Here is a 55,879-nt window from a genome sequence, read left to right as displayed (position 1 = left end):
TGAAGTATTTCGGTGGATACGTTCATGCCTGGGTCACCATTCTGATGACCTGTTCGTACATGTTCTGCTTGCCCTCATAGCCAATGGTCGGCGTAATGTCGTTTTGCGAAATACCAATCTCTTCGATCGACTCGGTTGGGAAGTGAGCCCTGTCGAATACTTCATGAAGGTTTGAATTCACTCCGTCGGGTAGCCAGACCTCAGGCCCCGACTCATCGATTCGGGCCTTGGCGATAATGAATCGATAGCTTTCATGCGGGCGCAATGTCAGTGATTTCCAATCGCTGTTGCGCCCGTCGGTATAGTTGCGGCGCAGGTAGACGGTCTGTTCGAAGTCTTCGGTATTCAGCACCTGAGCGTGCAGCGATACGATATCTCCGTGCCACTCGAATTTTCGCTTCTCGTAAGCAGACAGCGCATCCTCTTGCATCCCGACCGGCGTACTGGCTTTGCATTCGCCCAGCAATTTGAAATGCGCATCATGGCCGCACCGGGAGCAGCAGCCTTTACTGTCCAGGCCGATGATTTCGGCGTTCAGGCCGTAGCGGGTAACGAGCAGGGCGTTACAGTTATTGCAACTGGTATTGGTACCTTCGACATCATTCACATTCCCCAGGTAGACATGCTCGACGCCCATGCTCCGGGCGACATCCCGAGCCTTCAGTAGCCTGTCCACCGGCGTTCGAACGCTATTGCTCATTTTGTAATCGGGGTGGAATCTCACGAAGTGCAGGGGCACGTTCGGACCCAGTTCATCCAATACCCATTGGCTGATTTTTCTGGCCGTGTCTTCATCGTCGCTGATGTCGGTCACCATCAAGGTGCTGACTTCAACATATTTTCCGGCGTCGTAGACTTTCTTGATACCTGCCAGGACCGGCTCAACCCAGCCCGTGGTGACTTTCCGATAGTATTCGGGGGAAATCGATTTGAGCGAAATCGAGAAAATATCAATGACCGGCAACAATTCATCAATGGCTTCTTCACTGATGAAAAAGGCTGATTTATACAGGTTGATCAGGCCTGCTTCCTTGGCCAGTTTTGCCGTGTCGAGGATGAATTCATGCCATACCACAGGATCGTTATACGTCCAGGAGAGGACGCGTATCCCGTGCTTGAGCGCGGTTTCCACGACCTGCTCCGGGGTGTAGTAATACACATCCTTGTCGGTGACATACTTGGCTTGCGAGGTTTTCCAGTTATGGCAGTAACCGCAGTTGAGCATGCAACCAATGTTGCCCAGGGAAAGGATTCGCTCGCCGGGGGCAAAGTGGAAGACCGCCTCGGTTTCGATCGTCTCTTCAGTGCTGTGAACGCCTTTTCCGTAATTCAATGTAACCAGTCGGCCGCCTCGATTTCCGCGAACCTTGCAAAAACCTAACTTGCCCTCCTGGATGACACAGTTGCGCGGTGAAAGATGACACTTTACAGCCCCCCCAGGAAGTAGTTCTTCCAGTTTTGCCGGGGTGCTTTCCAAGGTCCAGTTCTTATTTTTTGTAGTGTCCATCTCTCATTTCCTCATTGCGAAAGTTGCCAACAACATCATCGGTCAAAAAATTGAGGCGAAACGATCCAGCCGCCATAAGTGGCAGTCATTTTGTTGTAATCAGTAAACGGACGAGGCGCGTATCAACCCGTGGTTCTTGAGTGAGAAACGCCGGGTATTCATGTTCATGAACGGTTGAATAAGTGGGCCGATGACCAACAAGAAGGCAATTGTTCCCAGGCCAAAAGGACCTCCCAGCAACCAGCCACTTGAAAAGATGCCAATTTCAATGATCATTTTGGCCTTGGTGAATGACCAGCCCCATTTGGAAACCATGGTCAATACCACCAGATCCATGATTCTGATGCCGATACCGCTCATAATGATCAACGCAGACGAGTAGGCACACAGGATCAGTCCCAGCGCCAGTAACGTGTACTCATTGAGTCTGGCAATCAAGTACTCGCCCATTCCCAGCACCGACCATAAGTCAATCAGCAGGCCTGTCAGCGTGGTGGTGATGAATGGGCTGATCGGAGGGTATTTTTTATTCCAGAGCATCCACCATATTAGAAAGAACAAGGAGACAATGGCCGAGCATGCGCCCATTCCGAAGGCAAGTAGCTTATCTATCGAAATGATCAGGACATCTAAAGGATCGGTTCCCAGTTGGCTGATAATGAAGCACTTGGCGCCCACCGAAAAGAGGCAGACGCCCATCAGGTACATCAGCAGCTGATCCCTTTTGAAATTACCCAGATCTAGGACTTGCGTTCCAACATGCTGGGCCAACGGATGAGACTTTTTTCCACACTTTATTTTCTCATCTTCCATACGAACACCATCCCTGGAGAGAATATTTTATTATGCAGTGCGTCATGTTAACGAGGAGGGCTATTGATGCCCGGATTCTTTTCAGGCTTTTCAGGCAAGAAATAGGCTAGCACTCTGCTTTATTTTGGTGCATGATTTTTTTAATGAAAAACGCGGGCTTTTCATTAAATTTTACAGTTCTTACCAAGAGAAACGAACATGGACCGTATAGACATAAAAATCCTGGGGAAGGTACAGGACTGTGGCCGCATTTCCATCACGGAACTTTCCAAGCACGCGGGTCTTTCTATTCCTGCCACCACTGACAGGTTACGCAAACTGGAAGACTCCGGGGTCATCAAGGGCTATAGCGCCCAGTTGGACCCCGCCAAGTTGGGGTACGGCATCTCTGCTGTCGTCGGCATCACCACTCTCAAGCCGGCGAAAGCCAAATTGATAGCGACGCTCCAGGACATTCCCGAAGTCGTTGAGTGCCTGCATATCACGGGTAACGATTCCTACCTGATCAGGATCTATGCCAAATCGATGGCTGAAATCGAGGCGATCATTGCCAATATCAACGCGTACGGAGAGACGCGCACCAGCATTGTCTTGTCAGTCCCTATCGAGAGAAGAAAGCTCGCCCCTTGAAAGCCTGAACGCCAGTCTCCGTATCAAGATGCTCATCACCCCTCCAAGCTGTGTACCAGGCTCTCAAGCGTTGCCGTGCTCGTTTCCTCCGGCACCGATGGCGTGACGACCGTCGTGCGCACCTGTCGCGCCAGGCGGTATTCGCTGGGCGTGCAACTGGCGTACTGTTTGAAAGCGCGAGCGAAGTAGGACGGATCCTTGAAGCCGGCTTCATAGCCGATGCTGGTGATGGGCATTTCGCTGTTATCGAGCAGTTCCTTGGCAAAACTCATGCGCTTGTTCAGGACGTAGTCGGTAAAGCCCAGCCCATTGGCCTCCTTGAACAGGCGGCTGAAGCGAAACGTGGTCATGCCGCAACGCTTGGCCAGGTCACGCTGATCGATGCTTTCGCGAAAGTGCTGGTCGATGTACAACAGGATGTGGTTGAGGGCCTGGTGTTTCTGGTGGCCGGAGGTCAGGCGGATGCTGTCCGGCAGGGAGGGGGAGTGGTCGATCAACGACGTCTTGCCCCGGCCGCCGATATTGCGTCGCAACTCGCATAATTGCACCACCGCTGTCAGGTAGCGCTTTCTTTCGGTGGCTGAAAGGGGCAGGACCATGTATTCCCAGACATTGGAGCGCATGGCCCAGACCGCCAGCTCTTCGGAGTGCTGCACGGTGAACATGGTGATGGGGATGGTCGGCACGGTCCGTTTGATCTCCAGCAAACGCCTCAGGCCCGGGGTGTCCGGTCGGTCGAAGTGAATGCAGATCATGTCGACCTGCTCTCCACCCGGCAGCATGGTGTTGTTGGCCTGCGTGCAATGGCAGGCTTGCTCGAACTGGATGGCGAGTTCCTTCGTGGACCGATCGTGAGTCAGATCGAACCACAACAACCTTGGCTTTCCGGTCAGATTCGACGTCATGTGCCTACTCAGTGGTTCTTCCTGCCCTTTAGCCGGAAGTATCGTCAATGTGCTATTACCGCGCCGAATAAATTCTTATCAAAAATCACATTTTTATCGCCATTCCATCGCAACGGCTCCCACGGCCCCAGCGGATGACCTTGCGCAAAATAATCCTAGCGATGTGCAAAATCCTCCTAACGGCTACGCCGGCCTCCTGACTAGGGTTGCATCAGGCAGTTCGCAATGTCCTGCCCTTGAAAAACAACCCCGATGAGGTGCGCGAAATGACTCTTCAAACTATCAAGGCTTCGGTACGGAAGTTCGCCAAAGATGAAGATGGCCTGACCATTGTGGAATACGCCGTGGCCGGTGGGTTGATCACCGTATTGGTGGCCGCTGCCTTTGTTCTGCTGGGCGGTGCCGTGAATACCAAGATCCGTGCGCTGTGCCAGGCCGTCAACGGCAACGTTGCCTGCTGATCTCAACGCTTTGCGATAGGGGACACGGCAACTTTCACGGAATCACGCTTGCGACTCTTTTGCAGTGAGTACAACGAATATTTCAAATGGACTTGGCGCTGTCCCCACAACTAAGTTCATGGCCGTATTACTTCCGAATGTGAGGTAAATAAAATGACTCTGCACACAATCAGAACTTCGATCCGCCGGTTCGCCAAAGATGAAGAAGGCTTGACCATCGTGGAATACGCGGTGGCGGGTGGCTTGATCACGGTGTTGGTGGCAGCGGCATTCGTCCTCTTGGGCGGTGCGGTGGATACCAAGATCCGGGCGCTCTGCCAGGTCGTCAACAGCAACGTTGCCTGCTAACGATAACTGCAACCGGGAGACGCGCCATGTCCATGGAATTGCTGGTATCGACATTAGTACTGCTGGGACTGTTGGGTGTGGCGGTGGTAAGCGATCTGCTCCGCCACCGTATCCCCAACTCACTGGTCCTTCTGGGGCTCGCCCTGGGGCTGGCCGGTCAGGTCTACACGGGCGGGATCAGTGGCTTGGGCGACAGCCTGCTGGGCATGCTGATTTGCTTCGGGCTGTTCCTGCCGATGTACGCGGTGGGTGGGATGGCGGCCGGTGACGTCAAGCTGATGACCATGGTCGGCAGCTTCCTGCCGTTCCACTACGCATTGTGGGCCGCACTGTTCAGCCTGATCGCCGGCGGCGTGTGCGGATTTCTGATTGTCCTGGCCCGCGGACAACTGCTGCAAACCCTCGGGCGTTACTGGCTGATCGTTCGGGCCCAGTCCTACCTGGCGCCTACTTCGGACGAAGTGGCCGGCAAACCCTTTCCTTATTCGATTGCGATCCTGATCGGCACATTGAACAGCGTCTATTGGCAACTGGTTGCCGGCGGCTGGGGAGTCTAGTCATGCACGTCATCAACGATAGTGATGCCTATCCCAGTGAGCGGGAGGCGGTACAACGCCTGGCGCCCCAGCCTTGCACGATTCGCGACACCGGCCTGACCGACAGTTTTCTTGGCGAACTGGTGTGCAAGCACCTGCATGACGCCGGTGTGCTGGACATGCCGCGGCTGGTCGAACGGCTGGCGCTGACCGGCGCGGTGCTGGAGGAAGTCCTGGCGTTCTTGCGCAAGGATGGCCGTGTCGAGGTGCTCGGCCAGATCGGTCAGGCCAGTGTGCAGGCCCTGCGTTATGGCCTGACCGAACGCGGCCGCAGTTCTGCCCGGGACGCCCTGGCCCGCAGTGGTTATATCGGTGCGGCGCCGTTCCCGGTGAGCACCTATCGTTCCCTGATCAAGATCCAGACCATCCACCATGGCCGCATCACCGCCAACGACATGCAGCGGGCCCTGTCGGGCGTGGTGCTGAGCCAAGGCATGCTCGACCAGTTGGGCGTGGCCCTGAACTCCGGGCGGGCGATCATGATTTATGGCCCGGCGGGCACCGGCAAGACCTACGTCAGCAGCCGGTTGATCCGCCTGTTTGCCGAGGCCATCTGGGTGCCCCACGCCATTGTCGTCAACGAGTCGGTGATCGAGATCTACGACCCACAGGTGCATCAGCGCCTGGATGACAACAGCCAACCGAACAACCTGATGCTCAACGAAGGCATCGACCGCCGGCTGCTGTGCTGCAAACGCCCCATCGTCATCACCGGTGGCGAGCTGAGCATGGAGCAGCTGGACGTCCGCTACGATCCGTTCACCCGTCAATACCAGGCCGCCTTGCAACTCAAGGCCAGCAATGGCCTGTTCATCATTGACGACATGGGCCGCCAGCGCATGGCCCCGGCCGAGTTGCTCAATCGCTGGATCGTGCCCATGGAAGAGAAGCGCGACTTCATCAACCTGGGCGGTGGCCGGCATTGCGAACTGCCGTTCGACCTCGTCCTGGTGTTCTCCACCAACCTCAATCCGTTGGAGCTGGCCGACGAGGCGTTCCTGCGGCGCATTGGCTACAAGGTCCAGTTCGGTTACCTCAAGCCCGACGAATACGAACGCATCTGGCGCCAGGAATGCGAGCGCCTGGGTGTCCCTTACGACCCGCTGTTGGTGCGTTATGTATTGCAGCGGTTGTATGCCGGCGAGGGCATGCCCCTGGTGCCTTGCCATCCCCGCGACCTGTTGAACATGGCGCTCGACCGCCAGCGCTACCTGGGCGGTTCCGGACCCCTGATGCCGCAAGAGCTGGAATGGGCCTGGCACAACTACTTCGTTCAGCTCGACTTTCTTTGATTCGGAGATACCGACATGAGCTCTCGTACGCTTCCGCTGATTGGCGTTTCCCTGGTAATGGGCCTTGGCGCTGCATGGATGGCCGACTCCTGGTTGAGTGCGCGACTCAATGCGACCCCCGATGATCATCTGCGCAGTGTGGTGGTCGCCACTGTGGAAATCCCCTTCGGGCAAATGGTCGAGGCCCAGCAGGTCACGACCGTACGCATGCCGATGGATACGATTCCGGACGATGCCTTCGACGCCAGTGAAAAGGCCGTGGGCAAGATCGCCACGTTCGACATCCTGCGCGGCGATATCGTGCGCGGTGCGCGTCTGAGCGAACACCTGGGGGGCAGCACCCTGGCCTCGCTGATCGCGCCCGACAAGCGTGCCGTCTCGGTACGGGTCGACGATGTCGTCGGCGTCGGCGGGTTCCTGTTGCCGGGTAACCGGGTCGATGTGCTGGCGACCAAGACCACCAGTGCCGGCAGTAACAGCGCCACGTCCCGGACGATCCTGGAAAACCTGCGGGTACTGGCGGTAGACCAGACCGCGGGCACCGACAAGACCCAACCGGTGGTGGTGCGGGCCGTGACGCTGGAGATGACGGCGGTCGAAGCGGAGGCGCTGGTCACCGCGCAAACCGAAGGCAAGCTGCAACTGGCCTTGCGCAACCCCCTGAACCTGGAGAAGAAAGCCGTGGCTGTCGCACCGCCAGCGCCACCGGTCATGGCGGTAGCCGCCGCTCCGGTACCACGGCCCATCGTGCAACGCGTCGTCAAGGCGCAGGACAGCGCAGAGGTGACGGTGATCCGTGGCATTGAAAGCAAGGTGATCAACCTTCGCTGAGCGGCGTGAACCAGCCTGGTTCCCAGGCGATGGCGATCCTCAATGCAGTCGACGAGGGCGTGATGATGAATTCCGATATCGGACGGCGCCAGGGAGGGGCAGTGAGTGTATTGATGGTGATTGCCTTGGTGGCGATCTCCATGATGGCAGCGTTGGCCCTGGATGGCGGCCACATGCTGCTCAACAAGACGCGTTTGCAGAACGCGGTGGATGCCGCAGCCTTGAGCGGGGCCAAGACCCTGAGCCAGGTCACCGGTGGCCTCAACATGGCCAGCACGACCCGCGTGGCAGCCCTGGACACGCTGAACAAGAACGCCCAGGCCTTGGGCAACACCGAACTGGCCACCGCCGTCGCCGGCAATCCGGGGGCGTTTGCCGTGGTCGAGCTGGCCAGCAGCGTCTATGGCCCGTTCTCTTACCCCGGCCCTGCCGATGCCAAGTACGTGCGGGTGTCGGTATCGAGTTATCAACTGAACGGGTTTTTCTGGAGTTTCGTCCAGACCATGGGCAGCGCCGGTCTGGGTAATAAACGGGTGGCGGCGATTGCCACTGCCGGTCCCAGCCCGACCTCGCCTTGCGATCTGGCACCCTTGATGGTGTGCGGTGACCCCGCCCAATACAACCCGGCGGCCGGCAATTTCTGGGGGTACCACTTTGGTGACCTGCAGGTCTTGAAGACGGCGGCGGGCAATACATCGCCCATCGGGCCTGGCAACTTTCAACTGCTCGATTTCGGCTCCGGCGGCAGTGCGGTTCGGGAAGACCTGGCCGGCGGCGGGTCAGTCTGCCGCAATGTTGGTGATAACGTCCAGACCGCACCCGGCAACAAGGCCGGCCCGACTTCCCAGGGCTTGAACACCCGCTTCGGGATCTACAACGGTCCGGTCAGCTCCTCCGATTACCCACCGGACCTGGTGACCTCGTCGAGTACCCCGGCGATGACTTACGACGATGCACTCGCTAAGGCGAAGTACAAAGGAAAAGTCGTCACCTCGAGCAACGGCGATCTCTCGGCGGACGGCGAGGCGATCAAGGATTACAACGACTGGCGGACCCAGGTCGCCGCCTGTGTCGGCGGAAGCGGCAGCGGTTGTGAAAGCAATGGCGTGTTCGAACGGCGGATGCTCAAAATCGTGATCGGCAACTGCACCGGCAAGCAGGGCGGTTCAACCTCGATTCCCGTGTTGGGATTCGGCTGCTATTTCGTCGTGCAACCGGTGAATGGTGGCGGTACGGATTCCCTGGTCTTCGGCCAGTTCGTCCAGGAATGTGAGGGCGATGGCGTACCGGGCCCCACGCCGTCCAGCGATGCCGGCCCGCAGATCATCCAGCTCTATAAAACCTACCTCAACGGCAGTGGCAATCCGAGCACTGACTCGTAGGAGGCGTCATGGGACTTGTTCAATTCAAACACCCGCAGGCCCAGCAAGGCGTGGCGCTGGTGGAGTTCACCCTGGTGCTGCCCCTGGTGCTGATGCTGTTGCTGGCCTTCGGTGAGTTCGGTCGCATGCTCTACCAGTACAACGTGCTGTTGCAGGCCAGCCGTGACGCCGATCGATTCGTCGCCGGCCAGGCCTGGAACTCTACATTGGGCGGCATCGCCCTGAGTAACACCTTGTTGACCCAGACGAAAAACGTCGCGGTGTATGGCGTGCCCGCCCAGGTCGGCAGCGCCGTAGTGTCCGGGTTGACCACGGCCAACGTGGCAGTCGCTGCGGTGGGCACCACCCATGTCCGCGTCACCATCACCTACACGTTCTGCCCGGTGATCGGCGCGGGTAATTGCACCGGGTCGCTGCCGGGCTTTTTCGGCGCCGCCATGCCGTTGGGCATCCCGCTGGTCGCAACCACTGTGATGAGGGCGCTGTGATGAAACCGATGAACCAGAAGTCCATGCGCGGCACCTACATCGTTGAGTTTTCCTTCGTCGGCCTGTTGGTGTTCATCCTGCTGTTCGGCGTGGTGGAGATGGGCCGGTTGTACTTCACCGCCAACGCCCTGGATGAAGCCGCGCGGCGCGGTGCGCGCCTGGCGGCGGTGTGCAACATCAGCGATCCGGTGGTGTTGCGCCGGGCCATCTTCAACGCCGCGACCGACGCCGGCACCAGCCAACTGATCAGCAGCCTGGCCACCACGAACCTGGCGCTGACTTACCTGGACGTCAACGGCGCCGTGGTGGCGAACCCCTCCGACACGGTCAGTGTCAACGGCTTCCGGGCCGTCCGTTATGTTCAGCTGAGTGTGCAGGGCTATGTGTTCAACCTGTTCATTCCCGGCTTGGGCGTACCCATTACCTTGCCCGCCTTCAGGGCAACCTTGCCACGCGAAAGCCTTGGGCGTCATTCCGATTCCGGGGAGATCACACCATGCTGAACACCAGAGAAACCCCAGTCCCCACCGCCACCGGCAAAGCCGGGTTGCGACTGCTGATCAGCAGCCGCGACGCGGCGTCCCTGCGCGATTTGCAATGCGTCTGCCAGCGCATGCCCTGCCTGGAAGTCAGTACGCGGCTGGTGAGTAATGGGCATGTCGATCCTCTTTACGGCCTGGAGCGCATGCCCGACCTGCTGCTGTTGCGGGTCAGCCACTTATGGCGCGAAGAGCTGGCGGCGTTGCTGCAGCGTCCGGCCCATGAGCGTCCACCGATGCTGGTGTGCGGCCTGTTGGGCGATCAGGAAGCCATGCGCCTGGCCATGCAGGCCGGTGCCCGTGACGTGCTGCCCGAGCCCATTGCCGAGCCCGAATTGGTCGCAGCGTTGAATCGCCTGGTGGCCGAGGTTCGCCTGGGCAGCGGCGCCGAGGGCAAGCTGGTCGCCGTGATCGGCGCCAAGGGCGGCTCCGGCGGGACCCTGGTGGCCTGCAACCTGGCCCAACAACTGAGTGCCCGGGCGGGGAATACCCTGTTGCTGGACATGGATCTGCAGTTCGGCAGCGTGACCCATTACCTCGACGTGGCGCAGTCCCACAGCCATCTGGAAGTGCTGCAGCAGATCGACGACCTGGACAGCATCGCCCTGCGCGGTTTTTGTAGCCACTTCAGCCCGACCCTGCACGTGCTGGGCGGTCGAGCTGGCGAATTGTGCCTGCCCCAGGACGCCCAACCGGAACAGCTCGACACGCTCCTGCAACTGGCCCGCGCCAGCTACGACTGGGTGGTGGTGGACTTGCCACGACAGATCGATCATCTCACCGGCTCCGTGCTGGAGCAGGTGGACCGGGTGTACGTGGTGGTGCAACAGAGCGTCAGCCACCTGCGCGATGCCAGTGCCCTGGTGCGGATCCTGCGCGAGGACCTGGGTGTGCGCGGCGAGCAGTTGCAGATCGTGGTCAACCGCTATGACAAGGCGGCCGCAATCAGCCTCAAGGACATCGGCGAGGCCTTGCGCTGCGCGAACCTGTCCAGATTACCCAATGACTTCAACCTGGTCAGCCAGAGTCAGAACACTGGCGTGCCGTTGGGGCTGCACGCGCCGAGGGCGGCCATCACCGTCGCCCTGCGCGATTTGACCGAAGACCTGGTCGGTCACCAGATGAGCACAGACAAAGGCCTGTTCAAACGCGCCTTCAACCGTTTTTTCGGGGGATGACCCATGATCAGCGATTTTCGCAACCGCTTGCGCAAACAGTCCGGTAAACCCGGCGCCTCAGTGGCCCCCCTGCACGGCGACGGCCAGCCGGACTCGACAGAGGCACTGATGGCCTGGGAACAGGCCGTCCCGGACGTGCTCTACGAAACCCGTAGCCAGGTCACGCCGGTGGAGGCCGAGTGGCGGGAAAGGATCTACCAGCAGTTGCTCAAGGTCATGGACCTGTCCTTGCTCGACGCCCTCGAACAGGTCGAGGCCTCGCGGCAGATTCGCGATATCTGCCAGCGCCTGCTCGACGAGCATTCGGCACCGGTGAGCACCGCCAGTCGTCAGTTGATCATCAAGCAGATCACCGACGAGGTGCTGGGCCTCGGTCCGCTGGAGCCGTTGCTGGCCGACCACAGCGTGTCCGACATCCTGGTCAACGGGTTCGCCTCGGTCTATGTCGAGCGCTTCGGCAAGCTGCAACGCACCGATGTGCGCTTTCGTGATGACCAGCACCTGTTGAACATCATCGACCGCATCGTCTCCAGCCTGGGGCGGCGCATCGATGAGTCCTCACCGCTGGTGGACGCCCGGCTCAAGGATGGTTCGCGGGTCAACGCGATCATCCCGCCGCTGGCCATTGACGGTCCGAGCATGTCGATCCGGCGCTTCGCGGTGGACCTGCTCAACACCGATAGCCTGATCCAGGTGGGCACCATGACCCCGGCCATTGCCCTGTTGCTCAAGGCCATCGTGCGCGGGCGCCTGAACGTGCTGATTTCCGGCGGCACCGGCAGCGGCAAGACCACCATGCTCAATGTGCTGTCCAGTTTCATCCCGCACAACGAACGCATCGTCACCATCGAGGATTCGGCCGAACTGCAACTGCAGCAACCCCACGTGGTGCGCCTGGAAACCCGGCCTTCGAACATTGAAGGGCGTGGCGAGGTGAGCCAGCGGGAACTGGTGCGCAACAGCCTGCGGATGCGTCCGGACCGGATTGTCATTGGCGAGGTGCGCGGTGCCGAGGCGCTGGACATGCTCACAGCCATGAACACCGGTCACGATGGTTCCTTGACCACCATCCATGCCAACACCGCACGGGATGCATTGGGGCGAATCGAGAACATGGTGTCGATGACCGGCGCGACGTTTCCGATCAAGGCCATGCGTCAACAAATTGCCTCGGCCATCGATGTAGTGATCCAACTGGAGCGTCAAGAAGATGGCAAGCGACGGGTGGTAAGCATCCAGGAGATCAACGGTATGGAAGGGGAGGTCATCACCATGACAGAAATCTTCTGCTTTGCACGCCAGGGCATCGGCGAGCATGGCGAGGTGTTGGGTGAGTATCGACCCAGCGGCATGATCCCGGCCTTTCGCGATGTACTGGCCAAGCGCGGCATCGAGTTGCCGCTGACCCTGTTCCGCCCTGAGTGGATGGAGGCCCGGACGTCATGAACAATATTCCTGCCGAATTCATCCTGATTTTCCTGGGCATGGTGTTCATCGCGGTGTTCCTCCTGTCCCAGGGCGTGGTGGTGCCGGTGTTCGGCGAGGCCGGCAAGATGCGCAAGCGCATCCGTGGACGCCTGCATGTACTGGAGAGGGCCAACCATCTGCCCAATATGCAAACCGTACTGCGGCAGAAATACCTGACGCGCCTGTCACCCCTGGAGGCCCGGCTCGAGCAGTTGCCGTTCATGGCCAACCTGACGCAACTGATCGAGCAGGCTGGCCATGAGTACCGCGCCTATCGGGTGATGCTGCTCGGTCTGGTCCTGGGCGTGGCGGCCGCTGCCTTGGTGCTGATGGTTTCGCCGCTCTGGTGGCTGGCACTGCTGGCGGGCTTTGCGCTGTTCTGGCTGCCGGTGCTGAAAATCCTGCGTGACCGCAGCAAGCGTTTCGCGGCGTTCGAGGAAGGTCTGCCGGATGCGCTGGACGCCATGTGCCGGGCCCTGCGCGCCGGTCACCCGTTCAACGAAACCCTGCGGTTGGTAGCCGATGAGCACAAGGGACCGGTGGCCCAGGAGTTCGGCCTGACCTTCGCCGACATCAACTATGGCAACGATGTGCGTCGGGCCATGCTCGGCCTGCTGGAGCGCATGCCCAGCATGACGGTGATGATGCTGGTGACCTCGATCCTCATCCACCGCGAAACCGGCGGCAACCTGACCGAGGTGCTGGAGCGTTTGAGTCGGTTGATCCGCGGGCGCTTTCGCTTCCAGCGCAAAATCAGGACCCTCTCGGCGGAAGGGCGCATGTCGGCCTGGGTGCTGGTGGCGATTCCTTTCGTGCTGGCGATTGCCATCGTGCTCACGAGCCCCAGTTACATGCCTGTGCTGATCAACGATCCCATAGGCCACAAACTGATCATCGGTGCCTTCTGCGCCATGTTGATCGGGATTTTCTGGATACGGAAGATCATCCGGATCCAGGTTTGAACGCTGTCTTGCCGCGGGGTATCAGTCATGGATTTTCTGCTCGGGTTACTCAGTCGGTTTACCGGGAACGAAGAGTTGGCTCGTCTGTTGTTCGTCACGGCGATTGGTCTCAGTACGGTGCTGACCGTAGTGGCGTTGCTGTTGCTGATGTTGGGGTTGCAGGACCCGGTCCAACGGCGCCTGGCGCTGATCAAGCGCGGCTATTCGGGCAGCGCGGCGGGGCATGAAGCGCCCGGGAACCTGCAGCTGCTGCTCGAACGGATCGGCCAGCGCTTCGCTTCGGCAGACCCGGCCCAGACGTCCGCTACCCAGACCCTGCTGACCCACGCCGGTTACCGCTCGGCGTCGGCGGTGCAGATGTACTGGGCCGTGCGCCTGATGCTGCCGCTGTTGATGCTCGGCCTGGCGCTCTTGCTGCTGCCGCTGATCAAGGTGTCCGTGATCATCGGTCTGCTGGGGGTGACCATGATGGTGGGCATCGGCTGGCTGCTGCCGGCGCTGTATGTCGGCAAGCGCAAGCAGGCGCGCCAGACCCGGTTGCGCGCCGCATTCCCGGATGCGCTGGACCTGATGGTGGTGTGCGTCGAGTCGGGCCTGGCCCTGCCCACGACTATCGAACGGGTGGCCGAGGAAATGGCAGTGAGCCAGGTTGAACTGGCCGAGGAATTGGCACTGGTGAATGCGCAGATCCGTGCAGGCATCACCAGTACCGAGGCGCTCCGGCAACTGGCCATGCGCACCGGCCTGGAGGACATCCAGGGGCTGGTCAGCCTGTTGGCGCAGAGCATCCGCTTCGGCACCAGCGTGGCCGATACCTTGCGTATCTATGCCGACGAATTCCGCGATAGGCGTACCCAGGCGGCCGAGGAAATGGGGGCGAAGATCGGTACCAAACTGATTTTTCCGCTGATCTTCTGTTTGTGGCCGAGTTTTTTCCTGGTTGCGATTGGGCCGGCCATGATTGGGGTGTTCAGGGCGTTTGGGAATATGTAGCTGTGTGAGGGAGACCTTTATAGCCGGCCTGACTGCATTGGGTGTACACAAGTCCTCTGTGTGCGGGCTTGCTCGCGAAAGCTGACCATCGGCCAATGCAGAGTCGCGTGACGGATCGCTTGCGCAAGCAAACCCGCTCCTACAAAGACTTCAATCGTGTAAAAGACAGTTTATTGACGCTGATTTTGACATGGCTTTCACCTCCGCCACTTTTCAGACGTTTTTTTTATTTTCGGCGTGGCGCTTTGCCATAGGTGAACTACCGTCAATCAGAAGTGAGCAAGGTGGCCAGTAAATCGCCTCCCACGCGAACTGTTTGTATCAGTCACCGTTCGATAACCCGGGTTGATTCCGGGTGATAAGACAGGGGTAGCCCGGACCCCATAAATGATCCGAGGCAACTGGTCACGTCCAAGGACGGCCTGTTCTGTCGAGGAGCATTCTATGAGCTATCGTACCGCGCCCGCGTTAAAACACTTTATCCATGGCCTGTTCCTGATGGGCCTCGGCCTGGATGCGGCACACGCCGCAGCCAGCAATTGTTCGCAACTGGACAGTCTGCCGGCGACCTTCGAGGTTGGCCAGGGGCTCCAGAACGAATTGCGCATCCTGGCCCCAGTGACAAAACTGGCAGTGGGCGACCCGAAAATCGCCGACGTGCAGCCCAGTGGCAGCGACGCCTTCATTCTCACCGGCATAGCACCGGGCGCTACCAGCCTGATGGTCTGGACGGCGTGTTCGAAGATGCCCCGCCAGAGCATGATCTTCGTCAAGGGCCGGGCCACCGAGGCGCTGACCACTGCTGCGAGCGTGCCGTCCGAAGATCCGATGCTGCTCGCCCAGGTACAGACCGACATCCGTTTCGTTGAAGTCAGCCGGACCAAACTCAAGGAGGCCTCGACTTCGATCTTCGGCAGCCGCGGCAACTTCCAGTTCGGCTCGCCGAGGACCCTGCCCACCATCGGGGGCGTGGTCCGGCCTTCGTTGCCAGTCAATAACGACATGTTCAACCTGTCCTTCGCCACCGGGCAAACCTTGCTGATGATCAACGCGCTGGAAGGCAGCGGCTTTGCCTATACCCTGGCGCGGCCGAGCCTGGTTGCCCTCAGTGGGCAGAGCGCGAGCTTCCTGGCCGGCGGCGAGGTACCGATTCCGGTGCCCAGTGCCGGCAGCGACAACGTGTCTATCGAGTACAAGGAGTTCGGTATCCGCCTGACCCTGACACCGACGGTCATCGGCAAAAGCCGAATCGCATTGAAGGTCGCTCCGGAAGTCAGCGAGCTGGACTTCACCAATGCCGTGAACATTGCCGGCACGCTGGTTCCGGCGCTCACCGTGCGCCGTACCGATACCAGCATTGCCCTGGCCGACGGCGAAAGTTTCGTCATCAGCGGCCTGATCAGCACGCGCAACGCCTCCCAGGTGAACAAATTTCCCGGCCTGGGCGACATCCCGATTCTCGGCGCCTTCTTCCGTAACCACTCCATCGACCGTGAAGAACGGGAACTGTTAATGATCGTCACGCCGCACCTGGTCCAACCGCTGGCCGCCGACGCGCAACTGCCGACCTTGCCGGGTGAACAGCTGCGCAACTATGACCCGAATTTCTATCGCATGTACTTCCTCGAACACGGTGAGTTCGACAACCGCAGCGGGCTTTCTCAATGAGCCGGCGCCTGATGTGCGAGGGGGTGGGGGGTCAGCCTGGTATCGGAGGACATTCCATGAAAGCAGTGATCGCGATAACGGCGACGTTGATACTCGCCGGCTGTGCCAGTAACGGCGTAGTCGCTTCCCGGCCGTCCAGTTGCGCCAGGCCCAGTTCCGATCAGGAACTGGCCCTGAACCTGGCGGATGACATGGCCAATGACGGGCGTCTGTATGCCAGCCTGGCGAACCTCGAAGGTCTGCCGGAAGACCTCGTCCAGGTCCGCCTGCGCAAGGCCCGGGTACTGCGCCTGATGGGCCGTAACGAAGCCGAACCGTTGTATAAGAGCCGGCTCGGAACCTGCCTGGCCGCCGATGGGGAGCATGGCCTCGGCCAGTTGGCCGCTGCCAGGAATGATAATGACAGCGCCACCGAACACCTTGAGCGCGCAGCGAAAATGGCCCCGACCGAAGGAAAAATCCGCAATGACCTGGGCGTCGTCTACCTCAATCAACGCCGGATACCTGAAGCGCGTTTCGAGTTCATGACCGCCATGGAACTCAGGCAAGCGGACTCCCTGGCCGCCCTCAACATGGTGACGTTGCTGATCTACCAGGACAGCTGGAAGCAAGCTGCCGAACTCGCGAACATGGCCAGGCTGAGCCCCGCACAAGTGGCCGATGCCCAGGCCCGCGCAGAGAAGATCAGAGGGGCAGCCACCAAGACGGGAACGACACAGGCAGACCGTTCGAATGAGGTTGTCGATGCTTCATCCGGCGCGGCCAAGTAGAGCGTTACGAGGAGTTCAAGAGATGAAAACGAAACAGCTGTTGATCGTCTGCATCGCATGCCTGTCCACCTTCGCCTGGGCAATCGAGCCGGGGCCCTCTTCGACCGCGCAACAAGGCACCGAGAGCTGGATGCAGTTGCAGATTCGCGGCGTGGTTGCATCCACCAATCTGCAAACCGTCTCCGCCGCCGAGCGTGAAATGGCCATGCAGCGCTGGCTCAATAGTTTCAACTATCCGATTCCGGAGTTCTTTGACCAGGATTCGGGAGGAGAAATCGGCAGCAGCAAATGAGTCCAGCAGAAAACCAAAAGGATCGTCCGAAGGCGTTGCTGCGTTCGGACGATTTTTTACGCCACCACGAAGCGAGCTTGCTCGCGATGGCATTGGCACATTCAACACTTGCGTGACAGACGCTCCGCTATCGCGAGCAGGCTCGCTCCCACAGTATTTTGCTTGCCCAGGATCGTCAGATTCCGACCAAGAAAAAAGCCCGCAGGGTTAACCGTGCGGGCCTTTGCATGACTGATCGCAATCAGTGCTTGCTGTCCTGGTCAGACATCGCCAGCAATTGCTTTTCCTGGTTCCAGTCGAAAGGTTCGTCGTTCTGTTCGGCTTCGAAACGACGTTCTTCGAGGGCCTGGTACAGGTCGATTTCCTCGTCGGGCATGTAGTGCAGGCAATCGCCCCCGAAATACCACAGCAGGTCACGCGGCACCAGGTGGGCGATCTGTGGATAACGGACGATTACCTGGCAGAGGAGGTCCTGGCCCAAATACTGGCTTTCGATGGGGTCGACGGGCAGTTGCGCGCGCAATTCATCGAAGCGCTCCAGGAACAGCGCATGGCTTTCTTCGGGAACCTGTTCGGCCTCACCTACGGCGACCAGGATGCTGCGCAAGTGGTCGAGCAAGACAAGGTGATCGGCAACGACATTGGACACGAGATAAGTCCTCAAGAGCAAAACGGGCGCGGGAGTATAAAGCCCCTGCGCCGGTTTTTACATCGCCGTGGGTCAGCGTGGGGCCAGTCCTTTGTGGCGAGGGGAAAAATCTCCTCGCCTTAAATCAACGAACCTTGCCCTCGGCGAGCGTCAGAGCCTCTTTGTCGAAGTCGTCAACGTCGATCACCTTGCGCCGCGCAGCTTCGGCGGCATGCAGGGTCTGGGCTTCGCCGGCCTGCAGCACACCGGCTTCGAGGGCCGCGTCGATAAGGTGCTCGCCGGGAACCGCCTTGAGCTGACCATGCTTGAGCGCCGCGTGCAACTTCTTCTGCAACGGCTGGGCGGCCGTCAGCAGGTTGGCGGCATGTTGCAGGGCGCCGACCGGATCGTCGACCGAGAGCGGGCGATAGCAGCCCTGCAGCAATTCCTCGAGGGTCGGGTCGCCCTTGGCCCGGCCGATCACTGCCGCCACTTCTGCGTCCAGCCTGTCGCTTGGCCCCTTGTGGCGACGGCCGAAGGGGAACACCACACAGCGCAGCAGGCCACCGAGCAGCCGGTTCGGGAAATTGGCCAGCAGTTCGTCCAGTGCACGCTCCGACTGGCCGAGACTCTCCTCCATCGCCCAAGTGAACAGTGGCGTCATGTGGTCCGGCGAATCCAGGTCGTGATAGCGCTTGAGCGCCGCCGAGGCCAGGTAAAGGTTGCTCAACACATCGCCCAGGCGCGCCGACAGGCGTTCTCGACGCTTGAGCTCACCGCCCAGCAGCATCATGCTCAGGTCTGCCAACAGGGCAAAGGCCGCTGCCTGTCGATTGAGCGCGCGGAAATACCCCTGGCTCAGGGTGTTGCCGGGAGCCCGGTCGAAATGCCCCAGGCCCAGGTTCAGTACCAGGGTGCTGGCGGCGTTGCTGATGGCGAAGCCGATGTGCTTGAGCAACAAGCCGTCGAACTCCACCAGCGCCTGATCCTTGTCTTCACGGCTCGCCAAGGCCATTTCCTTGAGCACGAACGGATGGCAGCGGATCGCCCCCTGGCCGAAGATCATCAGGTTGCGCGACAGGATGTTCGCGCCTTCCACGGTGATGAAGATCGGCGCGCCTTGCCAGCTGCGCCCCAGGTAGTTGTTCGGGCCCATGATGATGCCTTTGCCGCCATGCACATCCATGGCGTGGCCTATGCACTCGCGACCGCGTTCGGTCAGGTGGTACTTGAGGATTGCCGACAGCACCGAGGGCTTTTCCCCCAGGTCCACCGCGTTGGCGGTCAGCATGCGGGCGGCATCCATCATCCAGGCATTGCCACCGATACGCGCCATGGCTTCCTGGATGCCTTCGAAGGCGGACAACGGCACGTTGAACTGTTCGCGCACCTGGGCGTACTGGCCGGTCACCAGGCTGGTGAACTTCGCCGCGCCGGTGCCCACGGCCGGCAGGGAAATCGAACGGCCCACCGACAGGCAGTTCATCAGCATCATCCAGCCCTTGCCAAGCATGGGCTGGCCGCCGATGAGGAAGTCCAGCGGGATGAACACATCCTTGCCCCAGTTCGGCCCGTTCATGAACGCCGCGCCGAGGGGCAGGTGACGCCGGCCTATATGAACGCCGGGAGTATCGGTGGGAATCAACGCGAGGCTGATGCCCAGGTCTTCTTCGTCCCCCAGCAGGTGATCGGGATCATAGGCCTTGAAGGCCAGGCCGAGGAGGGTGGCCACGGGGCCCAGGGTGATGTAGCGCTTCTCCCAGTTCAGGCGCAGGCCCAGGGTTTCCTGGCCTTGCCAGTCACCTTTGCAGATGATGCCAGTGTCGGGCATGGCCCCGGCGTCGGAGCCGGCCAGGGGACCGGTCAGGGCGAAGCACGGAATATCGTCGCCACGGGCCAGCCGCGGCAGGTAATGGTCGCGCTGTTCCTCCGTACCGTAGTGCAACAGCAGCTCCGCCGGGCCGAGGGAGTTGGGGACCATCACCGTGGAGGCCAGGTCGCCGCTGCGGGTGGCCAGTTTCATCGCTACCTGGGAGTGGGCGTAGGCGGAGAAACCCTTGCCTCCGTATTCCTTTGGAATGATCAGTGCGAAGAAGCCGTGCTCCTTGATGTGTGCCCAGGCTTCGGGCGGCAGGTCCATGGCCTGGCCGATCTGCCAATCGCTGACCATGGCGCAGAGTGCTTCGGTGGGACCGTCGAGGAATGCCTGTTCTTCCTCGGTCAGTTGCACCTTGGGATAGGCCAGCAATTGGTCCCAATCCGGACGGCCGCTGAACAGCTCGCCATCCCACCACACCGTACCGGCGTCGATGGCATCGCGTTCGGTCTCCGACATGGGCGGCAGGGTCTTCTGGAACCAGTCGAACATCGGCGCGCTGAAATATCGGCGGCGCAGGTCCGGCAGCAGCAAAGGCGCCGCGATGGCGGCGAGCACGACCCAGAGGATCAGCATCAGCGCGCCCGGCGCATGGCTGAATATGCCCATCGCCAGCAGGTACACCGCGATGATACCCAGCGCGGGCAGCGGGGCGATGCGCCGATGCGCCAACCAGGCTATCCCGACGACCAGAACCAGTATCCACAACAACAGCATAGGTAGTCCTCCGTGAACCAGGGCAAAACCGACCCACAGAGCTTAGACGGCATCTGTAAAAGCGGCGGTCGGCGCGATGTGATTGATTTCGTGGGAAACCCCGGATGCATTGCGCCAGTCTGGTTGGCAACAAGCGTGGGAAATGGTTCGTTGCAAAAGTGAGAAAGCGCCATTGTTTGGCTGAAATGGCATTAGCCGCAGATAGGTTTGAGACGTGAGATGACCAGGGCGAAACGCAAAAACTGTGGCAAGGGGATAAATCCCCTCGCCACAGGGAAAAGTTAGGCTCTGGATCGTGGTGACAATTTGAGTCGCGACTGATCCGGCGTATGCTGCTGCGGCATTTATCCACTGAGGGGAACCGTGATGCTGAAGATCTGGGGCCGGAAGAATTCATCGAATGTCCGCAAGGCACTGTGGTGCGCCGAAGAGCTGGGGCTGGCCTTCGAGGCCATCGATGCGGGCGGCGCATTCGGGGTGGTGGACACGCCGGAGTATCGGGCGAAGAACCCCAACGGCCGTGTCCCAATGATCGAAGACGACGGTTTCGTGCTGTGGGAATCCAACGCTATCGTGCGTTATCTGCTGGCTCGTCATGCACCCGGTTCAGCCTGGTACCCGACCGATCTCCAGGCGCGGGCCACGGCTGACAAATGGATGGACTGGACCACGTCGTCCTTTGCCGGACCGTTCCGCACCGTGTTCTGGGGCGTGCTGCGCACGCCAGCCGAGCAACAGGACTGGCCCGCCATCCGGGCGGCGATCAAGGAATGCGAGGGCTTGCTGGCAATGGCAGACGAGGCCTTGAGTGAGCGGCCCTATCTCTCGGGTGAGGAAATCGGCATGGGCGACATTCCGTTGGGCAGTTTCATCTATGCTTGGCTCGAAATGCCCATCGAGCGGGTGGCGCAGCCTCATCTCGAAGCCTGGTACCGGCGGTTGCAGCAGCGTCCGGCTTACCGCAAGGCCGTCATGACCGCGTTGACTTAATACTTACTATCGACACGCGTGACTGTACTTGTGCGGCGGCGCCAAGCACCATGGCCTTCGTGCGCCATGGTTGTATTGCTCGCCGCGCGCCCTCATGTATTCCTTTCCTCTCTTCTTGGTGCGTAGATCCGATATGAGTTCCGCTCTGTCCATCCGGCAGCTAACCAAAACCTACGGCAACGGTTTCCAGGCCCTGAGTGGTATCGATCTGGACGTCGCCGAAGGTGATTTTTTCGCCTTGCTCGGCCCCAACGGTGCCGGCAAATCCACCACCATCGGCATTCTTTCCACCCTGGTGAACAAGACCAGTGGCACGGTGAATGTCTTCGGCCATGACCTGGACCGCGAGCCCGCGGCGCTCAAGCGCTGCATCGGCGTGGTGCCCCAGGAGTTCAATTTCAACCAGTTCGAAAAGACTTTCGACATCGTCGTGACCCAGGCGGGTTACTACGGCATCCCGCCGAAGATCGCCAACGAGCGAGCCGAGCAGTACCTGACCCAGTTGGGGTTGTGGGACAAGCGTGACGTGCCGTCCCGTTCATTGTCCGGCGGCATGAAGCGCCGACTGATGATTGCCCGTGCGCTGGTGCATGAGCCGCGCCTGCTGATCCTCGACGAACCGACCGCAGGCGTGGACATCGAGTTGCGTCGATCGATGTGGACCTTCCTGACCGAGCTGAACCAGAAAGGCATCACCATCATCCTCACCACCCATTACCTGGAAGAGGCCGAACAGCTGTGCCGCAACATCGGCATCATCGACCACGGCACCATCGTCGAGAACACCAGCATGCGGCAATTGCTCAGCCAACTGCACGTGGAGACGTTCCTGCTGGATCTGAAGGGCGACCTGAAGGCCGCCCCCCAATTGATCGGCTATCCGGCCCGACTGGTGGATCATCGCACCCTGGAAGTCCAGGTGGATAAAAGCGTCGGCATCACCGGGTTGTTCACTCAACTGGCCCTGCAGAACATCGAAGTGCAGAGCCTGCGCAACAAAACCAATCGCCTTGAGGAGCTGTTCGTGTCCCTGGTGGAAAAAAACCTGGCAAAGGTGGCGGTATGAGTTCCGAACTACGACCCAACCTCATCGCCCTCAATACCATCGTTTACCGTGAAGTCCGGCGCTTCACGCGGATCTGGCCGCAGACCCTGCTGCCGCCGGCCATCACCATGGTTTTGTACTTCGTGATCTTCGGCAACCTGATCGGTCGGCAGATCGGCGACATGGGCGGTTTCACGTACATGGACTACATCGTGCCGGGGCTGATCATGATGTCGGTGATCACCAACTCCTACGGCAACGTGGTGTCGAGCTTCTTCGGCAGCAAGTTCCAGCGCTCGATCGAAGAGTTGATGGTGTCGCCGGTTTCGCCCCATACGATCCTGATCGGCTACACCCTGGGCGGCGTGTTGCGCGGCCTGGCGGTGGGCCTGATCGTGACCTTGCTGTCGCTGTTCTTTACCCATCTGCAGGTGCATCACCTGGGCGTGACGGTACTGGTGGTGGTGCTCACGGCGACGATCTTTTCATTGCTGGGATTCATCAACGCCGTGTTTGCGCGCAACTTCGATGACATTTCCATCATCCCCACGTTCGTGCTCACGCCGCTGACTTACCTGGGCGGGGTGTTCTATTCCATTTCCCTGTTGCCACCGTTCTGGCAGACCGTGTCCCTGGCCAACCCGGTGTTGCACATGGTCAACGCCTTCCGCTTCGGCATCCTCGGGGTATCGGATATCCGCATCAGCGTTGCGATCACTTTCATGCTGGTGGCGACCGTGGTGCTGTATATCGGTTGCGCCCGGTTGCTGGTCAGTGGGCGTGGCATGCGTACATAAGCGAGAGCGCGTCGCCTTCTTCGCGAGCAAGCCCGCTCCCACAGAGAATTTGTACACGACTCCTGTTCCTGTGGGAGCGGGCTTGCCCGCGAAGGGGCCAGGACAAGCACCCAAAAAACGGGCCCCTGAAATGGAGCCTTTTCGTATCTCACATCCGGCTTTTCTTGCGCCGGTGCCATTGCCGGGCCACCCACCAGCGCCAATAACTCATGGTGACGAAGTAGGCCAGGGCGCCAAGCACCAAGCCGGTCACCACCGACCCCAGCAGGAACGGCTGCCACAAGGTGGACAGTTGTTCGGTGATCCACGCCCAGGTCAGTTCGTCCGGCAGCGTCCGGGCAGGCACGTCCATCAGCCAGGCGCCGGTCTGGTAGGTGCAGAAGAATACCGCGGGCATGGTGATGGGGTTGGTCAGCCAGACCAGGCTTACCGCAATCGGAATGTTGCCCCGCACTGCAACGGCCAATGCTGCCGCCAGGAGCATCTGCAAGGGAATGGGGAGAAAAGCCGCGAACAGGCCGACCGCCATGGCCCTGGCCACGGAGTGACGATTGAGGTGCCAGAGGTTGGGGTCATGCAGCAGGGTGCCGAGAAAGCGTAAGGATTTGTGTTCCCGAATGCTAGCTGGGTCAGGCATGTAACGTTTGAATAGGCGCCGGGGCATAAGGCTTCTCGGTCGGTTCAAAGCAATGAAGCGGCAAGTATGTCCGGATTCTAAGACCGGCAGATTCAGAGTTTGTGACAATTGATAACGCGCACGGTGCCGCAGACCGGCTAAGCCTGGAGAAAGGACTCTCAAGGACGGGTTATGCGCACAGGGTTGGTCGCGCTTGCACTGGGGCTGGTGGCCCCGGTTTTCTTTCCGGCGTTGCCGCCGTTGTGGCTGGTCGCGGCGATGCCGATCCTGGCGCTGATGGTGCTGCCGTTTCGAGCGTATCCGCTGGGTTTTTTCCTGTTGGGGTTGGCCTGGGCCTGCCTGTCGGCGCAAACAGCATTGGACGAACGCCTACCGGCCGCACTGGATGGTGAAACCCGCTGGGTTGAAGGACGGGTCATCGGTTTGCCGCAATACAGTGAAGGCGTGGTGCGCTTCGATCTGGTCGAGGCCCGATCGCGACGCACCCGCCTGCCGACGTCAATGCGCCTGGCCTGGTTCGGCGGGCCACCGGTGAGCAGTGGCGAGCGGTGGCGGCTGGCGGTGAAGCTCAAGCGGCCTGCCGGGCTGTTGAACCCACACGGTTTCGACCATCAAGCCTGGTTGTTGAGCCGGGGCACTGGCGCTACCGGTACGGTCAAGGATGGCCGGCGCTTGCAATCGGCCCGGGGCGCTTGGCGCGACGGGGTGCGCCAAGCGCTGGCACAGGTCGATGCCCAAGGCCGCTCCGGGGCGCTGATGGCATTGGTCCTGGGCGATGGTGGCGGGTTGAGCCGTGAAGACTGGCAGGTATTGCAGGACACCGGCACTGTCCATTTGCTGGTGATTTCCGGTCAGCACATCGGCCTGCTTGCAGGCCTTATGTACCTGCTGGTGGCCGGTGCGGCGCGTTATGGCCTGTGGCCGAGACGTCTGCCGTGGTTACCTTGGGCCTGTGCCTTGGCCTTCATCGCGGCCCTGGGCTACGGTTTGCTCGCCGGGTTCGAAGTGCCGGTGCGGCGGGCCTGTGCGATGATCGGCCTGGTGCTGTTGTGGCGCTTGCGCTTCAAGCATCCCGACTCCTGGCGGGCGTGGTTGCTGGCCTTCGATGGGGTGCTGTTGTTCGATCCCTTGGCCAGCCTGCGACCGGGGTTCTGGTTGTCATTTGCCGCGGTCGCGGTACTGATGTTCACGTTCGGCGGGCGTCTGGGGCCCTGGCGCTGGTGGCAAACCTGGACCCGCGCCCAGTGGCTGGTGGCGGTCGGGCTATGCCCGTTGTTGCTGATATTGGGCCTGCCGGTGAGTCTCAGCGGGCCGCTGGTGAACCTGTTGGCGGTGCCCTGGATCAGCCTGCTGGTATTGCCGTCGGCATTGCTCGGCACGGTGTTGCTGCCGGTACCGCTCATCGGCGAAGCGCTGCTATGGATTGCCGGGGGCTTGCTCGATCTGCTGTTCAAGGGCCTTGCGCTGGTGGCCGGGCGAATACCGGCCTGGGTCCCCGTCCCGATCCCTCTGTGGGCGTGGTGCATCGCCGCGCTTGGCGCTGTCGTGCTGTTACTGCCAAAGGGCGTACCGCTGCGTGTGCTGGGTTGGCCGATGTTGCTGCTGATGGTGTTTGCGCCACAGGAAGAAGTGCCGCCAGGGCGAGCGGAGGTCTGGCAACTGGATGTGGGCCAGGGACTGGCAGTGCTGGTGCGCACCCGTCGTCACAGCCTGCTCTATGACGCAGGGCCTCGTTTTGGCGATGCCGATGTGGGCGAGCGTGTCGTGCTGCCGACCTTGCGCAAGTTGGGTGTACGGAAGCTGGACCTGATGCTGCTCAGCCATGCCGATGCCGATCACGCCGGTGGCGCCCAGGCCGTGCGCAACGGGCTGGCAACGCTGCGGGTGATCAGCGGCGATCCGGCCGCGCTGCCTGTCGTCCTTGAAGCCGAGGCTTGCGACAGCGGCGAACAGTGGGAGTGGGACGGCGTCCGCTTCGAAGTGTGGCAATGGTCATCGGCTCTTGAAAGCAACCAGAAATCCTGTGTGCTGCTGGTCGAAGCCAACGGCGAGCGGTTGCTGTTGACCGGCGATATCGACGTCCATGCCGAACGTGCCTTGCTCAATGGCCCGCTGGCAGTGCCGACCCAGTGGCTGGCCGCGCCCCATCATGGCAGTCGCAGTTCATCGTCCATGGCATTGCTGTCGCGCCTCGAGCCGCATTCGATTTTGATTTCCCGAGGTCAAGGCAACACGTTCGGCCATCCCCATCCCCAGGTGATGGCCCGGTATCGACGGTTGGGCATGGCCATCTACGACAGTGCCGAACAAGGCGCCATTCGTCTGCAACTAGGGGCCTTCGAGGTGCCGGACTCCCAGGCCCGCCGCCGGCGATACTGGCGCGATCCGCCGCCTGCGGGGCCATGAGCCGGACATTGACCCAGGTCGCTTCCAGGCGCAGTTATCGGCGGGGCGGGGCCTCCATGGCGAGTCTCTATGATAAAGTGGCGCACTTTTTCGAGGGGGCAGTCACTGTGTGGGAATTGGTCAAATCCGGCGGCTGGATGATGTTGCCGATCATTCTGAGTTCCATCGCGGCACTGGGTATCGTTGCCGAACGCCTGTGGACCCTGCGGGCCAGCCGCGTGACGCCGGAGCATTTGCTCGGGCAGGTCTGGGTCTGGATCAAGGACAAGCAACTGAACAAGGACAAGCTCAAGGAGCTTCGGGCCAGTTCGCCGTTGGGTGAAATCCTGGCGGCTGGCCTGGCGAACTCCAAACATGGTCGCGAAATCATGAAAGAGTGTATCGAAGAGGCCGCGGCACGGGTCATTCATGAGCTGGAGCGCTACATCAACGCCCTCGGCACCATCGCCGCCATGGCCCCGCTGCTGGGCCTGCTGGGTACGGTGCTGGGCATGATCGATATTTTCAGCGCCTTTACCGGGTCCGGCATGAGCACCAATGCCTCGGTGCTGGCCGGTGGTATCTCCAAGGCCCTGATCACCACCGCCGCTGGCCTGATGGTCGGAATTCCGTCGGTGTTCTTCCACCGGTTCCTGCAGCGCCGCGTCGATGAGCTGGTGGTGGGCATGGAGCAGGAAGCGATCAAGTTGGTCGAGGTGGTGCAGGGTGATCGTGACGTGGACCTGGCCGGGAGCAAGAAGTGAAATTCCGCCGCAAACCACGGGAAAACATCGAGATCAACCTCGCATCGTTGATCGACGTGGTGTTCATCCTGCTGCTGTTTTTCGTTGTGACCACCACTTTCACCCGGGAAACCCAGCTCAAGGTGGAATTGCCACAGGCGGTCAGCGGTTCGCCAGCCGAAGACCAGCAGTTGAAGAGTCTGGAAATCACCATCAACGCGCAAGGGTCGATTTCGGTGAACAACCAGCTCTTACCCAAGAGCGACCTGGCGACCCTGATCGAGGCGTTGCAGAAAGAGTCCGGCGGCGACACCAACCTGCCGCTGTCCATCAGCGCCGATGGCAAGACCCCCCATCAATCGGTCATCACTGCCATGGACGCCGCCGGCAAGCTCGGCTTCAGCCATCTGCGCATGACCACGGTCGAGGCGGCGCCCGCACCCTGATGGCCATGTCCGATCGATTGCTCGCCGCGTGGTATGACGGTCATCCGGCCCTGGCGTTGTTGCGGCCACTGGAGTGGCTGTACCGACGCGTGGTGGTCGGCAAGCGCCAGCGTTTCCTGGCAGGCGAGGGCGATATCTATCAGCCGCCCGTGCCGCTGGTGGTGGTGGGTAACATCACCGTGGGCGGCACCGGCAAGACGCCGATGATCCTGTGGATGATCCAGCACTGCCAGCGCTCTGGCCTGCGGGTTGGCGTGGTCAGCCGCGGCTATGGTGCCAAGCCGCCGCAGCTGCCGTGGCGAGTCGAGGCCGACCAGGGCGCCGGGATCGCCGGCGACGAGCCGTTGCTGATCGTGCAGCGCACCGGCGTGCCGCTGATGATCGACCCGGACCGCAGCCGCGCGGTCCAGGCGCTGCTGGCATCGGAACCGCTGGACCTGATCCTGTCCGATGATGGCATGCAGCATTACCGGCTGGCGCGCGACCTTGAGCTGGTGTTGATCGACAATGCCCGCGGCCTGGGCAATCGGCGTTGCCTGCCTGCCGGTCCGTTGCGCGAACCGGTCGAGCGCCTGCAGTCGGTGGATGCGGTGCTGTACAACGGCGCCAGTGCCGACCATGAAGACGGCTTCGCCTTCGAGCTGCGGCCCACCGCCCTGGTGAATCTGGCCAGTGGCGAACGACGCCCGCTCGACCATTTCCCGCCCGGCCAGGCCTTGCACGCCGTGGCCGGTATCGGCAATCCGCAACGTTTCTTCAAGGCCCTCGAAACGCTACACTGGCGGCCTGTACCGCACGGGTTCGCCGACCATGCCGAATACAGCGTCGAGGCCTTGAATTTCACACCGCCATTGCCGGTGGTCATGACGGAAAAGGACGCGGTCAAATGCCGTGCCTTCGCCGCGCCCGACTGGTGGTACCTGGCGGTGGACGCCGCGCCTTCACCGGCCTTCGAGGCCTGGTTCGATACGCAGTTGATGCGCCTGTTGCCGGATCGGCTATTACCTTAAGAACCTTATCCAGGGGAAATTCCATGGACACCAAACTGCTCGACATCCTGGCCTGCCCGGTTTGCAAAGGCCCGCTCAAGCTCAGCGCCGACAAGACCGAGCTGATCAGCAAGGGCGCCGGCCTGGCGTACCCGATCCGTGATGGCATCCCGGTGATGCTCGAAAGCGAAGCCCGGACCCTGACCACCGATGAGCGCCTGGATAAATGAGCGTCGCCTTCACCGTTGTGATCCCGTCGCGCTTCGCTTCGACGCGCTTGCCCGGTAAACCGCTGTTGTCGATCGCCGGCAAGCCGATGATCCAGCACGTATGGGAACAGGCCTGCAAGAGCAGCGCCCAGCGTGTGGTGGTGGCGACGGACGACCTGCGCATCGTCGAGGCCTGCGAGGGCTTTGGCGCCGAGGTGGTCATGACCCGCGAAGACCACAATTCCGGTACTGATCGCCTGGCGGAAGTCGCCGCGAAACTGGGCCTGGAACCCGACGCCATCGTGGTCAACGTACAGGGCGACGAGCCACTGATCCCGCCCAGCGTGATCGACCAGGTGGCGGCCAACCTGGCGGCCCATCCCGAAGCGCGCATGGCGACGCTGGCCGAGCCGATCAAGGATGTGCAGACGCTGTTCAACCCGAACGTGGTCAAGGTGATCAGCGATCTGAATGGCCTGGCGCTGACCTTCAGTCGCGCTACGTTGCCCTGGGCGCGAGATGCGTTCGCTCAAACCCGTGACGTCATGCCCGAAGGCGTGCCGTACCGTCGCCACATCGGCATCTATGCCTACCGCGCGGGGTTTCTCCAGGACTTCGTCGCCTGGGGCCCGTGCTGGTTGGAAAACACCGAGGCCCTGGAGCAGCTGCGCGCGCTCTGGCACGGTGTGCGGATCCATGTGGCCGATGCGTTGATTGCACCGCCAACCGGTGTCGACACGGTCGAAGACCTTGAGCGCGTCCGTCGCCTGCTGGAGGCCTGATGCGGGTTCTGTTCGTCTGCCTCGGCAACATCTGCCGCTCGCCCACCGCCGAAGGCATCCTGCGGCACAAACTGCGCGAGGCCGGGCTGTTCGGGCAGGTAGAAGTGGCCTCCGCCGGTACCGGTGACTGGCACGTGGGCAAGCCGCCGGATCAGCGCAGCCAGGCCGCTGCCTTGCGGCGCGGCTATGATTTGTCGGCCCAGCGTGCCCGGCAGGTCAGCCGCGCCGATTTCGCCGCCTATGACCTGATCCTGGCGATGGACAGCAGCAACCTGCGCAATCTCAAGGCTCTGCAGCCAGCCAACGGCCGGGCTGAACTGGACTTGTTCCTGCGCCGCTACGAGGCCGGCGTCGATGACGTGCCGGACCCGTACTATGACGGCGAGCAGGGTTTCGAACAGGTCCTGGACCTGATCGAATGCGCCACGGATCGCCTGGTGATCGAATTGAAGGGACGGCTATGAGCTTGCAGGTACAGGCCGGCGTCAGCCTCAAGCCTTTCAACAGTTTCGGCGTGGACGTCAGGGCCAGGTTGTTCGCCGAGGCCCACGAGGATGCACAGGTGCGCGAGGCGCTGGCCTACGCCGCCGGGCATGGGGTGCCGCTGCTGGTGATCGGTGGTGGCAGCAACCTGCTGCTCACTGGCGACATCGATGCCCTGGTGCTGCGCATGGTCAGTCGCGGGGTCCGCCTGCTGAGCGATGAGGGGGAACGGGTAGTGATCGAGGCCGAGGCCGGAGAGCCTTGGCATCCTTTCGTCCAGCACACGTTGGCGCAAGGCTGGGCGGGGCTGGAGAACCTCAGCCTGATCCCCGGTACGGTAGGCGCCGCGCCGATGCAGAACATCGGCGCCTATGGCGTGGAAATAAAGGACGTCTTTGCCGGGCTCACCGCCCTGGATCGCCATACCGGCGAGTTGCGGGATTTCACCCTCGAAGAATGCCGTTTTGCCTACCGTGATAGTCTGTTCAAGCAGCAGCCGGGTCGTTGGTTGATCCTACGGGTGCGCTTCGCCCTCAGCCGCGCCGCCCACCTGCATCTGGAATATGGCCCGGTCCGTCAACGGTTGACCGAACAGGGCATCGACCAACCGACGCCCATCGATGTCAGCCGGGCCATTTGCAGCATCCGCAGCGAAAAGTTGCCGGACCCGGCCGTGCTGGGCAATGCCGGCAGCTTCTTCAAGAATCCGCTGGTGCCGGCCACGCATGTCGCGCAACTCAAGCTGCAATACCCCGACCTGGTGGCTTATCCACAACCCGAGGGCCAGATGAAAATCGCCGCGGGCTGGTTGATCGAGCGTGCTGGCTGGAAGGGCTTTCGTGAGGGCGATGCTGGGGTGCATAAGTTGCAGGCGCTGGTGCTGGTCAACTATGGCGAGGCTACTGGCCTGCAACTGCTGGACCTGGCCCAGCGCATCCAGAAAGATATTGCCGAACGTTTCCAGGTTGATCTGGAAATGGAGCCCAACCGCTACTGAGCCAAGGTTCATCATGAACCGGGAACGCCCTGCACGAACCTCGCACAAGCATCATTTGTGCAGGATTGTGCAGGGCGTTTTGCTTGAACCTGGGTTAATTTAATCTGCTGACGATGCGACCATCGCATCGCGCAAGGCCCGATGCAGACGCCTGTGTCTACATAAGAGAGCCCTATCAGCCTGAGCCAGTCTGCGACACCGAACCGTTCTCCAAGCGGCAGATTGCTCGACCCCATAACTCGATAACTATGCGGGCGTGCCCATGATTACCCTGAAACTCAATGGACAAGACCATCAACTGGATGTGACCGAGGACATGCCGCTGCTGTGGGCTATCCGCGATGTCGCTGGGTACAACGGCACCAAATTCGGCTGCGGCATGGGCCTGTGCGGCGCGTGCACCATCCACATCGACGGCGCCCCGGCGCGCAGTTGCATCACGCCGATCGGCTCGGTGCAGGGGCAGAACGTCAGTACCATCGACGGGCTGCATGCCGACCCGGTGGGTCAGGTCGTGCAAAAGGCCTGGCTCGATACCGCCGTAGCCCAATGCGGCTACTGCCAGGGCGGGCAGATCATGTCCGCCACCGCATTGCTCAAGAACAACCCCAACCCGAGCGATGAGCAGATCGAGGAAGCCATGGTCGGCAATATCTGCCGTTGTGGCACGTATAACCGGATCAAGACTGCGATCCGCCAGGCGTCCACCCACCTGAAGGAGGCCAAGGCATGAGCCGTCTGCCCAATGATTTCGTGCTGAGCAATCTCAGTCGACGTGGCTTCCTCAAGGGTGCGAGCGCCACCGGCGTGCTGGTGCTGGCCGCCAGCTGGGGTCTGCCGGATGTTTTTGCCGAGGAAAAGAAATTCGGTGCCGAGGGCATGCCCCATGGCGCGGTCGACGACCCGAAGGTGTACGTGAGCATTGCCGCCGACGGCAGCGTGACGGTGATCTGCAACCGTTCGGAAATGGGCCAGGGTGTGCGCACCAGCCTCAGTATGGTCGTTGCCGATGAACTCGACGCCGACTGGGCATTGGTGAAGGTGCAGCAGGCACCTGCCGATGAGGCGCGTTTCGGCAACCAGGACACCGACGGTTCGCGCAGCATGCGCCACTGGTACGAACCGATGCGCCGTTGCGGCGCCGCAGCGCGGACCATGCTGGAGCAGGCCGCCGCGGCCCAATGGAACGTCCCGGTGGGTGAGTGCCATGCCCAGTTGCACAACGTGGTGCACCAGCCTTCCGGTCGGAAACTGGGTTACGGTGCATTGGCTGCTGCTGCCAGCGCCTTGCCGGTGCCGGCCCGTGACAGCTTGCGCCTCAAGCAACCCGCCGAGTTTCGCTACATCGGCAAGGAAGCGAGCCGGGCCATCGACGGTGCCGACGTCGTCAACGGTCGTGCCGTGTTCGGTGCCGATGTACATTTCGACGGCATGCTCTACGCCGTCGTGGCGCGTCCGCCGGTCTACGGGGGCAAGGTCAGGAGCGTGGACGACAGCGCCGCGCTGAAAGTACCGGGCGTGGTCAAGGTGGTGCAGATAGAAGGGCGTCCGTTGCCTTCGGAGTTCCAGCCCCTGGGTGGCGTGGCGGTAGTGGCGAAGAACACCTGGGCTGCAATCAAGGGGCGCGATGCGCTGAAAATCGAGTGGGACGACGGCCCGAATGCGGGGTATGACTCGGTCGCTTATCGCAAGGAGCTCGAGGCCGCGGCCCTCAAGCCCGGGAAAGTCCTGCGCAGCACTGGCGACCTCGATGATGCCCTGGCGAAGGCCGATTCGTCCCTGGAAGCCTCGTATTACCTGCCACACCTATCCCAGTCGCCGATGGAACCGATGGTGGCCATTGCCCGGTTCAAGGATGGCCAGTGCGAAGCCTGGGCACCGAGCCAGGCGCCACAGGTGACCCGTGAGCGCGTCGCCGAACGGTTGGGCATCCCGTTCGAAAAGGTCACGATCAATATTACGCTGCTGGGTGGCGGCTTTGGCCGCAAATCCAAGCCTGACTTCGTCGTCGAGGCCGCGGTGCTGGCCAAGGAGTTTGCGGGCCAGGCAATCCGGGTGCAATGGACCCGCGAGGATGACATTCATCACTCGTATTTCCACACCGTTTCGGCCGAATACCTCAAGGCCGGCTTGAACCGGGACGGGATGCCGTCCGGCTGGCTGCATCGCACCGTGGCCCCGAGTATCACCGCGCTGTTCGCGCCGAATATGGTTCATGAAGCACCGTTCGAAGTGGGCATGGGCGTGACCAACATGGCCTACGCCATTCCCAATCTGCGCCTGGAGAACCCGGAAGCGGTGGCCCACACTCGGGTGGGTTGGTACCGCTCGGTGTCGAACATCCCCCACGGTTTTGCCATCCAGAGCTTTATCGACGAACTGGCCCACAAGGCCGGTCAGGATCCGCTGCAATACCACCTCAAGTTGCTCGGCCCGGATCGTAAGATCGACCCGCGTACCTTGAATGAAGAGTGGAACTACGGTGAATCCCCCGAGCGCTATCCCATCGATACGGCGCGGATCCGTACCGTGCTGGAAACCGCTGCCAAGGTGGCCGGCTGGGGGCAGAAGCTGCCGAAGGGCCGTGGCCTCGGGCTGGCGGTGCATTACAGCTTCGTTACCTACGTGGCGGCCGCCATCGAGGTGGAGGTCAAGGAGGACGGTACGGTGATCGTGCACAAGGCCAATATTGCCGTCGACTGCGGTCCGCAGATCAACCCCGAGCGCATCCGCTCTCAGTTCGAAGGCGCCTGCGTCATGGGCCTGGGTAATGCGATGGTGGGGGAGATCAGCTTCAAGGATGGCAAGGTCCAGCAGGACAACTTCCACATGTACGAAGTGGCACGCATGTCCCTGGCGCCCAAGGAAGTGGCGGTACACCTGGTCACGCCGCCGGGCGAGGTGCCGTTGGGCGGTGTCGGCGAGCCAGGGGTGCCGCCGATTGCGCCGGCGCTGTGCAACGCCATTTTCGCAGCCACCGGCCAACGCATCCGCAACCTGCCGGTACGCTACCAGTTGCAGGGCTGGCAGCAGGCCAAGGCCTGATGGACAGCGTTGACCTGAACGTCCTGCGTAGCGTGCTGCAATGGCGCCGCGCCGGGCAGCGCGTGGTGTTGTTCACGGTGGTCCAGACGTGGGGCACCGCGCCGAGACCTCCGGGGGCGATGCTCGCCTTGCGCGAAGACGGCGTGGTGATCGGTTCGGTGTCGGGCGGTTGTGTCGAGGATGACCTGATCGCCCGGCTGCATGATGGCCGGATTCCGGCGGACGGGCCGCCGGTGCGGATGATCACCTACGGTGTCACCCGCGAGGAGGCAGCGCGCTTCGGCTTGCCCTGTGGCGGTACCTTGCGCCTGACGGAAGAGCGGGTCGGTGACCCACAATGGGTGGCCGACCTGTTGGAGCGTTGCGAAGCCCATCAGATTGTCGCCCGTGAGTTGAACATCGCCACCGGCCATGTGGCGTTGACGCCCGCCAGTAAGAGCGACGTGTTGGTTTTCGACAGCCGGACCCTGCGCGCTATCTACGGGCCGCGCTGGCGACTGCTGCTGATCGGTGCCGGGCAGTTGTCACGCTATGTGGCGGAAATGGCCCGGTTGCTGGACTTCGAAGTGCTGATCTGCGATCCGCGCAAGGAGTTCGTCTACGGTTGGGAAGAACAGCACGGCCGCTTCGTCTCGGGGATGCCCGATGAGGCGGTGTTGAATATCCAGACCGACGAGCGCACGGCAATCGTTGCCCTGACCCATGATCCGCGCCTGGACGACATGGCCTTGCTGACCGCCCTGGATTCCCCGGCTTTTTATGTGGGGGCCCTGGGATCGCGGGTCAACAGCCAGAAGCGCCGGGACAATCTGCTTCAGCTAGGCTTGTCAGCAGAGGCCATCGAGCGGCTGCACGGTCCTATCGGCCTGCACATCGGCAGCCACACTCCAGCGGAGATCGCCTTGTCGCTGCTGGCCGAGATCGTGGCCATCAAGAACGGCGTTGAGCTGCGGCAGAAGAAGCCGTTGTAACTCGTGGACGAGGAGGGCACATGGGTGAATCGATTGGCGTGATCATTCTCGCCGCTGGATCGGGCAGTCGTTTCCGGCAGGTTGCAGGTCCTGACAAGGATAAGTTGCTGGCCGACTGCACGGGACGCGACGGCGCTGTTCGTTCGGTGATCGAGCAGGTGCTGGTGAATCTGCCTGCATCGCTGGAAAAGCGCGTGTTGGTGACGAGCAGCGAACGGCCTCAGGTCATACGCATGGCCCAAGCCTACGGCTGCGATGTCGTGGAGTTGGATTCGCCGGGCCTGGGTGACAGCATTGCCTCCGGTGTCCAGGCCTGTCCGGACCTCTATGGATGGTTGATCGTGCTGGGCGACATGCCGTTCATCCTGCCGTCGAGCTATGAACAGGTGGCCGCCGGGATTCGTGAGAACGGCATCTATGTGCCAGTCCTTGCGGGTGAATACGGCCATCCCGTGGGCTTTGGCCGTGTCTTTGGCCCGAAATTGATGGCGCTTAGCGGTGATCAAGGCGCCAAGGTGCTTTTTGCCGGAGCACGAGTGGTCGAGATCGCCGTGGACGATCCCGGGGTGGTTTGGGATGTGGATGTGCCTGAGGCTTTGAGTTTCCAGCAACAACATTGATGGTGACTGGACCACCGCTATCGTCGGAACGCCGCCCGGAGCCGGCTCGCTCCCACAGGTTCTGCGGTGGGTGAGAATTTGTGATTGCCGAAAAATCCCCTGTGGGAGCGGGCTTGCTCGCGAAAACGGAGGCACTTTCAACATCAGTGCAAGCTGAATCACCGCGTTCGCGAGCAAGCCCGCTCCCACAGTGTTCCAAGGTGAATATCGACGCAGATCCCTTGTGGGAGCGAGCCTGCTCGCGATGGTGATCTCACATTTGAGCCAAAATAAAAAGCCCCGCCTGGCATCACCAGGCGGGGCTTTTTATTGAGCGATGGAATCAGGCGTGAGGTTTAGGCTCGTGCTCTTTTTCCAGGGCTTCAGTGTGACGCGGTGTGATTTCTTCGGCGAACGGTTGAGGTTCGTCGATCACCGGGGCCGATTCAACCGGAGTTGGCTCCGAAGCCGTTTCAGCGACCGGGGCAGGGGCTGCCTCGACCACTTCCACTGCTGGGGTCGGTGCGGCAGCGGACGCCTGGGCGGCAGCCTCTTCGGCTTCCTTCTGCAGACGCTCGGCTTCACGCTTGCGACGGCGCACTTCACGTGGATCGTTTGGAGCGCGGCCATTCGCGGTCAAGGCGCTGACGGGTGCAGGCTCCTCGACGGGAGCTGGTGCTTCGGCAACCACGGGTGCTTCGACCACTGGCGCTGGCTCGATCATCGCAGGTTCGGCTGCCTTGACGGGCTCTGGCGTCGGCTCTGGCTCGACCACCGGTGCCGGTGCGGCAGGTTCCGGGTTCCAGTTGAACGCGGTCTGCTCTTCACGCACAGGTGCCGGTGCCTTTTCCTCGGTGCCCGTTTCAACAGGCGTTTCAACGGCAGGTTTTGCGGTCACCGGCTGTTCGACGACCGGTGCAGGCTCGACGGCAGCTTCGGCTTCAGGCTGGGCTTCACGCGCCGGTGCAACTTCCACTTCTGGCGAAGCAGTCGCTTCTACCGGGGTAGTGGCTTCAACCACTGGCTTTTCAACCGGCGCATCTTCCACCGCAGCGGTCGCGCGTTCGGCCTGTTCATTGGCCTGGGCTTCGGCTGGAGCGCTGATGGTGCTGCTGGCAACGGCCGCAGTCACGGCCAGGCCGGCGGCCAGGTCTGCTGCGCTTGGAGCTTCGGTGGATTCGGACTCTTCCGAGCCTTCGATCACATTACCGTTGGCATCACGCTGGCGCTCACGACGGTTGCTGCGACGACGCTGGCCACGGGAGCGGCGGCGTGGACGATCGCCTTCGGCGTTGTCCTGGCCGTCTTCCTGCAGTTGCTCCTCGGCGTTCAGCACTTCTTCTTCGCTGGTGGCGGCGGCCTGCTCGGCGCGTGGTTGACGCTCTTCACGCGGAGGGCGCGGGGCGCGCTCTTCGCGAGGCTGGCGGGCCGGACGCTCTTCAGCGGTGGCGGCAGCGGCCGGGGCGGCATCCAGGGGCTCACGCAATTCGCGAACACGCTCTTCACGTTCGCCACGAGGCTTGCGTTCTTCACGCGGGGCGCGCGGTTGACGCTCTTCACGCGGTGGACGTGGTGCGCGCTCTTCGCGGGCTACGGTCGACACTTCCTCGCGGGCTTCGCGAGGTTGGCGCTCTTCACGCGGCTCACGTGGTGCGCGCTCTTCACGCGGCGCACGTTCTTCGCGTGGCTTGCGCTCTTCGTCACGACGACCGTTGCGGTTGCGGGTCTGCTGGCGACCGTTGCGGCGTTCTTCGTTGCGGGCAGGACGCTCGGTGGTGGCAGGCTTGGCGACCACGGCCGGTGCGGCAGGCTCTTCCTTGGTCGCGAACAGGCTGACCAGCGACTTCACCAGGCCCTTGAACAGGCTTGGCTCAGGCGCGGCGACCGGAGCGGGTGCCGGTGCCACGACTTCGGTCGGAACCGGAGCATTGGCGCGGGCCGGGGCGGTCTTCACGGCGGCTTCCTGGCGAACCAGGGTACGGGTGGCGGCAGCCGGCTGGATTTCTTCCACTTCGGCAGCGGCAGCGGCGATCTCGTAGCTGGACTGGTTGTTGTGGGCTTCCGGGCTGTCGTCGCGCAGGCGCTGGACTTCGAAGTGCGGCGTCTCGAGGTGATCGTTCGGCAGGATCACGATGCGAGCGCGGGTGCGCAGTTCGATCTTGGTGATCGAGTTGCGTTTCTCGTTGAGCAGGAACGCCGCCACCGGGATCGGCACCTGGGCGCGGACTTCGGCGGTGCGGTCTTTCAGGGCTTCTTCTTCGATCAGGCGCAGGATCGCCAGGGACAGCGACTCGACGTCACGGATGATGCCGGTGCCGTTGCAGCGTGGGCAGACGATGCCGCTGCTTTCGCCCAGGGATGGACGCAGGCGCTGACGGGACATTTCCAGCAGGCCGAAGCGCGAGATGCGACCGACCTGTACGCGGGCGCGGTCGGCTTCCAGGCACTCACGGACCTTTTCTTCCACGGCGCGCTGGTTCTTGGCCGGGGTCATGTCGATGAAGTCGATGACGATCAGGCCGCCGATGTCGCGCAGGCGCAACTGACGGGCGATTTCCTCGGCCGCTTCAAGGTTGGTCTGCAGAGCGGTTTCTTCGATGTCGCTGCCTTTGGTGGCGCGCGCCGAGTTGATGTCGATGGACACCAGGGCTTCGGTCGGGTCGATGACGATGGAGCCGCCGGACGGCAGTTCGACGACGCGCTGGAAGGCGGTCTCGATCTGGCTTTCGATCTGGAAGCGGTTGAACAGCGGAACGCTGTCTTCGTAGAGCTTGATCTTGCTGGCGTACTGCGGCATCACCTGGCGAATGAAGGTCAGGGCTTCGTCCTGGGCTTCGACGCTGTCGATCAGCACTTCGCCGATGTCCTGGCGCAGGTAATCGCGAATGGCGCGGATGATGACGTTGCTTTCCTGGTAGATCAGGAACGGCGCGGAACGATCCAGCGAGGCTTCCTTGATGGCCGTCCAGAGCTGCAGCAGGTAGTCGAGGTCCCACTGCATTTCTTCGCTGCTGCGGCCAAGGCCGGCAGTGCGCACGATCAGGCCCATGTCGGCCGGGGCAACCAGGCCGTTGAGGGCTTCGCGCAGTTCGTTGCGCTCTTCGCCTTCGATGCGGCGGGAGATGCCGCCGGCACGCGGGTTGTTCGGCATCAGGACCAGGTAACGGCCGGCCAGGCTGATGAAGGTGGTCAGGGCGGCGCCCTTGTTGCCACGTTCTTCCTTTTCGACCTGGACGATGACTTCCTGGCCTTCGCTCAGGACGTCCTTGATGTTGACGCGGCCTTCAGGGGCTTTCTTGAAGTATTCGCGGGAGATTTCTTTGAGGGGCAGGAAGCCGTGGCGCTCGGAGCCGAAATCGACAAAGGCAGCCTCAAGGCTTGGTTCGATGCGAGTAATCCGGCCTTTATAGATGTTGGCCTTCTTCTGCTCGCGTGCACCGGATTCGATATCCAGGTCGTAGAGGCGCTGGCCGTCTACCAGTGCAACACGCAACTCTTCGGGTTGAGTTGCGTTAATCAGCATTCTTTTCATGTAGTACCGTCGGTTTCCGGGCTGCCGGAAACGGCGTTCGGCACACACGACTTCTCACGGTCGGTGTCAGGTGCGTCATGGAAGTGGCTGACCACTCCAGTGTCCAGCGAGTTCGGCCCAATGATGGCGAAGTCGCGACGGACGCGTCCTGCTTGCTGGTACTCAAGCACTCAGTCAGGAGGAGGAATCAACCGGCGTCTGTGGACGAGATGAAGCGTCTGAAACAAGCCTAGTGCTACACAGTCCGACGGTTGTACATCTCCACCCTACACGTATCCCTGATAATTCGGGTGCTGCCGCGCGCAGAATCCGCAGCGGGTTGGCATTTACCGTGAGCTCCGGAAAGGGGAGGTCACGCATCATGGCTAAATTAGGCGTTGTTTCCGAAGCTCTCGCCCGGGGTCGTTCGCAACTGACTGCACTTTGTGAACTGGCCGTGAATGTGGCACGCAAGGGCGAGTGAAAACTCTGCTTTGCGGCGTATTTCAGGCCTCATGTCACCTGCGCTCGTTACACCTGCTAACTCACCGAATCGTGGCAAAAGCCCCGTAGGACGGCCTCTCGTCCTCGTGAATTGCGTTGGTCAGGGCCGGTTTTTGACCGCTGGTCCGCTGTCCAGCCACTTTTGGCGGCGTTCGCGACTATAGCAGCAATGATTAAGTGCTTCAATTCCATAAAAAATTGTTATCATCGCCGCCATGACGACTACTGCCCCTTCGACCCCGAGCGTTCAACTGCTCGAGGTCTCGCCGGAATATGCCGGCCAACGAATCGATAACTTCCTTCTCGCCCGGCTCAAGGGCGTGCCCAAGACCTTGATTTATCGCATTTTGCGCAAGGGCGAGGTGCGGGTGAACAAAGGCCGGATCAAGCCGGAGTACAAGCTCCAGGCGGGCGATATCGTGCGTGTGCCGCCGGTTCGCGTGCCCGAGCGCGATGAGCCGGTGCCGGTTGCCCAGGGGCTGCTGCAGCGCCTGGAAGAGTCGATCATCTACGAAGACAAAGCGCTGATTGTGATCAACAAGCCCGCAGGCATTGCGGTTCATGGCGGCAGCGGCCTGGATTTCGGCGTGATCGAAGCCTTTCGTCAGTTGCGTCCGGATGCCAAGGAGCTGGAACTGGTCCACCGCCTGGACCGTGACACCTCCGGCCTGCTGATGATCGCCAAGAAGCGCAGCATGTTGCGCCATCTGCACGAGCAATTGCGCGGTGATGGCGTCGACAAGCGCTATATGGCGCTGGTGCGGGGGCATTGGGCAACGTCCATCAAGCAGGTCCGCGCGCCGTTGCTCAAGAGCAACCTGCGTTCCGGCGAGCGCATGGTCGAAGTCAACGACGAAGGCAAGGATGCGCTCACCGTGTTCAAGGTGCTGCGCCGCTTCGGCGACTTCGCCACCATGGTCGAGGCCAAGCCGGTGACCGGTCGTACCCACCAGATTCGTGTCCATACCTTGCATGCCGGCCATTGCATCGCCGGTGACCCCAAATACGGGGACGACGATTTCACTCGGGAGATCCGGGATCTGGGCGGAAAACGCCTGTTTCTGCATGCCTATATGCTCACGGTTCCGCTGCCCGATGGAGGTGAACTGAAGTTGCAGGCACCCGTGGACGCCATGTGGGCCAAGACTGTGGAGCGATTGAGTGCACCCTGACTATAAGCTCCTGATCTTCGATTGGGACGGCACCCTGGCCGATTCAATTGGTCGGATCGTGGAGTCGATGCATGTCGCGTCCGATCGTACGGGTTTTGCCAGGCGCGATGACTTCGCGGTAAAAGGCATCATCGGTCTCGGATTGCCGGAGGCGATTCGCAGCCTGTATCCAGAGATCGATGACGAGGCGCTGGTGGTTTTTCGCCAGCATTACGCCGACCACTACATTGCGCTGGAGGCTGAGCCGTCGCCGTTGTTCGAGGGCGTGGCCGATACGCTCGGGACGTTGCGGGCGGAGGGCTATCACCTGGCTGTTGCTACCGGGAAGGCCCGTCGCGGACTGGATCGGGTGCTGAAGGCTCATGGTTGGGATGATTATTTCGATATCACCCGCGCCGCCGATGAGACCGCCAGCAAGCCGCACCCGCTGATGCTCGAGCAGATCCTGGCGCATTGCGAGGTGCGCCCGGAGCAGGCACTGATGGTGGGGGACTCGTCGTTCGATCTGCAAATGGCCCGTAATGCCGGCATGGGCTCGGTAGCTGTCAGCTACGGCGCGCAGACAATCGAGGCCCTGAAGGCATTCGAGCCGCGACTGGCGATCGACCATTTTCCTGAATTGCACGCTTGGCTGAGCCGGCACACCGATTAATTTTGTTGAAGGATGCAAGTATGACCGATGAATGGAAGGCACCGGCCAAGGCAAGCGCTGACAACGGTGACGACAAGAGCTGGAAGTTGCTGGAAAAGACCTTGATGGCCGGAGTGGAGGAGCAGCGTCGTGCGCGTCGCTGGGGAATCTTCTTCAAGTGCCTGGTCTTTATTTATCTTTTCGTCGGGCTGGGGGTCATCATCCAGGCGATTGATATGAAGAAGAATCCCGGTACCGGTTCGGCCTACACGGCGGTGATCGATATCGAGGGCATGATCGCGGACAAGGAGGCGGCGAGCGCAGACAATATTATCGGTAGCCTGCGGGCCGCGTTCGAGGATTCGAAAGTCAAAGGGGTGGTGCTGCGCATCAACAGTCCGGGCGGCAGCCCGGTGCAGGCGGGCTACGTCTATGACGAGATCGTTCGCCTGCGCGCGGCGCATCCGGATATCAAGGTCTATGCGGTGATTGCCGACCTTGGTGCCTCCGGTGCCTATTATATTGCCAGCGCGGCGGATCAGATGTATGCCGACAAGGCCAGCCTGGTAGGGTCCATTGGCGTGACCGCGGCCGGTTATGGCTTCGTCGAGACCTTGGACAAGCTCGGTATCGAGCGTCGGGTCTACACCGCCGGTGAGCATAAGTCGTTCCTCGATCCTTTCCAGCCGCAGAAGCCGGAAGAAATCGCTTTCTGGCAGGGTGTGCTCGATACGACCCACAAGCAGTTCATCGCCAGCGTCAAGAAGGGCCGGGGTGACCGGCTCAAGGACAAGGACCATCCGGAACTGTTCTCCGGTCTGGTCTGGTCCGGAGAGCAGGCCTTGTCCCTGGGCTTGATCGATGGCTTGGGCAGTGCCAGTTCGGTGGCGCGGGATGTGATCGGCGAGAAGGAGTTGGTGGACTTCACCGTCGAAGAGTCGCCGCTCGACCGGTTCTCGAAGAAGCTGGGGGCGAGCATCGCTGAGCGCCTGGCGATGTGGATGGGGTTCCAGGGCCCGGCATTGCGCTAACCCGCTCAGGGTATTTGCACGCCCTCCGCCAGCAACATATCCACGAGGCGGATCAAGGGCAGGCCGATCAGGCTGGTGGCGTCGGGGCCTTCGGTGCTCTGGAACAGGCTCACCCCCAGGCCTTCGGCCTTGAAGCTGCCAGCGCAGTCATAAGGCTGTTCGATCCGCAGGTAGCGCTCGACCCGTTCCGGGTCGAGCGTGCGCATGTTGACGGTAAAAGGTACGCAATCGACCTGGCAGGCGCCGGTCTGGCTGTTGAGCAGCGCCAGGCCGGTCAGGAACGTGATCTGGGCTCCGCTGGCGGCCAGCAGTTGTTCCCGGGCATTTTCGAATGTATGAGGTTTGCCCAGGATGCGCTGGCCGAGCACGGCCACCTGGTCCGAGCCGATGATCAGGTGGGCCGGATGGCTGTCGGCCAGGGCCAGGGCTTTTTCCCGGGCCAGGCGTTCTACCAGGGTCCGGGCAGGCTCGCCGGGTCGATGGCTTTCGTCGATAGCCGGCGAGCGGCAGACGAATGGTAGCCCCAGGCGGGCGAGCAATTCCCGCCGGTAGACCGAGCTGGAGGCAAGTAATAAAGGCAGCATGGGCATCTCCAAAAGTCAGGGGCGAATTCTAGCGTCCTGTCTCGGAAATAAGCTGTTCATTTTTGGCGGCGTCTTGGGTGCCCGGCGGCGTTGCCACTGCTCGCCAGAGCCCTGCCATGACTCGTCGCGGCGCCTTGGCCGAACACCCAAGCCACTCGCCAAAAGAGAACGTATTTCCGAGACAGGACGCTAGCGAGGCGTGCAAGTGACGGGCAGGGCTGAATTTCCTTTGACATGGGCGGGTGCATCCCTATAATGCTGCGCCTATGTTGAATGACCCGATTCCACCTCACGTTGACCCGCGCAAATTGGCTGATCGCGGCACCACCCTTCAAGGTGAGCTGCTGCTGGCCGATTTGAAGAGACTCTGCGACCCGCTTTCCGATGATGTCGGTACGGTCCAGGCCAAATTCGTTTTTGAACGAGATGAACGTAAATCTGTGGTGATCCACAGCTTTATCGACACTGAAGTCAAAATGGTTTGCCAGCGTTGTCTTGAGCTGGTCACCCTGCCGATCCACAGCGAATGCAGTTACGCCGTGGTGAAGGAGGGTGCGAATACCCAGTCGTTGCCGAAAGGTTATGACGTGCTGGAACTGGGCGAAGATCCATTGGATCTGCAGTCACTGATCGAGGAGGAGCTTCTGCTCGCCTTGCCCATTGTGCCTGCTCATCATCCGGAAGAATGCCAGCAGCCGGCGGGAGCAGATGAGCCCGAACCGAGCGAGGACGAGGTAACGCGGTCCAACCCGTTCAGTGTATTGGCGCAGTTAAAGCGTGACCCAAACGTTTAGGAGTTAATCAATTATGGCTGTTCAGCAGAACAAAAAATCCCGCTCTGCCCGTGACATGCGCCGTTCGCACGACGCTCTCGAGGCTAGCACCCTGTCTGTAGAAAAAACCACCGGTGAAGTTCACCTGCGTCACCACGTATCGCCAGAAGGCGTATACCGTGGTCGTAAAGTGATCGACAAGGGCGCTGACGAGTAATCCTTGTCCGCTCAAGTCATTGCAATTGACGCAATGGGCGGGGACTTCGGTCCCCGCAGCATTGTTCAGGCCAGCCTTGCTTGCCTGAATGCAACACCCTCGCTGCACCTGACCCTCGTCGGTCAACCCTCTCTTCTTGAAGAAATGCTCAGCGGCCAGACGGCTGCGGATCGCGCGCGCCTGACGATTACCCCGGCGTCCGAAGTCATCACCATGGATGAAAAGCCGGCCCAGGCCTTGCGCAGCAAGCCTGATGCGTCGATGCGGGTGGCCCTTGAGCTGCTGCGCGACGACAAGGTCCAGGCCTGCGTCAGTGCCGGGAATACCGGGGCGCTGATGGCGCTGTCGCGCTACGTGCTCAAGACCCTGCCGGGCATCGACCGGCCTGCGATGGTCGCGGCAATCCCGACCCGAACGGGTTTTTGCCAGTTGCTGGACCTGGGGGCCAATGTCGATTGCAGCGCCGAGCACCTGCTGCAATTTGCGGTGATGGGCTCGGTGGCGGCTGAAACCCTCGGTATCGCGCGCCCTCGCGTGGCGCTGCTGAACATCGGAACCGAAGATATCAAGGGTAATCAGCAGGTCAAGCTGGCTGCCACGTTGTTGCAGGGCGCCAGGGGAATCAACTACATCGGTTTTGTCGAGGGCGACGGTGTGTACCGGGGCGAGGCGGACGTGGTGGTGTGTGACGGCTTCGTCGGCAACATCCTGCTCAAGTCCAGCGAAGGCCTGGCAACCATGATCGGCGAGCGGATCGAGCGCCTGTTCCGGCAGAGCCTGGCTTCGAGGATGGTGGGGGCCCTGGCGTTACCCTTGATGCGTCGCCTGCAGGCGGACCTGGCGCCGGCACGGCATAACGGGGCCAGTTTTCTCGGGCTGCAGGGTATTGTGATCAAGAGTCATGGTTCGGCCGGTGTGCAGGGCTTTCAAAGCGCTATCAACCGGGCCGTGATCGAAATCCAGGAAAACCTGCCCGAGCGCCTCCATGGTCGCCTCGAAGATTTGTTAACTTAGGCGTTTTCGTCCGACAATGCTTAAATGTGACCGGTCGGTTCAACCCGCCATCCAACTGTCAGTTTCCTAGGGTTGGTACGAAAAGTCGCGCAGGCACTTTTCGTACAAAGCCTAGCGTCCCCAAGGGGCGTCAATTTTTGACAACAAGATCATTAGGGGCTTTGTTTTCATGTCTGCTTCCCTCGCATTCGTCTTTCCAGGACAGGGCTCGCAGTCCCTCGGCATGCTGGCCGAACTGGGCGCGCAATACCCGCTGATCCTCGAAACATTCAAAGAAGCGTCCGATGCACTCGGCTATGACTTGTGGGCATTGACCCAGCAAGGGCCCGAAGAGCAGCTCAATCAAACCGATAAAACCCAACCGGCCATCCTGACCGCCTCGGTCGCCCTCTGGCGCCTGTGGCTGGCAGAAGGTGGCGCGCGCCCGGCCTTCGTTGCCGGTCATAGCCTGGGGGAATACAGTGCCCTCGTGGCTGCGGGCAGCCTGAGCCTGGGCGACGCGGTGAAACTGGTGGAGCGTCGTGGCCAGTTAATGCAGGAGGCTGTTCCGGCCGGGCAGGGCGGCATGGCCGCGATCCTTGGCCTGGACGATGCCGACGTGCTGGCAGCCTGTGCCGAGGCGGCCCAGGGTGAAGTGGTCAGTGCAGTGAACTTCAACTCCCCGGGCCAGGTCGTGATCGCCGGCGCCAAGGCGGCAGTCGAGCGTGCCATCGAAGGCTGCAAGGCCCGTGGTGCCAAGCGCGCCATGCCGTTGCCGGTCAGCGTACCGTCGCACTGTGAGTTGATGCGTCCTGCCGCCGAGCGCTTCGCCGAGTCCATTGCCGCCATTGACTGGCAGGCACCGCAGATTCCCGTAGTGCAGAACGTCAGCGCCGATGTGGCGCCGGACCTCGGGACCCTCAAGCGCGACCTGCTGGAACAGCTCTACAAGCCGGTTCGCTGGGTCGAATCAGTGCAGACCCTGGCGGCCAAGGGCGCGACCGAGCTGGTCGAGTGTGGCCCTGGCAAGGTGCTGGCCGGTCTGAACAAACGCTGCGCCGAAGGCGTGTCGACTTCCAACCTCAACACCCCAGACGCTTTCGCTGCCGCCCGTGCAGCGCAGGCCTGAACAGGAGAAGCTTGCATGAGTCTGCAAGGTAAAGTTGCACTGGTGACCGGTGCAAGCCGCGGCATCGGCCAGGCCATTGCCCTGGAACTGGGCCGTCAAGGCGCCATCGTTGTCGGCACCGCGACTTCCGCTTCGGGCGCCGAGCGTATCGCCGCGACCCTGAAGGAAAACGGTATTCAAGGCACGGGTCTTGAGCTGAACGTCACCAGCGACGAGTCCGTTGCGGCGGTATTGGCCAGCATCCAGGAGCAGTTCGGTGTCCCGGCTATCCTGGTCAATAATGCCGGTATCACTCGTGATAACCTCATGATGCGCATGAAAGATGATGAATGGTTCGACGTGGTCGACACCAACCTGAACAGTCTGTACCGGCTGTCCAAGGGCGTCCTGCGCGGCATGACCAAGGCCCGTTGGGGCCGGATCATCAGCATCGGTTCGGTTGTGGGTGCCATGGGCAACGCCGGCCAAGTAAACTATGCTGCGGCCAAGGCCGGTCTGGAAGGTTTCAGCCGTGCACTGGCGCGTGAAGTGGGTTCGCGCTCGATTACGGTAAACTCGGTCGCACCGGGTTTCATCGACACCGACATGACCCGCGAATTGCCGGAAGCACAGCGTGAGGCCTTGTTGACACAAATTCCGCTGGGGCGCCTGGGGCAGGCTGAAGAGATCGCGTCCGTGGTCGCTTTTCTTGCATCCGACGCTGCGGCATACGTGACTGGGGCTACAATCCCGGTGAACGGCGGGATGTACATGAGTTAAATGTGACGGATTGCTTCAAAAAAATGTCATACGAGCTGTCTAAAATCCGTTATAAAGCTGCAACTTATTTATAGACAGCGGGCCGTCAGGGTTCGAAGGGAAAGCTTTCGGTTGAAAAATCGAAAAGCCTTTCTATACACTTACCCACCGGCCAGTTGCCTGAATTGTCCATTAGGAGTGAAAACAAGGTATGAGCACCATCGAAGAGCGCGTCAAGAAAATCGTTGCCGAGCAACTGGGCGTTAAGGAAGATGAAGTCAAGAATGAAGCATCTTTCGTTGAAGACCTGGGTGCCGACTCCCTTGACACCGTTGAGCTGGTGATGGCTCTGGAAGAGGAATTCGAGACCGAAATCCCTGACGAAGAAGCTGAAAAAATCACTACTGTTCAGCTGGCTATCGACTACGTAAACAAGCACCAAGGCTGATTGTTTCCAGTCGTTGCTTGCTGTCATGGAAAAACCGCACTGCCGTCACGGCGTGCGGTTTTTTCTTTAGGTCTGATGAAAAGTCGTCATTAGAAAAAGGAGAGTGCTGTGTCGCGTAGACGCGTCGTAGTCACCGGTATGGGTATGTTGTCGCCACTGGGCACGGATGTGCCGAGCAGTTGGCAGGGCATTCTGGCTGGCCGTAGTGGCATTGGTCTGATCGAACACACCGACCTTTCTGCCTATTCCACCCGTTTTGGCGGCTCGGTAAAGGGCTTCAATGTCGAGGAATATCTGTCGGTCAAGGAAGCCCGCAAGCTCGACCTGTTCATCCAGTACGGCTTGGCTGCTGGTTTTCAGGCGGTGCGTAACGCCGGCCTGGAAGTCACCGATGCCAACCGTGAACGCATCGGCGTGGCCATGGGATCGGGTATTGGCGGCTTGACCAATATCGAAGAAACCAGCCGCACGCTGCACGATTCGGGACCGCGACGGATTTCTCCATTCTTCGTGCCGGGCTCGATCATCAATATGATTTCCGGTTTCCTGTCCATCCACCTGGGGGCACAGGGACCCAACTACGCCATTGCCACGGCATGTACCACGGGTACCCACTGCATCGGCATGGCGGCGCGCAACATCATGTACGACGAAGCCGACGTGATGATCGCCGGCGGCGCCGAGATGGCGGCGTGTGGCCTCGGTATGGGCGGCTTTGGGGCTTCCCGTGCCCTGTCGACCCGCAACGACGAGCCGACCCGTGCCAGCCGGCCTTGGGACAAGGGGCGCGATGGCTTCGTGCTGTCCGACGGTGCCGGTGCGCTGGTACTCGAGGAGCTGGAGCATGCCAAGGCACGTGGCGCGACCATCTATGCCGAACTGGTTGGCTTTGGTACCAGCGGTGATGCGTATCACATGACTTCACCGCCGGCCGATGGCGCCGGTGCTGCCCGCTGCATCGCCAATGCCCTGCGTGACGCCAAGGTCAACAGCGAGCAAGTGCAATACATCAACGCCCATGGCACTTCGACCCCGGCCGGCGACCTCGCCGAAGCCCAGGCGATCAAGACCGTGTTCGGCGAACATGCCTACAAACTGGCTGTCAGCTCGACCAAGTCGATGACCGGTCACCTGCTGGGCGCCGCGGGCGCGGTGGAAGCGATCTTCAGCGTGCTGGCGATCAACAGCCAGGTTGCGCCGCCGACCATCAACCTCGACGAGCCGGACGAAGGTTGCGACCTGGACTTCGTTCCGCACACCGCCCGGGGCATGGACATCGATGTGGTGCTGTCCAACTCCTTCGGCTTTGGCGGCACCAACGGCTCGCTGGTGTTCCGCCGGTTTGCCGGTTGATGGAAAGCTGGGTCGACGGTCAGCCGGCTGACGTTCTGTCACTGAAGGATCGCGGCCTGGCCTATGGCGATGGGTTGTTCGAAACCATCGCCGTGCGCAATGGCGAACCGGTGTTGCTGGAACGTCATCTGCGGCGGCTCGAGCTGGGTTGCCAGCGGTTGGCGCTCAATCTCGACAACGGCGCATTGCGCGCGGAACTGAACGCCTACGCGCAACGCCTGGGTGACGGCGTGCTGAAGCTGATCGTGACCCGTGGCGACAGCTTGCGCGGCTACGCCGCCGCCCCCTCGGCTCGGGTGCGGCGCATCCTGCAAGGGAATCCGCCGGCTGCCTACCCTGCTGCCCATGCCGAGCAGGGCGTTGCCCTGTTTCCTTGTGCCACTCGCTTGTCCGAGCAGCCGTTGCTGGCGGGCCTCAAACACCTCAATCGTCTTGAACAGGTCATGGCTCGCGCCGAGTGGAGCGATTCGGAGCACGCCGAAGGCCTGATGCTGGATACGTCCGGGCGGGTGATCGAAGGGGTCTTCAGCAACCTGTTTATCGTGCGCGATGACGTGTTGATAACGGCTGACCTGAGCCGGTGCGGCGTGGCTGGCGTGATGCGTGCCGAATTATTGTTTCAGGCCGAGTCACAGGGCATCGCCACGCAAGTGACCGATATCCGCCTCGAGCAGCTGCAGCAGGCCGATGAGGTCTTTGTCTGCAACAGCGTGTATGGCGTGTGGCCGGTACGCGCATGCGGTTCGATGCGCTGGTCGGCCGGGCCGCTCACCCGTAAACTGCAGACCCTTGCCCGCGCGTTATTGGATGTTTGATTCGTGAGACGTAAATTCTTGCTGTTGCTGGAAACCGGCCTGGTTCTGGCAGGGCTGCTGTGGGGCGCTTCGGCCTGGAAAATTCATTCGGCATTGCAACAGCCGTTGAACATCACCCAGGAAGAACTGCTGGAGATTCCCAACGGGACCACTCCGACCAAGACCCTCTATCGCCTCGAGGCCGACGGCCTGATCAGGGACGCGTTCTGGCTGAGAGTGTATTGGCGCTTCAATCTCGCCGGCCAGCCCCTGCATTCCGGTGAGTACCGGATGGTGCCGGGCATGACCATGGAAAACCTGATCGGCGTATGGAAACGCGGCGAGGTGGTGCAGTACAGCGTGACGCTGGTGGAAGGCTGGAATTTCCGCCAGGTCCGTGCGGCGCTGGCCAAGGATGAAAAACTCCAGCAGACCCTCACTGGCCTCAGCGACAGCGAGGTGATGGATCGGCTGGGCCATTCCGGTGTATTCCCCGAAGGACGGTTTTTCCCGGATACCTATCGCTTCGTGCGCGGGACGTCTGACGTCGATCTGCTGAACAAGGCCTATGGTCGGCTTGAAGACGTGCTGGCCAAGGAATGGGCCGAGCGTGCTGCCGATGTGCCTTACACCCAGCCCTACCAGGCGCTGATCATGGCCTCCCTGGTGGAAAAGGAAACCGGTGTACCGCAGGAACGCAGTCAGATCGCCGGTGTGTTCGTGCGTCGCCTGCGCATGGGCATGCTGTTGCAGACCGACCCCACGGTGATCTACGGCCTGGGTGAACGCTACACCGGCAAACTCACCCGCGCCCATTTGAAAGAAGAGAATCCCTACAACACCTACATGGTCCCTGGGCTACCGCCGACGCCGATTGCGATGGTGGGGCGCGAGGCGATTCACGCCGCGTTGAACCCGGCTTCGGGCAACAGCCTGTACTTTGTTGCGCGCGGGGATGGCAGCCACGTGTTTTCCGACAACCTGGATGAGCACAACAACGCAGTGCGCGAATACCAGCTCAAGCGTCGCGCCGACTATCGCTCCAGCCCGGCTCCGGCTACGCTGGACGACTCGGCGCCGATTCCCGCTGCCTCGCCCGATACGGCTCCCGAAGCCCTGCCCCAGGTGCAACCCGAGAAGCCCGCTCCCGAACCGAATGCTGACGAGCTCCCGAGCCCGCAATGACTCTGATTAAGGACTGCCCGTGACTGGCTTGTTTATAACGCTGGAGGGCCCGGAGGGCGCCGGCAAGAGCACCAACCGCGAATTCCTGGCCGAACGCCTTCGGGCATCGGGGATTGAAGTGGTGCTGACTCGCGAGCCGGGCGGTACGCCGCTGGCGGAGCGGATCCGCGAGGTGCTGCTGGCGCCGGCTGAAGAAGTGATGAGCCCCGACACCGAACTGTTGCTGGTGTTCGCCGCCCGGGCACAACACCTGGCGGAGGTGATTCGTCCGGCCTTGGCCCGTGGCGCAGTGGTACTTTGCGATCGCTTTACCGATTCTACCTACGCCTATCAAGGCGGCGGCCGGGGTTTGTCCCTGGAACGCATCGCGGCGCTGGAAACCTTTGTCCAGGGTGACCTGCGCCCGGACCTGACGCTGGTGTTCGACCTGCCGGTGGAAATCGGTCTGGCCCGTGCCAGCGCCCGTGGTCGGCTGGATCGTTTTGAGCTTGAAGGCGAGACATTCTTCAATGCGGTGCGCAACGCCTTCCTGAACCGTGCCAAGGCCGATCCGGCGCGTTACCTGTTGATCGATGCTGCTCTGCCGTTGACGCAGGTCCAGCAATCGCTGGACGGCCTGTTGCCAGGTTTGCTGGAGCGTGTCCGTGGCTGAAGCCTATCCCTGGCAGGACGGTCTCTGGCAACAACTGGCCGGCCGTGCCCAGCATGCTCACGCGTACCTGCTGCATGGCCCGGTCGGGATCGGCAAGCGAGCGCTGGCCGAACGCCTGATGGCCAGCTTGCTGTGCCAGCGTCCGGGGCCCTCGAACGCCTGTGGCGAGTGCAAGTCCTGCCTGCTGCTCAAGGCTGGCAGCCATCCGGATAATTACGTGCTGGAGCCGGAGGAGGCGGACAAGGCGATCAAGGTGGATCAGGTCCGTGACCTGGTCAGCTTCGTCGTCCAGACCTCGCAACTGGGCGGACGCAAGGTGGTGCTGATCGAGCCGGTCGAGTCGATGAACATCAATGCCGCCAACGCCTTGCTCAAGAGCCTCGAGGAGCCTTCCGGCGATACGGTACTCTTGCTGGTCAGTCATCAGCCGAGCCGCTTGCTGCCGACCATCAAGAGCCGTTGCGTGCAACAGGCCTGCCCGTTGCCGAGCGAGGCGATGAGTTTGCAATGGCTGGCCCAGGCCTTGCCCGACAGCACCGATGACGAGCGTGCCGAATTGCTGACCCTCGCCGCCGGTTCGCCCCTGGCGGCCGTCAATCTTCAGGCCCAGGGTGTGCGCGAGCAGCGGGCGCTGGTGGTGGACGGGGTGAAGAAGCTGCTCAAGCAGCAGCAATCGCCCACGCAATTGGCCGAGGGCTGGAACGCCATCCCGTTGCTGTTGCTGTTTGATTGGTTCTGCGACTGGTCGAGCCTGATCCTGCGCTATCAGCTCACCGAAGATGAGGCGGGCTTGGGGCTGGCGGACATGCGCAAGGTGATTCAGTACCTGGCGCAAAAAAGCAGCCAGGACAAAATCTTGAACATTCAGGACTGGTTGCTTGCCCAACGTCAGAAGGTGCTGGGCAAGGCGAACCTCAACCGGGTGTTGTTGCTCGAAGCGCTGTTGGTGCAGTGGGCGAGCTTGCCCGGGCGTAACTGACAGACGTCGCCAAGGCTCCTAGACTCTGTTCAATTCGCAGCGGAGATCAGCATGAACGAACCTGTCAGTCCCGGACCGCGCAACGGCATCCTGTCCCTGGCCATCAAGGACAAGTCGGTGCTTTATGCCGCCTATATGCCTTTTATCAAGAATGGCGGCCTGTTCATCCCCACCAACAAACATTATCGGCTGGGAGATGAGGTGTTCATGCTGTTGAGCTTGATGGAGGAACCGGAGAAGATCCCGGTCGCCGGCAAGGTGATCTGGATGACCCCCAAAGGCGCTCAGGGCAACCGCGCGGCTGGCGTCGGCGTGCAGTTCAATGACGGCGACAGCTCGGCCCGCAATCAGATCGAAACCCACCTGGCCGGAACCCTGAAGTCCGACCGTCCCACCCATACGATGTAGCCCGAGCCTTTATGCTTGTAGATTCCCATTGTCACCTCGATCGTCTCGACCTGGCCGCCCATGGCGGTTCCCTGGATGCAGCGCTGGATGCCGCCCGCCAGCGGGGCGTCGGACACTTCCTGTGCATCGGTGTCAGCGCCGACAACGCCGCCGACGTCAAGGTCCTGGCCGAGCGTTATGAAGACGTCGATTGTTCGGTCGGCGTCCATCCACTGGATGTCCAACCCGATGCCACGCCGGCCCTGGACTGGCTGTTGCGCGAGCTCGACCATCCGCGAGTTGTCGCCATCGGTGAAACCGGCCTGGATTATCACTACGAGCCGGAAGCCGCCGAGGTGCAGCAGGCTTCATTCCGCCTGCACCTGGAAGCCGCGAAGCAGACCGGCAAGCCGGTGATCATCCACACCCGGGGCGCCCGAGCCGACACCCTGGCCTTGCTGCGCGACGCCGCGCTGCCCCAGGCCGGTGTGTTGCACTGTTTTACCGAAGACTGGGACATGGCCAAGGCGGCGCTGGACATGGGCTATTACATTTCCCTGTCCGGGATCGTCACGTTCCGCAATGCCGATGCCCTGCGCGACGTTGCCAGCAGGGTGCCGGCCGACCGGTTGCTGGTGGAAACCGACTCGCCGTACCTGGCGCCGATCCCGTATCGCGGCAAGCCGAATCTTCCGCAATATGTACGGGAAGTGGCGGAGTTCCTGGCCATGCTGCGGGGCGAATCCTACGAGCGGTTTGCTGACCAGACGACCGAGAACTTCAAGCGGTTGTTCCCCCTGGCTCATGCCCGGTCGCTACAGGCTTGAATTCCGAACAAAAAAAACCCGGGTTCTGGGGGGTGAATCCGGGTTAAGACCATTAGGAGTAAAACAAAGGCACGCAGTCCTTTGGTACCTTTATCGGCGCGTCACTTGGGGGAGATGTCGCGCCGACAGTTCAAGTATTGATCAGGAAACCCGCGCGTCCAGTTTGCCCGGGGCGGTTTTTAAACAAATTTGGAATACGCTCGCTTCGGATAGGTTCTCACTGTCGTCACCGGTTGCCGGGACGACGCGATGGCGTAAGCCGCAGGGAGCCAATGTTGTACGATTTTGGGAAGAACTACCGCCGGGGACGGATGATCCGTGCATTTTTGCGTAAGTTAGGCATAATACCCGGCTTCGAATTTTGACCTTCAGACCTTTTTCTTATGCACAAAGAACCTCGTAAGGTCCGTGAGTTTCGCCGCCGCGAGCAGGAAATTCTCGACACCGCGCTCAAGTTGTTCCTCGACCAGGGCGAAGACAGCGTTACCGTCGAGATGATTGCGGATGCCGTGGGTATCGGCAAAGGCACGATCTATAAGCACTTCAAATCCAAGGCGGAGATCTACCTGCGCCTGATGCTCGATTACGAGCGCGATTTGAACGAATTGCTGCATTCGGCGGATGTGGACAAGGACAAGGAGGCGCTGTCCCGGGCCTACTTCGAATTCCGCATGCGCGATCCCCAGCGCTACCGCTTGTTCGACCGCCTGGAAGAGAAGGTGGTCAAGGGCAACCAGGTACCGGAGATGGTCGAGGAGCTTCACAAGATCCGCGCTTCGAACTTCGAGCGCCTGACGTTGCTGATCAAGGGCCGGATCAGCGAAGGCAAGCTCGAAGACGTACCGCCTTACTTTCACTATTGCGCTGCCTGGGCGTTGGTGCATGGTGCGGTGGCGTTGTACCACTCGCCGTTCTGGAGCAACGTGCTGGAGGATCAGGAAGGTTTCTTCCAGTTCCTGATGGACATCGGTGTGCGCATGGGCAACAAGCGCAAGCGTGATACAGACGTTACGAACAACTGACATTCACCTGTCTGATTGCGCCATGTCCGCTTACATGGCGCAGTGCCCCAGTAATATACTCAGGCTTGGGTCTTGCGAAAACCTGAATTCTAGGTCAAGTTTCGTGGGCCGATTTTTCTTTCGCCGGAGTCATCCATGATCGTTGACCGTCAGGGCAGGCGTTTCCGCAATCTGCGGATCAGCCTGACTTCCGCCTGCAATTACGCCTGCACCTATTGCGTGCCCGACGGCAAGCGCCTGGTGGCGGCGCAGGATGAGCTGTCGGCCGAAGCGATGGCGCGAGGCGTGGCCTACCTGATCGAAGCGGCCGGCATCGAACGACTGCGCATCACCGGCGGTGAGCCGCTGGTCAGTCCCAAGCTCGAACGCTTCATGGCGGCGGTGGGGCAAATGGGCCTGGAGGACATCAGTCTGACCACCAACGGCCAGTTGCTGGCGAAGAAGCTGCCTTTGCTGGTGGACGCAGGCATCCGCCGCATCAACGTTTCCCTCGACACCCTGGACCCTGCCGCGTTTCGCAGCATCGCCCGTGGCGGCGATCTGGCAACCGTGCTCGACGGTATGGACCAGGCCCACGCGGCGGGCATGAAGATCAAGGTCAATATGGTGCCGTTGCGCGGACAGAATCTGGATCAGGTCATGCCATTGCTGGAATATTGCCTGGCACGTGGCTATGAGTTGCGCTTCATCGAATTGATGCGCATGGGGCACCTGGCCCGGGATTCCAATGCGTTCTTGCAGCAGTTTGTCAGTTTGCAACAACTGTTGAGCCTGATCGGCGACCAGTACGAATACCTGCAAGCCGACGCGCCGGTGGATGCGACGGCGGTGCGCTATGAGATCCCTGGAATGGGTTATTTCGGTGTGATCGCCAACGAAAGCGTGCCTTTCTGCCGTACTTGCTCGCGGTTGCGGTTGTCTTCCACAGGCTGGTTGCATGGTTGCCTTTCCTCGAGCAACCGTCACTTCATCGGCGACCTGCTGGACAAGCCCCGTCACGAGGCGCTGCCGGCCCTTCAGCGGTTGTTGGTCAAGGCCTTGGGGGACAAGCAAGAGGTAGCGTTTTCCGGCGGCGCGACCATCATGAAGATCATCGGCGGCTGATCCTCTCTGTGGCGAGGGGATTTATCCCCGCTGGGTCGCGTAGCGGCCCCAAGATAGTCATACCTGCACCATCTTCGAGGGGCTGCTTCGCACCCCAACGGGGCGGTGCGACGTTTCGTTAAATCCCCTCGCCACCAGCTGTTAATAAACCCCCATTCATTGAGCTGGCGCAAAAGCTGCATTCAACGGCCATTCGCCGGTTTTCCGACACCGGTTTCTGGAGGGTAGGATGCGTAGCCTGGTTTTGCTGCTGGCCGTTTTGGCGCTGGCTGGTTGTATGAATGTCAGCGACATGGGAGAAGGCGTTCGTTATCACATGAGCGACGCCGGTCTGCTGGATCACAGCGACAGTCGCCGTGTGAACAACCTGCGTATTCAGCCCGA

59 protein-coding genes (2 of these 59 only partly in view) are annotated in these 55,879 nt (G+C 61.2%); 50 read left to right on the top strand and 9 right to left on the bottom strand.

Translation table 11 applies throughout. From position 1 onward, the window contains the following. The 3 genes from FBY02_RS17750 to FBY02_RS17740 form a co-directional block, all read right to left on the bottom strand. On the bottom strand, positions 1-26 hold the start of the coding sequence (locus FBY02_RS17750; protein ID WP_144929557.1) for a PLP-dependent transferase. The gene continues 1,120 nt to the left of window position 1, outside the view; the window shows 26 of its 1,146 coding nt (coding positions 1-26); it begins with the start codon at positions 24-26; its stop codon lies off the left edge, out of view. Next, on the bottom strand, positions 23-1,507 hold the full coding sequence (gene amrS / locus FBY02_RS17745; protein WP_144929556.1) for an AmmeMemoRadiSam system radical SAM enzyme: 1,485 nt from the start codon (positions 1,505-1,507) through the stop codon (positions 23-25). Before amrS ends, FBY02_RS17750 begins: the two co-directional genes overlap by 4 nt. Positions 1,508-1,606: 99 nt before the next feature. Continuing rightward, positions 1,607-2,320 carry a YitT family protein gene (locus FBY02_RS17740; protein WP_144929555.1) on the bottom strand — a complete coding sequence of 238 codons (714 nt, stop codon included), beginning with the start codon at positions 2,318-2,320 and terminating at the stop codon, positions 1,607-1,609. A 198-nt stretch (positions 2,321-2,518) separates the two neighbouring features. Between FBY02_RS17740 and FBY02_RS17735 the strand changes: the two genes are divergently transcribed. Beyond that, entirely contained in the window at positions 2,519-2,950 is a 432-nt protein-coding gene (locus tag FBY02_RS17735; protein ID WP_144929554.1) for an Lrp/AsnC family transcriptional regulator, read from the top strand. 35 nt (positions 2,951-2,985) lie between these two features. On the opposite strand, the gene FBY02_RS17730 is transcribed toward FBY02_RS17735, so the two are convergent. Continuing rightward, complete coding sequence (locus FBY02_RS17730) at positions 2,986-3,855, bottom strand: DNA-binding response regulator (protein ID WP_144929553.1); 870 nt, start codon at positions 3,853-3,855, stop codon at positions 2,986-2,988. A 266-nt stretch (positions 3,856-4,121) separates the two neighbouring features. On the opposite strand from FBY02_RS17730, the gene FBY02_RS17725 reads away from it, so the two are divergent. From FBY02_RS17725 to FBY02_RS17655, 15 genes are all read left to right on the top strand, one after another. After that, on the top strand, positions 4,122-4,316 hold the full coding sequence (locus tag FBY02_RS17725) for a Flp family type IVb pilin (RefSeq protein WP_144929552.1): 195 nt from the start codon (positions 4,122-4,124) through the stop codon (positions 4,314-4,316). A gap of 153 nt (positions 4,317-4,469) precedes the next feature. Then, positions 4,470-4,664 carry a Flp family type IVb pilin gene (locus FBY02_RS17720; protein WP_144929551.1) on the top strand — a complete coding sequence of 65 codons (195 nt, stop codon included), beginning with the start codon at positions 4,470-4,472 and terminating at the stop codon, positions 4,662-4,664. 26 nt (positions 4,665-4,690) lie between these two features. Continuing rightward, on the top strand, positions 4,691-5,221 hold the full coding sequence (locus tag FBY02_RS17715; protein WP_144929550.1) for a prepilin peptidase: 531 nt from the start codon (positions 4,691-4,693) through the stop codon (positions 5,219-5,221). Between the two features lie 2 nt (positions 5,222-5,223). Next, positions 5,224-6,552: an AAA family ATPase gene (locus tag FBY02_RS17710; protein ID WP_144929549.1), complete on the top strand. Its 1,329-nt coding sequence runs from the start codon at positions 5,224-5,226 to the stop codon at positions 6,550-6,552. A gap of 15 nt (positions 6,553-6,567) precedes the next feature. After that, positions 6,568-7,383: a Flp pilus assembly protein CpaB gene (gene cpaB / locus FBY02_RS17705; protein ID WP_144929548.1), complete on the top strand. Its 816-nt coding sequence runs from the start codon at positions 6,568-6,570 to the stop codon at positions 7,381-7,383. A 62-nt stretch (positions 7,384-7,445) separates the two neighbouring features. Continuing rightward, the gene (locus FBY02_RS17700; RefSeq protein ID WP_144929566.1) at positions 7,446-8,765 is read left to right on the top strand and encodes a Tad domain-containing protein; all 1,320 of its coding nucleotides are present in this window, start codon (positions 7,446-7,448) and stop codon (positions 8,763-8,765) included. 8 nt (positions 8,766-8,773) lie between these two features. After that, the gene (locus FBY02_RS17695; RefSeq protein ID WP_144929547.1) at positions 8,774-9,253 is read left to right on the top strand and encodes a TadE/TadG family type IV pilus assembly protein; all 480 of its coding nucleotides are present in this window, start codon (positions 8,774-8,776) and stop codon (positions 9,251-9,253) included. A gap of 8 nt (positions 9,254-9,261) precedes the next feature. Further along, the gene (locus FBY02_RS17690; protein WP_144929565.1) at positions 9,262-9,756 is read left to right on the top strand and encodes a TadE family protein; all 495 of its coding nucleotides are present in this window, start codon (positions 9,262-9,264) and stop codon (positions 9,754-9,756) included. Next, on the top strand, positions 9,750-10,970 hold the full coding sequence (locus FBY02_RS17685; RefSeq protein ID WP_144929546.1) for an AAA family ATPase: 1,221 nt from the start codon (positions 9,750-9,752) through the stop codon (positions 10,968-10,970). The genes FBY02_RS17690 and FBY02_RS17685 overlap by 7 nt, the downstream gene beginning before the upstream one ends. 3 nt (positions 10,971-10,973) lie before the next feature. Continuing rightward, complete coding sequence (locus FBY02_RS17680) at positions 10,974-12,416, top strand: CpaF family protein (RefSeq protein WP_144929545.1); 1,443 nt, start codon at positions 10,974-10,976, stop codon at positions 12,414-12,416. Next, the gene (locus FBY02_RS17675) at positions 12,413-13,399 is read left to right on the top strand and encodes a type II secretion system F family protein (RefSeq protein WP_144929544.1); all 987 of its coding nucleotides are present in this window, start codon (positions 12,413-12,415) and stop codon (positions 13,397-13,399) included. Before FBY02_RS17680 ends, FBY02_RS17675 begins: the two co-directional genes overlap by 4 nt. A gap of 27 nt (positions 13,400-13,426) precedes the next feature. Then, a complete protein-coding gene (locus FBY02_RS17670) occupies positions 13,427-14,392 on the top strand; it encodes a type II secretion system F family protein (RefSeq protein WP_144929543.1) in 966 nt (321 codons plus the stop codon). Between the two features lie 444 nt (positions 14,393-14,836). Then, positions 14,837-16,060 (top strand): type II and III secretion system protein family protein, encoded by a 1,224-nt coding sequence (locus tag FBY02_RS17665; RefSeq protein WP_047699044.1) that lies wholly within the window; start codon positions 14,837-14,839, stop codon positions 16,058-16,060. Positions 16,061-16,116: 56 nt separating this feature from the next. Next, a complete protein-coding gene (locus FBY02_RS17660; protein ID WP_144929542.1) occupies positions 16,117-16,830 on the top strand; it encodes a tetratricopeptide repeat protein in 714 nt (237 codons plus the stop codon). A gap of 22 nt (positions 16,831-16,852) precedes the next feature. Beyond that, positions 16,853-17,122 (top strand): DUF3613 domain-containing protein, encoded by a 270-nt coding sequence (locus FBY02_RS17655; protein WP_144929541.1) that lies wholly within the window; start codon positions 16,853-16,855, stop codon positions 17,120-17,122. 241 nt (positions 17,123-17,363) lie between these two features. Here FBY02_RS17655 and FBY02_RS17650 read toward each other — a convergent pair whose 3' ends face one another. Continuing rightward, a complete protein-coding gene (locus FBY02_RS17650; protein ID WP_024776930.1) occupies positions 17,364-17,771 on the bottom strand; it encodes a PA2817 family protein in 408 nt (135 codons plus the stop codon). Positions 17,772-17,895: 124 nt separating this feature from the next. Next, the gene (locus tag FBY02_RS17645; protein WP_144929540.1) at positions 17,896-20,343 is read right to left on the bottom strand and encodes an acyl-CoA dehydrogenase; all 2,448 of its coding nucleotides are present in this window, start codon (positions 20,341-20,343) and stop codon (positions 17,896-17,898) included. A 366-nt stretch (positions 20,344-20,709) separates the two neighbouring features. On the opposite strand from FBY02_RS17645, the gene FBY02_RS17640 reads away from it, so the two are divergent. The 3 genes from FBY02_RS17640 to FBY02_RS17630 all read left to right on the top strand — a co-directional run bounded on the left by FBY02_RS17640 (position 20,710) and on the right by FBY02_RS17630 (position 23,175). Beyond that, positions 20,710-21,333: a glutathione S-transferase family protein gene (locus tag FBY02_RS17640; RefSeq protein WP_144929539.1), complete on the top strand. Its 624-nt coding sequence runs from the start codon at positions 20,710-20,712 to the stop codon at positions 21,331-21,333. Positions 21,334-21,466: 133 nt separating this feature from the next. After that, entirely contained in the window at positions 21,467-22,399 is a 933-nt protein-coding gene (locus FBY02_RS17635; protein ID WP_144929538.1) for an ABC transporter ATP-binding protein, read from the top strand. After that, the gene (locus FBY02_RS17630; RefSeq protein WP_047699055.1) at positions 22,396-23,175 is read left to right on the top strand and encodes an ABC transporter permease; all 780 of its coding nucleotides are present in this window, start codon (positions 22,396-22,398) and stop codon (positions 23,173-23,175) included. The genes FBY02_RS17635 and FBY02_RS17630 overlap by 4 nt, the downstream gene beginning before the upstream one ends. A 148-nt stretch (positions 23,176-23,323) precedes the next feature. On the opposite strand, the gene FBY02_RS17625 is transcribed toward FBY02_RS17630, so the two are convergent. After that, the gene (locus tag FBY02_RS17625; RefSeq protein WP_144929537.1) at positions 23,324-23,839 is read right to left on the bottom strand and encodes a DUF2062 domain-containing protein; all 516 of its coding nucleotides are present in this window, start codon (positions 23,837-23,839) and stop codon (positions 23,324-23,326) included. Between the two features lie 144 nt (positions 23,840-23,983). On the opposite strand from FBY02_RS17625, the gene FBY02_RS17620 reads away from it, so the two are divergent. From FBY02_RS17620 to FBY02_RS17565, 12 genes are all read left to right on the top strand, one after another. Next, positions 23,984-26,218 carry a DNA internalization-related competence protein ComEC/Rec2 gene (locus FBY02_RS17620; protein ID WP_144929536.1) on the top strand — a complete coding sequence of 745 codons (2,235 nt, stop codon included), beginning with the start codon at positions 23,984-23,986 and terminating at the stop codon, positions 26,216-26,218. Positions 26,219-26,325: 107 nt separating this feature from the next. After that, a complete protein-coding gene (locus tag FBY02_RS17615; RefSeq protein WP_053150108.1) occupies positions 26,326-26,961 on the top strand; it encodes a MotA/TolQ/ExbB proton channel family protein in 636 nt (211 codons plus the stop codon). Continuing rightward, on the top strand, positions 26,958-27,386 hold the full coding sequence (locus FBY02_RS17610; protein ID WP_144929535.1) for a biopolymer transporter ExbD: 429 nt from the start codon (positions 26,958-26,960) through the stop codon (positions 27,384-27,386). The genes FBY02_RS17615 and FBY02_RS17610 overlap by 4 nt, the downstream gene beginning before the upstream one ends. Beyond that, positions 27,386-28,396: a tetraacyldisaccharide 4'-kinase gene (lpxK, locus tag FBY02_RS17605; RefSeq protein ID WP_144929534.1), complete on the top strand. Its 1,011-nt coding sequence runs from the start codon at positions 27,386-27,388 to the stop codon at positions 28,394-28,396. Before FBY02_RS17610 ends, lpxK begins: the two co-directional genes overlap by 1 nt. Positions 28,397-28,419: 23 nt before the next feature. Further along, positions 28,420-28,605 (top strand): Trm112 family protein, encoded by a 186-nt coding sequence (locus FBY02_RS17600; protein WP_003179363.1) that lies wholly within the window; start codon positions 28,420-28,422, stop codon positions 28,603-28,605. After that, entirely contained in the window at positions 28,602-29,366 is a 765-nt protein-coding gene (gene kdsB, locus FBY02_RS17595; protein WP_047699069.1) for a 3-deoxy-manno-octulosonate cytidylyltransferase, read from the top strand. The genes FBY02_RS17600 and kdsB overlap by 4 nt, the downstream gene beginning before the upstream one ends. After that, on the top strand, positions 29,366-29,830 hold the full coding sequence (locus tag FBY02_RS17590) for a low molecular weight protein-tyrosine-phosphatase (protein WP_144929533.1): 465 nt from the start codon (positions 29,366-29,368) through the stop codon (positions 29,828-29,830). Before kdsB ends, FBY02_RS17590 begins: the two co-directional genes overlap by 1 nt. Beyond that, positions 29,827-30,846, top strand: a complete 1,020-nt coding sequence (gene murB / locus FBY02_RS17585) for a UDP-N-acetylmuramate dehydrogenase (protein ID WP_144929532.1) — start codon at positions 29,827-29,829, stop codon at positions 30,844-30,846. The genes FBY02_RS17590 and murB overlap by 4 nt, the downstream gene beginning before the upstream one ends. 262 nt (positions 30,847-31,108) lie before the next feature. After that, a complete protein-coding gene (locus FBY02_RS17580; RefSeq protein ID WP_144929531.1) occupies positions 31,109-31,579 on the top strand; it encodes a (2Fe-2S)-binding protein in 471 nt (156 codons plus the stop codon). After that, the gene (locus FBY02_RS17575; RefSeq protein ID WP_144929530.1) at positions 31,576-33,891 is read left to right on the top strand and encodes a xanthine dehydrogenase family protein molybdopterin-binding subunit; all 2,316 of its coding nucleotides are present in this window, start codon (positions 31,576-31,578) and stop codon (positions 33,889-33,891) included. The genes FBY02_RS17580 and FBY02_RS17575 overlap by 4 nt, the downstream gene beginning before the upstream one ends. Next, on the top strand, positions 33,891-34,862 hold the full coding sequence (locus FBY02_RS17570) for an XdhC family protein (RefSeq protein WP_144929529.1): 972 nt from the start codon (positions 33,891-33,893) through the stop codon (positions 34,860-34,862). Before FBY02_RS17575 ends, FBY02_RS17570 begins: the two co-directional genes overlap by 1 nt. Before the next feature lie 20 nt (positions 34,863-34,882). Continuing rightward, positions 34,883-35,482: an NTP transferase domain-containing protein gene (locus FBY02_RS17565; RefSeq protein WP_144929528.1), complete on the top strand. Its 600-nt coding sequence runs from the start codon at positions 34,883-34,885 to the stop codon at positions 35,480-35,482. A gap of 322 nt (positions 35,483-35,804) precedes the next feature. On the opposite strand, the gene rne is transcribed toward FBY02_RS17565, so the two are convergent. Continuing rightward, a complete protein-coding gene (gene rne, locus FBY02_RS17560; protein ID WP_371921428.1) occupies positions 35,805-38,993 on the bottom strand; it encodes a ribonuclease E in 3,189 nt (1,062 codons plus the stop codon). A 698-nt stretch (positions 38,994-39,691) separates the two neighbouring features. Between rne and rluC the strand changes: the two genes are divergently transcribed. From rluC to FBY02_RS17545, 3 genes are read left to right on the top strand one after another with little or no spacing between them, the layout of a single operon-like run. Next, positions 39,692-40,648, top strand: coding sequence for a 23S rRNA pseudouridine(955/2504/2580) synthase RluC (gene rluC, locus FBY02_RS17555; protein ID WP_144929526.1), 957 nt, complete (start codon positions 39,692-39,694; stop codon positions 40,646-40,648). Then, positions 40,638-41,300, top strand: a complete 663-nt coding sequence (locus FBY02_RS17550) for an HAD-IA family hydrolase (protein WP_144929525.1) — start codon at positions 40,638-40,640, stop codon at positions 41,298-41,300. The genes rluC and FBY02_RS17550 overlap by 11 nt, the downstream gene beginning before the upstream one ends. Positions 41,301-41,320: 20 nt before the next feature. Beyond that, positions 41,321-42,310 (top strand): S49 family peptidase, encoded by a 990-nt coding sequence (locus FBY02_RS17545; protein WP_144929524.1) that lies wholly within the window; start codon positions 41,321-41,323, stop codon positions 42,308-42,310. A gap of 5 nt (positions 42,311-42,315) precedes the next feature. On the opposite strand, the gene FBY02_RS17540 is transcribed toward FBY02_RS17545, so the two are convergent. Continuing rightward, a complete protein-coding gene (locus tag FBY02_RS17540; protein ID WP_144929523.1) occupies positions 42,316-42,894 on the bottom strand; it encodes a nucleoside triphosphate pyrophosphatase in 579 nt (192 codons plus the stop codon). A 266-nt stretch (positions 42,895-43,160) separates the two neighbouring features. Between FBY02_RS17540 and FBY02_RS17535 the strand changes: the two genes are divergently transcribed. The 16 genes from FBY02_RS17535 to FBY02_RS17460 all read left to right on the top strand — a co-directional run. Further along, positions 43,161-43,688 carry a YceD family protein gene (locus FBY02_RS17535; RefSeq protein ID WP_003204262.1) on the top strand — a complete coding sequence of 176 codons (528 nt, stop codon included), beginning with the start codon at positions 43,161-43,163 and terminating at the stop codon, positions 43,686-43,688. 13 nt (positions 43,689-43,701) lie between these two features. Beyond that, the gene (gene rpmF / locus FBY02_RS17530) at positions 43,702-43,884 is read left to right on the top strand and encodes a 50S ribosomal protein L32 (RefSeq protein ID WP_003179396.1); all 183 of its coding nucleotides are present in this window, start codon (positions 43,702-43,704) and stop codon (positions 43,882-43,884) included. Between the two features lie 3 nt (positions 43,885-43,887). Then, entirely contained in the window at positions 43,888-44,898 is a 1,011-nt protein-coding gene (gene plsX, locus FBY02_RS17525; RefSeq protein ID WP_144929522.1) for a phosphate acyltransferase PlsX, read from the top strand. Between the two features lie 169 nt (positions 44,899-45,067). Then, positions 45,068-46,006: an ACP S-malonyltransferase gene (gene fabD / locus FBY02_RS17520; RefSeq protein WP_144929521.1), complete on the top strand. Its 939-nt coding sequence runs from the start codon at positions 45,068-45,070 to the stop codon at positions 46,004-46,006. A 15-nt stretch (positions 46,007-46,021) separates the two neighbouring features. Then, the gene (gene fabG, locus FBY02_RS17515) at positions 46,022-46,765 is read left to right on the top strand and encodes a 3-oxoacyl-ACP reductase FabG (protein WP_047699095.1); all 744 of its coding nucleotides are present in this window, start codon (positions 46,022-46,024) and stop codon (positions 46,763-46,765) included. A gap of 190 nt (positions 46,766-46,955) precedes the next feature. Then, positions 46,956-47,192, top strand: a complete 237-nt coding sequence (acpP, locus tag FBY02_RS17510; RefSeq protein WP_047699097.1) for an acyl carrier protein — start codon at positions 46,956-46,958, stop codon at positions 47,190-47,192. Between the two features lie 108 nt (positions 47,193-47,300). After that, the gene (gene fabF / locus FBY02_RS17505) at positions 47,301-48,545 is read left to right on the top strand and encodes a beta-ketoacyl-ACP synthase II (protein ID WP_047699099.1); all 1,245 of its coding nucleotides are present in this window, start codon (positions 47,301-47,303) and stop codon (positions 48,543-48,545) included. After that, positions 48,545-49,360 carry an aminodeoxychorismate lyase gene (gene pabC, locus FBY02_RS17500; RefSeq protein WP_144929520.1) on the top strand — a complete coding sequence of 272 codons (816 nt, stop codon included), beginning with the start codon at positions 48,545-48,547 and terminating at the stop codon, positions 49,358-49,360. The genes fabF and pabC overlap by 1 nt, the downstream gene beginning before the upstream one ends. Before the next feature lie 3 nt (positions 49,361-49,363). Further along, a complete protein-coding gene (gene mltG / locus FBY02_RS17495; RefSeq protein ID WP_144929519.1) occupies positions 49,364-50,524 on the top strand; it encodes an endolytic transglycosylase MltG in 1,161 nt (386 codons plus the stop codon). A 19-nt stretch (positions 50,525-50,543) separates the two neighbouring features. Then, positions 50,544-51,176, top strand: a complete 633-nt coding sequence (gene tmk, locus FBY02_RS17490; protein WP_144929518.1) for a dTMP kinase — start codon at positions 50,544-50,546, stop codon at positions 51,174-51,176. After that, positions 51,169-52,155: a DNA polymerase III subunit delta' gene (locus FBY02_RS17485; protein WP_144929517.1), complete on the top strand. Its 987-nt coding sequence runs from the start codon at positions 51,169-51,171 to the stop codon at positions 52,153-52,155. The genes tmk and FBY02_RS17485 overlap by 8 nt, the downstream gene beginning before the upstream one ends. Before the next feature lie 51 nt (positions 52,156-52,206). After that, entirely contained in the window at positions 52,207-52,563 is a 357-nt protein-coding gene (locus tag FBY02_RS17480; RefSeq protein ID WP_144929516.1) for a PilZ domain-containing protein, read from the top strand. A gap of 11 nt (positions 52,564-52,574) precedes the next feature. Then, complete coding sequence (locus FBY02_RS17475) at positions 52,575-53,369, top strand: TatD family hydrolase (RefSeq protein ID WP_144929515.1); 795 nt, start codon at positions 52,575-52,577, stop codon at positions 53,367-53,369. A 383-nt stretch (positions 53,370-53,752) separates the two neighbouring features. Continuing rightward, positions 53,753-54,391, top strand: coding sequence for a TetR/AcrR family transcriptional regulator (locus FBY02_RS17470; protein WP_144929514.1), 639 nt, complete (start codon positions 53,753-53,755; stop codon positions 54,389-54,391). A gap of 135 nt (positions 54,392-54,526) precedes the next feature. Beyond that, a complete protein-coding gene (locus FBY02_RS17465; RefSeq protein ID WP_144929513.1) occupies positions 54,527-55,495 on the top strand; it encodes a GTP 3',8-cyclase MoaA in 969 nt (322 codons plus the stop codon). 229 nt (positions 55,496-55,724) lie between these two features. Then, on the top strand, positions 55,725-55,879 hold the 5' portion of the coding sequence (locus FBY02_RS17460; RefSeq protein ID WP_041020461.1) for a DUF4823 domain-containing protein. Its footprint extends 451 nt past the window's final position; the window shows 155 of its 606 coding nt (coding positions 1-155); its start codon is at positions 55,725-55,727; its stop codon lies beyond the right edge, outside the window.

The sequence above is a fragment of the Pseudomonas sp. SJZ078 genome, from assembly GCF_007828255.1.
Classification (GTDB): domain Bacteria; phylum Pseudomonadota; class Gammaproteobacteria; order Pseudomonadales; family Pseudomonadaceae; genus Aquipseudomonas.
This window is presented reverse-complemented; position numbering and strand designations above follow the sequence as displayed.

Excerpts from the sequence above, each read along its gene's own strand:
- amrS (WP_144929556.1), bottom strand. The coding sequence starts at position 1,507 with ATGGACACTACAAAAAATAAGAACTGGACCTTGGAAAGCACCCCGGCA.
- FBY02_RS17740 (WP_144929555.1), bottom strand. The coding sequence starts at position 2,320 with ATGGAAGATGAGAAAATAAAGTGTGGAAAAAAGTCTCATCCGTTGGCC.
- FBY02_RS17735 (WP_144929554.1), top strand. The coding sequence starts at position 2,519 with ATGGACCGTATAGACATAAAAATCCTGGGGAAGGTACAGGACTGTGGC.
- FBY02_RS17730 (WP_144929553.1), bottom strand. The coding sequence starts at position 3,855 with ATGACGTCGAATCTGACCGGAAAGCCAAGGTTGTTGTGGTTCGATCTG.
- FBY02_RS17725 (WP_144929552.1), top strand. The coding sequence starts at position 4,122 with ATGACTCTTCAAACTATCAAGGCTTCGGTACGGAAGTTCGCCAAAGAT.
- FBY02_RS17720 (WP_144929551.1), top strand. The coding sequence starts at position 4,470 with ATGACTCTGCACACAATCAGAACTTCGATCCGCCGGTTCGCCAAAGAT.
- FBY02_RS17715 (WP_144929550.1), top strand. The coding sequence starts at position 4,691 with ATGTCCATGGAATTGCTGGTATCGACATTAGTACTGCTGGGACTGTTG.
- FBY02_RS17710 (WP_144929549.1), top strand. The coding sequence starts at position 5,224 with ATGCACGTCATCAACGATAGTGATGCCTATCCCAGTGAGCGGGAGGCG.
- cpaB (WP_144929548.1), top strand. The coding sequence starts at position 6,568 with ATGAGCTCTCGTACGCTTCCGCTGATTGGCGTTTCCCTGGTAATGGGC.
- FBY02_RS17700 (WP_144929566.1), top strand. The coding sequence starts at position 7,446 with ATGATGAATTCCGATATCGGACGGCGCCAGGGAGGGGCAGTGAGTGTA.
- FBY02_RS17695 (WP_144929547.1), top strand. The coding sequence starts at position 8,774 with ATGGGACTTGTTCAATTCAAACACCCGCAGGCCCAGCAAGGCGTGGCG.
- FBY02_RS17690 (WP_144929565.1), top strand. The coding sequence starts at position 9,262 with ATGAACCAGAAGTCCATGCGCGGCACCTACATCGTTGAGTTTTCCTTC.
- FBY02_RS17685 (WP_144929546.1), top strand. The coding sequence starts at position 9,750 with ATGCTGAACACCAGAGAAACCCCAGTCCCCACCGCCACCGGCAAAGCC.
- FBY02_RS17680 (WP_144929545.1), top strand. The coding sequence starts at position 10,974 with ATGATCAGCGATTTTCGCAACCGCTTGCGCAAACAGTCCGGTAAACCC.
- FBY02_RS17675 (WP_144929544.1), top strand. The coding sequence starts at position 12,413 with ATGAACAATATTCCTGCCGAATTCATCCTGATTTTCCTGGGCATGGTG.
- FBY02_RS17670 (WP_144929543.1), top strand. The coding sequence starts at position 13,427 with ATGGATTTTCTGCTCGGGTTACTCAGTCGGTTTACCGGGAACGAAGAG.
- FBY02_RS17665 (WP_047699044.1), top strand. The coding sequence starts at position 14,837 with ATGAGCTATCGTACCGCGCCCGCGTTAAAACACTTTATCCATGGCCTG.
- FBY02_RS17660 (WP_144929542.1), top strand. The coding sequence starts at position 16,117 with ATGAAAGCAGTGATCGCGATAACGGCGACGTTGATACTCGCCGGCTGT.
- FBY02_RS17655 (WP_144929541.1), top strand. The coding sequence starts at position 16,853 with ATGAAAACGAAACAGCTGTTGATCGTCTGCATCGCATGCCTGTCCACC.
- FBY02_RS17645 (WP_144929540.1), bottom strand. The coding sequence starts at position 20,343 with ATGCTGTTGTTGTGGATACTGGTTCTGGTCGTCGGGATAGCCTGGTTG.
- FBY02_RS17640 (WP_144929539.1), top strand. The coding sequence starts at position 20,710 with ATGCTGAAGATCTGGGGCCGGAAGAATTCATCGAATGTCCGCAAGGCA.
- FBY02_RS17635 (WP_144929538.1), top strand. The coding sequence starts at position 21,467 with ATGAGTTCCGCTCTGTCCATCCGGCAGCTAACCAAAACCTACGGCAAC.
- FBY02_RS17630 (WP_047699055.1), top strand. The coding sequence starts at position 22,396 with ATGAGTTCCGAACTACGACCCAACCTCATCGCCCTCAATACCATCGTT.
- FBY02_RS17625 (WP_144929537.1), bottom strand. The coding sequence starts at position 23,839 with ATGCCCCGGCGCCTATTCAAACGTTACATGCCTGACCCAGCTAGCATT.
- FBY02_RS17620 (WP_144929536.1), top strand. The coding sequence starts at position 23,984 with ATGCGCACAGGGTTGGTCGCGCTTGCACTGGGGCTGGTGGCCCCGGTT.
- lpxK (WP_144929534.1), top strand. The coding sequence starts at position 27,386 with ATGGCCATGTCCGATCGATTGCTCGCCGCGTGGTATGACGGTCATCCG.
- FBY02_RS17600 (WP_003179363.1), top strand. The coding sequence starts at position 28,420 with ATGGACACCAAACTGCTCGACATCCTGGCCTGCCCGGTTTGCAAAGGC.
- kdsB (WP_047699069.1), top strand. The coding sequence starts at position 28,602 with ATGAGCGTCGCCTTCACCGTTGTGATCCCGTCGCGCTTCGCTTCGACG.
- FBY02_RS17590 (WP_144929533.1), top strand. The coding sequence starts at position 29,366 with ATGCGGGTTCTGTTCGTCTGCCTCGGCAACATCTGCCGCTCGCCCACC.
- murB (WP_144929532.1), top strand. The coding sequence starts at position 29,827 with ATGAGCTTGCAGGTACAGGCCGGCGTCAGCCTCAAGCCTTTCAACAGT.
- FBY02_RS17580 (WP_144929531.1), top strand. The coding sequence starts at position 31,109 with ATGATTACCCTGAAACTCAATGGACAAGACCATCAACTGGATGTGACC.
- FBY02_RS17575 (WP_144929530.1), top strand. The coding sequence starts at position 31,576 with ATGAGCCGTCTGCCCAATGATTTCGTGCTGAGCAATCTCAGTCGACGT.
- FBY02_RS17570 (WP_144929529.1), top strand. The coding sequence starts at position 33,891 with ATGGACAGCGTTGACCTGAACGTCCTGCGTAGCGTGCTGCAATGGCGC.
- FBY02_RS17565 (WP_144929528.1), top strand. The coding sequence starts at position 34,883 with ATGGGTGAATCGATTGGCGTGATCATTCTCGCCGCTGGATCGGGCAGT.
- rne (WP_371921428.1), bottom strand. The coding sequence starts at position 38,993 with ATGAAAAGAATGCTGATTAACGCAACTCAACCCGAAGAGTTGCGTGTT.
- rluC (WP_144929526.1), top strand. The coding sequence starts at position 39,692 with ATGACGACTACTGCCCCTTCGACCCCGAGCGTTCAACTGCTCGAGGTC.
- FBY02_RS17545 (WP_144929524.1), top strand. The coding sequence starts at position 41,321 with ATGACCGATGAATGGAAGGCACCGGCCAAGGCAAGCGCTGACAACGGT.
- FBY02_RS17540 (WP_144929523.1), bottom strand. The coding sequence starts at position 42,894 with ATGCTGCCTTTATTACTTGCCTCCAGCTCGGTCTACCGGCGGGAATTG.
- FBY02_RS17535 (WP_003204262.1), top strand. The coding sequence starts at position 43,161 with ATGTTGAATGACCCGATTCCACCTCACGTTGACCCGCGCAAATTGGCT.
- rpmF (WP_003179396.1), top strand. The coding sequence starts at position 43,702 with ATGGCTGTTCAGCAGAACAAAAAATCCCGCTCTGCCCGTGACATGCGC.
- fabD (WP_144929521.1), top strand. The coding sequence starts at position 45,068 with ATGTCTGCTTCCCTCGCATTCGTCTTTCCAGGACAGGGCTCGCAGTCC.
- fabG (WP_047699095.1), top strand. The coding sequence starts at position 46,022 with ATGAGTCTGCAAGGTAAAGTTGCACTGGTGACCGGTGCAAGCCGCGGC.
- acpP (WP_047699097.1), top strand. The coding sequence starts at position 46,956 with ATGAGCACCATCGAAGAGCGCGTCAAGAAAATCGTTGCCGAGCAACTG.
- pabC (WP_144929520.1), top strand. The coding sequence starts at position 48,545 with ATGGAAAGCTGGGTCGACGGTCAGCCGGCTGACGTTCTGTCACTGAAG.
- FBY02_RS17480 (WP_144929516.1), top strand. The coding sequence starts at position 52,207 with ATGAACGAACCTGTCAGTCCCGGACCGCGCAACGGCATCCTGTCCCTG.
- FBY02_RS17475 (WP_144929515.1), top strand. The coding sequence starts at position 52,575 with ATGCTTGTAGATTCCCATTGTCACCTCGATCGTCTCGACCTGGCCGCC.
- FBY02_RS17470 (WP_144929514.1), top strand. The coding sequence starts at position 53,753 with ATGCACAAAGAACCTCGTAAGGTCCGTGAGTTTCGCCGCCGCGAGCAG.
- FBY02_RS17465 (WP_144929513.1), top strand. The coding sequence starts at position 54,527 with ATGATCGTTGACCGTCAGGGCAGGCGTTTCCGCAATCTGCGGATCAGC.